Annotated in this window: 50 protein-coding genes and 1 riboswitch (1 of these 51 cut by a window edge); of the genes, 19 read left to right on the top strand and 31 right to left on the bottom strand. The window is 64.5% G+C overall.

Features of this window, described 5'->3' with window-relative positions:
* Positions 1-652: 652 nt before the first annotated feature.
* From AC1DE1_RS19020 to AC1DE1_RS19035, 4 genes are all read right to left on the bottom strand, one after another.
* Positions 653-1657: a ribonucleotide-diphosphate reductase subunit beta gene (locus AC1DE1_RS19020; RefSeq protein WP_046972461.1), complete on the bottom strand. Its 1005-nt coding sequence runs from the start codon at positions 1655-1657 to the stop codon at positions 653-655.
* Between the two features lie 24 nt (positions 1658-1681).
* Positions 1682-1909, bottom strand: a complete 228-nt coding sequence (locus AC1DE1_RS19025; RefSeq protein ID WP_441605357.1) for a hypothetical protein — start codon at positions 1907-1909, stop codon at positions 1682-1684.
* A 12-nt stretch (positions 1910-1921) separates the two neighbouring features.
* Positions 1922-4408, bottom strand: a complete 2487-nt coding sequence (locus AC1DE1_RS19030) for a ribonucleoside-diphosphate reductase subunit alpha (RefSeq protein ID WP_477175107.1) — start codon at positions 4406-4408, stop codon at positions 1922-1924.
* A 150-nt stretch (positions 4409-4558) separates the two neighbouring features.
* A riboswitch (cobalamin riboswitch) is annotated at positions 4559-4773 on the bottom strand.
* A 163-nt stretch (positions 4774-4936) separates the two neighbouring features.
* On the bottom strand, positions 4937-5809 hold the full coding sequence (locus AC1DE1_RS19035; RefSeq protein ID WP_477179261.1) for a type 1 glutamine amidotransferase domain-containing protein: 873 nt from the start codon (positions 5807-5809) through the stop codon (positions 4937-4939).
* A 127-nt stretch (positions 5810-5936) separates the two neighbouring features.
* Here AC1DE1_RS19035 and AC1DE1_RS19040 point away from each other — a divergent pair, with 127 nt between their 5' ends.
* Positions 5937-7190, top strand: a complete 1254-nt coding sequence (locus AC1DE1_RS19040) for a cation:proton antiporter (protein ID WP_477179262.1) — start codon at positions 5937-5939, stop codon at positions 7188-7190.
* A gap of 60 nt (positions 7191-7250) precedes the next feature.
* On the opposite strand, the gene AC1DE1_RS19045 is transcribed toward AC1DE1_RS19040, so the two are convergent.
* From AC1DE1_RS19045 to AC1DE1_RS19075, 7 genes are all read right to left on the bottom strand, one after another.
* The gene (locus AC1DE1_RS19045; protein ID WP_477175104.1) at positions 7251-8096 is read right to left on the bottom strand and encodes an energy transducer TonB; all 846 of its coding nucleotides are present in this window, start codon (positions 8094-8096) and stop codon (positions 7251-7253) included.
* Between the two features lie 151 nt (positions 8097-8247).
* Complete coding sequence (locus AC1DE1_RS19050; RefSeq protein ID WP_477175103.1) at positions 8248-10320, bottom strand: M13 family metallopeptidase; 2073 nt, start codon at positions 10318-10320, stop codon at positions 8248-8250.
* Positions 10321-10454: 134 nt separating this feature from the next.
* Positions 10455-10805 carry a hypothetical protein gene (locus AC1DE1_RS19055; RefSeq protein ID WP_477175102.1) on the bottom strand — a complete coding sequence of 117 codons (351 nt, stop codon included), beginning with the start codon at positions 10803-10805 and terminating at the stop codon, positions 10455-10457.
* Between the two features lie 308 nt (positions 10806-11113).
* The gene (locus AC1DE1_RS19060) at positions 11114-11473 is read right to left on the bottom strand and encodes a hypothetical protein (protein WP_477175101.1); all 360 of its coding nucleotides are present in this window, start codon (positions 11471-11473) and stop codon (positions 11114-11116) included.
* 247 nt (positions 11474-11720) lie between these two features.
* Complete coding sequence (locus AC1DE1_RS19065; protein ID WP_477175100.1) at positions 11721-12251, bottom strand: SRPBCC family protein; 531 nt, start codon at positions 12249-12251, stop codon at positions 11721-11723.
* A gap of 37 nt (positions 12252-12288) precedes the next feature.
* Positions 12289-12963 carry a glutathione S-transferase family protein gene (locus AC1DE1_RS19070; RefSeq protein ID WP_441605366.1) on the bottom strand — a complete coding sequence of 225 codons (675 nt, stop codon included), beginning with the start codon at positions 12961-12963 and terminating at the stop codon, positions 12289-12291.
* A gap of 14 nt (positions 12964-12977) precedes the next feature.
* A complete protein-coding gene (locus AC1DE1_RS19075) occupies positions 12978-13613 on the bottom strand; it encodes a YceI family protein (RefSeq protein WP_477175099.1) in 636 nt (211 codons plus the stop codon).
* 165 nt (positions 13614-13778) lie between these two features.
* Here AC1DE1_RS19075 and AC1DE1_RS19080 point away from each other — a divergent pair, with 165 nt between their 5' ends.
* Entirely contained in the window at positions 13779-14075 is a 297-nt protein-coding gene (locus AC1DE1_RS19080; protein WP_441605368.1) for a hypothetical protein, read from the top strand.
* Between the two features lie 21 nt (positions 14076-14096).
* Here the strand turns inward: AC1DE1_RS19080 and AC1DE1_RS19085 are convergent, their stop codons facing one another.
* The gene (locus tag AC1DE1_RS19085) at positions 14097-15083 is read right to left on the bottom strand and encodes an NAD-dependent epimerase/dehydratase family protein (RefSeq protein ID WP_477175098.1); all 987 of its coding nucleotides are present in this window, start codon (positions 15081-15083) and stop codon (positions 14097-14099) included.
* A gap of 81 nt (positions 15084-15164) precedes the next feature.
* The gene (locus AC1DE1_RS19090) at positions 15165-15797 is read right to left on the bottom strand and encodes a flavin reductase family protein (RefSeq protein WP_477175097.1); all 633 of its coding nucleotides are present in this window, start codon (positions 15795-15797) and stop codon (positions 15165-15167) included.
* A gap of 89 nt (positions 15798-15886) precedes the next feature.
* Here AC1DE1_RS19090 and AC1DE1_RS19095 point away from each other — a divergent pair, with 89 nt between their 5' ends.
* Complete coding sequence (locus tag AC1DE1_RS19095) at positions 15887-16591, top strand: ArsR/SmtB family transcription factor (RefSeq protein WP_441605371.1); 705 nt, start codon at positions 15887-15889, stop codon at positions 16589-16591.
* 146 nt (positions 16592-16737) lie between these two features.
* Here the strand turns inward: AC1DE1_RS19095 and AC1DE1_RS19100 are convergent, their stop codons facing one another.
* From AC1DE1_RS19100 to AC1DE1_RS19130, 7 genes are all read right to left on the bottom strand, one after another.
* Positions 16738-17649: a DUF2167 domain-containing protein gene (locus AC1DE1_RS19100; protein WP_477175096.1), complete on the bottom strand. Its 912-nt coding sequence runs from the start codon at positions 17647-17649 to the stop codon at positions 16738-16740.
* A gap of 123 nt (positions 17650-17772) precedes the next feature.
* Positions 17773-19155, bottom strand: coding sequence for a M28 family metallopeptidase (locus AC1DE1_RS19105; protein WP_477175095.1), 1383 nt, complete (start codon positions 19153-19155; stop codon positions 17773-17775).
* A gap of 116 nt (positions 19156-19271) precedes the next feature.
* Positions 19272-20039 carry a glutaminyl-peptide cyclotransferase gene (locus AC1DE1_RS19110; RefSeq protein WP_477175094.1) on the bottom strand — a complete coding sequence of 256 codons (768 nt, stop codon included), beginning with the start codon at positions 20037-20039 and terminating at the stop codon, positions 19272-19274.
* Between the two features lie 55 nt (positions 20040-20094).
* Entirely contained in the window at positions 20095-21486 is a 1392-nt protein-coding gene (dbpA, locus tag AC1DE1_RS19115) for an ATP-dependent RNA helicase DbpA (protein ID WP_477175093.1), read from the bottom strand.
* A gap of 105 nt (positions 21487-21591) precedes the next feature.
* On the bottom strand, positions 21592-23031 hold the full coding sequence (locus tag AC1DE1_RS19120) for a sugar porter family MFS transporter (RefSeq protein WP_477175092.1): 1440 nt from the start codon (positions 23029-23031) through the stop codon (positions 21592-21594).
* A gap of 878 nt (positions 23032-23909) precedes the next feature.
* Entirely contained in the window at positions 23910-24731 is an 822-nt protein-coding gene (locus AC1DE1_RS19125; RefSeq protein WP_441605377.1) for a ferritin-like domain-containing protein, read from the bottom strand.
* 142 nt (positions 24732-24873) lie between these two features.
* Positions 24874-25290, bottom strand: coding sequence for a universal stress protein (locus AC1DE1_RS19130; RefSeq protein ID WP_477175091.1), 417 nt, complete (start codon positions 25288-25290; stop codon positions 24874-24876).
* 381 nt (positions 25291-25671) lie between these two features.
* Between AC1DE1_RS19130 and AC1DE1_RS19135 the strand changes: the two genes are divergently transcribed.
* The 9 genes from AC1DE1_RS19135 (at position 25672) to AC1DE1_RS19175 (ending at position 31332) form a co-directional block, all read left to right on the top strand.
* A complete protein-coding gene (locus AC1DE1_RS19135; protein WP_441605379.1) occupies positions 25672-26130 on the top strand; it encodes a hypothetical protein in 459 nt (152 codons plus the stop codon).
* Positions 26131-26222: 92 nt separating this feature from the next.
* Positions 26223-26768 (top strand): peroxiredoxin, encoded by a 546-nt coding sequence (locus tag AC1DE1_RS19140; protein ID WP_477179263.1) that lies wholly within the window; start codon positions 26223-26225, stop codon positions 26766-26768.
* Complete coding sequence (locus AC1DE1_RS19145) at positions 26768-27319, top strand: hypothetical protein (RefSeq protein WP_441611491.1); 552 nt, start codon at positions 26768-26770, stop codon at positions 27317-27319. The genes AC1DE1_RS19140 and AC1DE1_RS19145 overlap by 1 nt, the downstream gene beginning before the upstream one ends.
* Before the next feature lie 71 nt (positions 27320-27390).
* Positions 27391-28143: a DUF2884 family protein gene (locus AC1DE1_RS19150; protein WP_441605382.1), complete on the top strand. Its 753-nt coding sequence runs from the start codon at positions 27391-27393 to the stop codon at positions 28141-28143.
* A gap of 110 nt (positions 28144-28253) precedes the next feature.
* Entirely contained in the window at positions 28254-28688 is a 435-nt protein-coding gene (locus AC1DE1_RS19155) for a DUF2383 domain-containing protein (RefSeq protein ID WP_441605383.1), read from the top strand.
* Positions 28689-28714: 26 nt separating this feature from the next.
* Positions 28715-29287, top strand: coding sequence for a DUF924 family protein (locus AC1DE1_RS19160; protein WP_477175089.1), 573 nt, complete (start codon positions 28715-28717; stop codon positions 29285-29287).
* A gap of 26 nt (positions 29288-29313) precedes the next feature.
* Positions 29314-29586 (top strand): DUF2845 domain-containing protein, encoded by a 273-nt coding sequence (locus AC1DE1_RS19165; RefSeq protein WP_441605385.1) that lies wholly within the window; start codon positions 29314-29316, stop codon positions 29584-29586.
* 205 nt (positions 29587-29791) lie between these two features.
* Positions 29792-30046: a DUF2845 domain-containing protein gene (locus AC1DE1_RS19170; RefSeq protein ID WP_477175088.1), complete on the top strand. Its 255-nt coding sequence runs from the start codon at positions 29792-29794 to the stop codon at positions 30044-30046.
* Positions 30047-30108: 62 nt separating this feature from the next.
* A complete protein-coding gene (locus tag AC1DE1_RS19175) occupies positions 30109-31332 on the top strand; it encodes a low temperature requirement protein A (RefSeq protein ID WP_441605387.1) in 1224 nt (407 codons plus the stop codon).
* Positions 31333-31337: 5 nt separating this feature from the next.
* Here AC1DE1_RS19175 and AC1DE1_RS19180 read toward each other — a convergent pair whose 3' ends face one another.
* Together AC1DE1_RS19180 and AC1DE1_RS19185 are read right to left on the bottom strand one after the other, a co-directional pair.
* Complete coding sequence (locus tag AC1DE1_RS19180; protein ID WP_477175087.1) at positions 31338-32363, bottom strand: 2-dehydropantoate 2-reductase; 1026 nt, start codon at positions 32361-32363, stop codon at positions 31338-31340.
* Positions 32360-34018 carry an FAD-binding dehydrogenase gene (locus AC1DE1_RS19185; protein WP_477175086.1) on the bottom strand — a complete coding sequence of 553 codons (1659 nt, stop codon included), beginning with the start codon at positions 34016-34018 and terminating at the stop codon, positions 32360-32362. The genes AC1DE1_RS19180 and AC1DE1_RS19185 overlap by 4 nt, the downstream gene beginning before the upstream one ends.
* A gap of 214 nt (positions 34019-34232) precedes the next feature.
* Between AC1DE1_RS19185 and AC1DE1_RS19190 the strand changes: the two genes are divergently transcribed.
* From AC1DE1_RS19190 to lpdA, 4 genes are all read left to right on the top strand, one after another.
* A complete protein-coding gene (locus tag AC1DE1_RS19190; protein WP_477175085.1) occupies positions 34233-35072 on the top strand; it encodes a DUF2884 family protein in 840 nt (279 codons plus the stop codon).
* Between the two features lie 137 nt (positions 35073-35209).
* Complete coding sequence (locus AC1DE1_RS19195) at positions 35210-36043, top strand: mechanosensitive ion channel family protein (protein WP_477175084.1); 834 nt, start codon at positions 35210-35212, stop codon at positions 36041-36043.
* Positions 36044-36237: 194 nt separating this feature from the next.
* The gene (aceF, locus tag AC1DE1_RS19200; protein ID WP_477175083.1) at positions 36238-37944 is read left to right on the top strand and encodes a dihydrolipoyllysine-residue acetyltransferase; all 1707 of its coding nucleotides are present in this window, start codon (positions 36238-36240) and stop codon (positions 37942-37944) included.
* A gap of 103 nt (positions 37945-38047) precedes the next feature.
* Positions 38048-39835 (top strand): dihydrolipoyl dehydrogenase, encoded by a 1788-nt coding sequence (lpdA, locus tag AC1DE1_RS19205; RefSeq protein WP_477175082.1) that lies wholly within the window; start codon positions 38048-38050, stop codon positions 39833-39835.
* A gap of 67 nt (positions 39836-39902) precedes the next feature.
* Here the strand turns inward: lpdA and AC1DE1_RS19210 are convergent, their stop codons facing one another.
* From AC1DE1_RS19210 to AC1DE1_RS19235, 6 genes are all read right to left on the bottom strand, one after another.
* Entirely contained in the window at positions 39903-40934 is a 1032-nt protein-coding gene (locus AC1DE1_RS19210; RefSeq protein WP_441605394.1) for a hypothetical protein, read from the bottom strand.
* Positions 40935-41636: 702 nt separating this feature from the next.
* On the bottom strand, positions 41637-42305 hold the full coding sequence (locus tag AC1DE1_RS19215; protein ID WP_477175081.1) for a hypothetical protein: 669 nt from the start codon (positions 42303-42305) through the stop codon (positions 41637-41639).
* Between the two features lie 52 nt (positions 42306-42357).
* Positions 42358-44238 carry a tetratricopeptide repeat-containing sulfotransferase family protein gene (locus AC1DE1_RS19220; RefSeq protein WP_477179264.1) on the bottom strand — a complete coding sequence of 627 codons (1881 nt, stop codon included), beginning with the start codon at positions 44236-44238 and terminating at the stop codon, positions 42358-42360.
* A complete protein-coding gene (locus AC1DE1_RS19225) occupies positions 44235-47048 on the bottom strand; it encodes a TonB-dependent receptor plug domain-containing protein (RefSeq protein ID WP_477179265.1) in 2814 nt (937 codons plus the stop codon). Before AC1DE1_RS19225 ends, AC1DE1_RS19220 begins: the two co-directional genes overlap by 4 nt.
* 170 nt (positions 47049-47218) lie before the next feature.
* Entirely contained in the window at positions 47219-48322 is a 1104-nt protein-coding gene (dinB, locus tag AC1DE1_RS19230; protein ID WP_477175079.1) for a DNA polymerase IV, read from the bottom strand.
* A 381-nt stretch (positions 48323-48703) separates the two neighbouring features.
* On the bottom strand, positions 48704-50029 hold the full coding sequence (locus AC1DE1_RS19235) for a flavohemoglobin expression-modulating QEGLA motif protein (RefSeq protein WP_477175078.1): 1326 nt from the start codon (positions 50027-50029) through the stop codon (positions 48704-48706).
* Between the two features lie 211 nt (positions 50030-50240).
* On the opposite strand from AC1DE1_RS19235, the gene AC1DE1_RS19240 reads away from it, so the two are divergent.
* Together AC1DE1_RS19240 and AC1DE1_RS19245 are read left to right on the top strand one after the other, a co-directional pair.
* Positions 50241-51572 carry an APC family permease gene (locus AC1DE1_RS19240; protein ID WP_477175077.1) on the top strand — a complete coding sequence of 444 codons (1332 nt, stop codon included), beginning with the start codon at positions 50241-50243 and terminating at the stop codon, positions 51570-51572.
* 91 nt (positions 51573-51663) lie between these two features.
* Entirely contained in the window at positions 51664-53862 is a 2199-nt protein-coding gene (locus AC1DE1_RS19245) for a beta-agarase (RefSeq protein ID WP_477175076.1), read from the top strand.
* Between the two features lie 120 nt (positions 53863-53982).
* Here AC1DE1_RS19245 and AC1DE1_RS19250 read toward each other — a convergent pair whose 3' ends face one another.
* The 3 genes from AC1DE1_RS19250 to AC1DE1_RS19260 form a co-directional block, all read right to left on the bottom strand.
* Entirely contained in the window at positions 53983-54390 is a 408-nt protein-coding gene (locus AC1DE1_RS19250; protein WP_441605402.1) for a hypothetical protein, read from the bottom strand.
* A gap of 67 nt (positions 54391-54457) precedes the next feature.
* Complete coding sequence (locus tag AC1DE1_RS19255; protein WP_441605403.1) at positions 54458-54934, bottom strand: Mpo1 family 2-hydroxy fatty acid dioxygenase; 477 nt, start codon at positions 54932-54934, stop codon at positions 54458-54460.
* 131 nt (positions 54935-55065) lie between these two features.
* Positions 55066-55962, bottom strand: coding sequence for a phosphoribosylaminoimidazolesuccinocarboxamide synthase (locus tag AC1DE1_RS19260; protein WP_441605404.1), 897 nt, complete (start codon positions 55960-55962; stop codon positions 55066-55068).
* Positions 55963-56154: 192 nt separating this feature from the next.
* Between AC1DE1_RS19260 and AC1DE1_RS19265 the strand changes: the two genes are divergently transcribed.
* A protein-coding gene (locus AC1DE1_RS19265) for a c-type cytochrome (RefSeq protein WP_477175075.1) crosses the window boundary here: on the top strand, positions 56155-56497 show its 5' portion. 8 nt of this gene lie beyond the right edge of the window; 343 of the gene's 351 nt are visible here — the first part of the coding sequence; it begins with the start codon at positions 56155-56157; the stop codon falls past the right edge of the window.

Below are 56497 nucleotides of genomic sequence, written 5' to 3' on the forward strand. Positions count from 1 at the left end.
TACAAGGGTTATGCAGGTTACAAGGGTTATGCAGGTTCGTGGGTTGCGGATCAATCTTGCCGATCGGCTCTTCTGTGGGAGCGCACCCTGTGCGCGACAAACCTACGGAGCGGTACACCCAGGCGTGGCTGTCGCGCACAGGGTGCGCTCCCACAGACAAGCGGCAGGCGCGGCAAAGGACGGAGCGATGCCCAAAGCCGATGCGCAGCGAGGCCCCGCTTTAAGTCCTCAGCGATTCGGGCGCGTTGCGCAGCGCTTTGAGGTACCCCCTGTGTACCCTCGGAGGTTGTCCCACAACCACGCGCCTCGAGCGCTCGGGCTTATCCCAACACCATGCTGCGGGCGTTATCAGGCCATTCTCTTTGGGTTACTTTCGACGCGAAGCTAGTCCCGAGGGATCTCTTGGGCCAGCAAGAGAAAAGTGACTCGAGCGGCGGCAGCCGTTCGAAACGCCCGCCGCGTAGGCGGCACCCTGGCCTCAAGGCGGCAACCGAAGACCGAGGCCCTGAATGACCAGCCATGAGGCTGTTGAAAAGCGCCTCCGGCCTGCGCCGGGATGACGAACAAAAAGCAGGTCTCGCCGAGACAACAAGCGAGATCCAAATTTCAACCTACGCGAGCCGAAGCACCAACCACAAACCCCACCGCCCCATCAAAACGCCATGTCAAACGCCACATCCCCCTGCACACCCACCTGATACGCCGACACACGACGCTCAAAGAAGTTGGTCACTTCCTGCACATCCTGCAGATCCATGAAGTCGAACGGATTCTTCGAGCCGTACTTCTTGGGCATATCCAGCTGCACGAGGCGCTGGTCGGCGCAGTACTCCAGGTACTGGCGCATTTCCTTCGGCGAAAGACCGGCCACGCCGCCGGAGAGCACATCTTCCGCGAACTGCGTTTCGCAGGCGATGGCCTCTTCGAGCATCGCTTCCACCTGCGCGCGCATCTCCTCGTCGAACAGCTCGGGCTCTTCGGAGCGCACCGTGCGTACCACGTCAAACGCAAACGCCATATGGCCAGACTCGTCGCGGAACACCCAGTTGGTGCCCGAGGCAAGGCCATGCAGCAGGCCGCGCGAACGCAGGAAGTAGACGTAGGCAAACGCTGCATAGAAGAACAGGCCTTCGATGCACGCCGCAAAGCAGATCAGGTTGAGCAGGAACTGGCGTCGATGCTCACGCGTCTCCAGGCGCTGCAGGCCCTGGATGGAGTCGATCCACTTGAAGCAGAACTCGCCTTTCTGGCGGATCGACGGAATGTTCTCGATCGCGTCGAACGCCTTGTTGCGTTCGGTCGGGTCGGGAATATAGGTATCGAGCAAGGTGAGGTAGAACTGCACGTGCAGCGCTTCCTCATACAGCTGACGCGACAGATACATGCGCGCTTCGGGCGCATTGATGTGCTGGTACAGGTTGAGCACCAGGTTGTTCGACACGATCGTGTCGCCGGTGGCGAAGAACGCGACCAGGCGATGGATCAGGTGACGATCCGCATCGGACATCTTGGATTTGAGATCGGTCACGTCCAGCGAGAAATCCACTTCCTCCACCGTCCACGTGTTCTTGATCGCGTTGCGATACATCTCGTAGAACTCGGGGTAGCGCATCGGGCGCAAGGTGAGTTCAAAGCCTGGATCAAGAATGTTCGACATGGTGTTCCTCGGTAAACGTGCTGCTCAATCCAGCTTGCGTGCGTAGCGGTCGCGCACGAAGCGGCTGATATAGGTGGACAGGCCAAGGCCCGCCTCGGCGAGCGCCTGCATGTTCTTCACATGCAGGCGCCCGGGTGTTGCGTCGGTGTATTCGTAGAGTCCGTCCTTTACGAAACGAACCCGGATGTAGCCCTTGCCAGCTTCGTAGCTGGCGACCCCGGATTTGCCGCTGAGGTTCCGGTAGGGCTTCATCGTTGCGCCTTCTTACTGACAAGCCTCGCAGTACTCCGGATTCTCCAGCGAGCAGAACACTGCCGCCGTCGCCTCTTCCTGCTCCTCGACCGGTGCGGGTTTCGCCACCGGCGCGGCCGACACCGTGGTCTTGGTGATCTTGGTCGCCGGACGCGAGCGCAGGTAGTAGGTGGTCTTGATGCCGGACTTCCATGCGTACATGTACATGGAGCTGAGCTGGCCGATGTTCGGATTTTCCATGAACAGGTTCAGCGACTGGCTCTGGTCGATATACGCGCCGCGCGCGGCACCCAGGTCGATCAGGGCCTTCTGCGGCAGCTCCCACACCGTGCGATAAATCAGGCGCAGACGTTCCGGAATGGCGGCAATGCCCTGGATCGAGCCTTCCGCCAGCTTGATGGCGTCGCGGATTTCGCTCGTCCACAGGCCCAGCGTCTTCAGCTCTTCCACCAGATAGCGGTTCACCACCAGGAAGTCGCCCGAAAGCGTCTCGCGCTTGAACAGGTTGCTCACCTGCGGCTCGATGCACTCGTAGCAGCCGGCAATCGAGGCGATGGTCGCGGTCGGCGCAATGGCGATCAGCAACGAATTGCGCAGGCCCTTGGCCTTGATCGACTCGCGCAGTGCATCCCAGCGTGCAACATCGTTCGGCTGCGCGTTGGTCCAGTAGTCGAACTGCAGCTCGCCATTGGCTGCGCGCGTTTCCGCAAAGCCCGGGTGAGCGCCGTGCTCCATCGCCAGTTCGTTCGACTGCGACAGCGCGTTGAAGTAGATCTCTTCCGCGATGCGCGTCGACAGCGCCAGCGCTTCGGCTGAATCGAACGCCAGGCGCAGCTTGAAGAACACGTCCTGCAAGCCCATCACGCCCAGACCCACCGGGCGCCACTTGTTGTTGGCGACCTTGGCGGTGTCGATCGGGTAGAAGTTCAGGTCGATCACGCGATCGAGCTGACGCACAGCCGTACGCACCGTGCCGGCGAGCTTGTCGAAATCGAACTGACCGTCCACCACGTGGCGCGACAGGTTCACCGAGCCCAGGTTGCACACCGCCGTTTCGTCGGCATTGGTGACTTCCAGGATTTCGGTGCACAGGTTCGACAGGTGGATGACGTTTTCCGCCTTCGCCGTCTGGTTGCTGGTGGCGTTGCTGCGATCCTTGAAGGTCATCCAGCCATTGCCGGTCTGCGCCAGCGTGCGCAGCATGCGGGCGTACAGCTCGCGCGCCTTCACCGTCTTCACGGCCAGGCCGGCGGCTTCGGCTTCGCGATAAGCCTTCTCGAAGGTCTCGCCCCAGCTGTCGACGAAGTGCGGCACCACCTTGGGATCGAACAGCGACCAGTCGCCGTCGTTCTCCACGCGGCGCATGAATTCGTCGGGAATCCAGTTGGCCAGGTTGAGGTTGTGCGTACGGCGCGCGTCGTCGCCCGTGTTGTCGCGCAACTCGAGGAATTCCTCGATGTCGCCGTGCCACGGTTCCAGGTACACGCAGGCCGCGCCCTTGCGCTTGCCGCCCTGGTTCACCGCGGCGACGGAGGCGTCCAGCGTCTTCAGCCACGGCACCAGGCCGTTGGAATGGCCGTTGGTGCCCTTGATCAGCGAGCCGCGCGAACGCACGCGCGAGTAGGCCAGGCCAATGCCGCCGGCAAACTTGCTGAGCTTGGCCACGTCGCCGTACTTCTCGTAGATGGATTCAAGCGAATCCAGCGGCGAGTCGAGCAGGAAGCACGAGCTGAGCTGCTCATGCGCCGTACCTGCATTGAACAGCGTCGGCGAGCTGGCGATGTATTCCAGCGAGGAGAGCAGGCGATACAACTCCAGCGTCTCGCCGATCTCGTTGCCGCCGAGCGCGCAGGCGATGCGCATGAAGAAATGCTGCGGCGTTTCGATCACCTTGCGCAGCTGCGGATGGCGCAGCAGGTAGCGGTCGTACACTGTGCGCAGGCCGAAGTATTCGAAGCGGCGCGTGGCGAGCGGATCGATCGCGTCGTTGAGTTTGCGCGCATTGATCTGCACGAAGTCGCGCAGGCGCTCGTTGAGGATGCCCAGCTCCGCGCCGCGCGCTATGGACTGCGAGAAGCTCTGGATTTCCTGGCCGCTCACTTCCTTGTCGATGAAGGCGCCCAGCAGGCGCGCAGCGAGCTGGCCGTATTCGGGTTCTTCGGCGGTGAGCGCAGCGGCCGTGCGGATCGACAGCTGATCCAGCTCCTGCGTGGTGGCGCCGTCATACAGGCCGCCGATGGTCTTGAGCGCCACGCGCATGGGATCGACCCCATGCAGGCCTTCGCTGCTGCGGGTGACGGCGCGGACGATCTTGTTCACGTCCACCACTTCCTGGCGGCCGCTGCGCTTGGTCACGCGCATCTGGCCGGGGTTGTGCGGCGGGGTCAGCGCGAACGGCGCGTCCGTGCGCGGCGCGTCGGCCACGGCGGTGTCGGTGGAAAAAGCAGTGTCGGCACGATCGTCTGCACGTTCGCGCCCGGTGGTATCGATAGGTTGCATCGCGACTTCGCTCCAAGCTTGGTCATCAACCGCCTGCTCCCGCGCGCAGGGCTGAAAAAAGGTGACGTTTCGCGGACGGTCGAGCAGCAGGGCAGCAGCCCCGCGCATCGACGCGCTTCCCCGCGGAAGCCGTCACTACGCACCAGGGCGTTGGGCCCTGATGTGCCGGCAGGTCTTCGGACTCGTGGACATGGGCGGTGAGGCCCGGCCTAGTTGCCCCCGCTTCCCAGCCGCCGAGGGCCAGTGCGATGGGGGCTTTCGTTTCCACTTACCGCTGCGGGGCAGTCCCGGATTTGCACCGGAGTTCCCTATTAAGCCATTCCGACCGTAGGTCTGAGAGTGGCACCGACGAGGCACAACATATCGGGCTACACCGGGTCGGTCAACCCAACAGATTGTGGATTGACCGTGGATAAGCCCGAAAACTCCAAGATGGGGGCGGAGTTAGGAAATGCTAGGAAATTTTCATAGGGGAGGTCGCTGCGGCGACTCTCGGCTAGTGCAAGTGCCGCCTCTCCGAAAAGCGTCTCAAAGGCGCGTTTCGGCCTGCGTCTCAAGGAGGGCTGCGAATTCGCGGGCGAACCGGTGCACGTCGCCCGGCCAGCGGGACGACACGTAGCTGCCATCGCGTACGACGAAGGCGGGCGTGTCGTCCGTGTCGCTGTCGCGTACCAAGCCGGAGGTCTTGCGCTGATGGTCGGTGGCGTCCTTGGGTACGTCGAGGAAATCGTCGGGGCTGGCCAACGCACGCGTCACTTCCTGCTGGACGGACATATAACCCGTTGGCTGGCCCGCGCCGTCGGGATAGGTGCGGTAGTAGTCCGGATCCCAGAAGCGCGTGATGCGGGTGAGCGACCACGCGGATTTTTCCAGCGCCCAGGTGAGGGCGGTGGTGCGCCGCCCATGCAGCACGGAGCGACCGTCCGCACCGCGGCTGCGCGCCGCCAGTACGACGCCGTGGCAAATCGCAGCCACCGGTTTGTCGGCGGTGAAGAAGGCAGCCGTCACGCGCTGCAGCTGCTCGCTTTCCAGATACTCGCGAACGCCGCGCGCGCAATGTCCACCCGGCAGCAGCAAGCCGTCGAATCGTTCGGCATCGATGGCATCCCAGGCGATCGGGGCGTTGAACGCCACATCCTTCTCAAGCGCCGCGTAATCGCGCCGCGCATCGGCATTGGCGCGCAACAGCAAGCCGAACAAGCGCAGCTTGCGCAAACCGGGCACGAAACCCCAGGGATCCAGCCCTTCGCCACTCAACATGATGGGGTCGGCGCTGGCCACCCGGCCATCGGGCGTGGCGAACGTCGCGCGATGTCCCGCTTCGATGAGTACGCGCCATGGCACTGCAACTTCGCTGGGATCGAAGTCCTGATGCGGAACGGGGATGAGTACGTGGGCCATGCGACGGGCGTCCTTCGATGTGGGCGCATCCTGGCGGATGACGTGATCGACGCATGTTGCGGGTCACCGCACATACAAGGCAAGCTCCGGGCTTGGCCGTTCGGCCCTCTATTTCACCGGGAAATCCATGGGCCATCCGCTGCTGCTCGTCCAACTGCTGGTGATCATCGTGGTGTCGCGGCTTATCGCTGCGCTCGCGAGGCGCATCGGCCAGCCGGCAGTTGTTGGCGAAATGCTGGCAGGTCTCGCGTTGGGCCCGATCGTGTTCGGCGCCATCGCACCGGAGTGGCAGCAGCAGCTGTTTCCCGTCGACAGCCTCGGCAACCTGCAGAGCCTCAGCACGCTGGGCCTGGTGTTGTTCATGACCGTGGTAGGGGCGGAGTTGCGCGTGCCGGCCAGTGCGCAGGGTGGCTTGCTGCGGCCGGCGGCGTGGATCGGCGGGCTGGCCATCGTGATTCCTGTCGCGCTCGCCTTGCTCGCCGCGCCATGGCTGTATGTGGACTATGCGCCGCCAGGCATCAGTCGACTGGGCTTTACCTTGTTCTTTGCCACGGCGTGTGCGATCACCGCATTGCCCGTGATGGCGCGCATCGTGAAGGAGCGCGGCATCACCGAGTCGCTGCCCGGCCGCCTCGGCATCGCGGCAGCAGCGGTGGCCGACGTGCTGGCCTGGATCATGTTGGCCTTCGTGGTGGCGCTGATCAGCGCACATGGCGACTGGGCGCCGTTCTGGCGCACCATGATCGGCCTGGCCGCCTTGCTCGTGCTGACCTGGTTCGTGCTGCGCCCGTTATGCGCAAAGCTGCTGGCGCGTCACGCACCGGACGGCAATGCCGACGGCGCGGTGCTGGCCTTCCTGCTGGCCGGCGCCTTCGGTTGCGCAGCCATCACCGAATGGCTGAACCTGCATGCGGTATTCGGTGCGTTCCTGTTCGGCGCCTGCCTGCCGCGCGACGATCGCCTGCTGGAAAACCTGATCGATCGCGTTGAACGCGTCACCATTGCCGCGTTGTTGCCGGTGTTCTTCGTGCTGGCCGGACTGAGCACCAGTTCGAAGCTGCTGACCGGCGGAGCAGGCATCGCCTTGTTGCTCGTGCTCGCTGTTTCGGTGGCCGGCAAATTGATCGGCGGCACAGCTGGCGCACGCCTCTCCGGTCAGAACTGGCGCGACAGCCTTACCATCGGCTCGCTGATGAATGCGCGCGGCATGATGGAGCTCATCGTCATCAAGGTTGGCCTCGATGCGGGCGTGATCAACAGTGCGATGTTCACCATCCTGTTGGTGATGGCGATTGTGACGACGATGATGACGACGCCGATGGTGTCGGCGTTTCATGTCGATGCAGGCGCGCGTTCGGTGGACGAGCCCAGTTCGAGCTGACCGCGCTTAGCGGCGATGCCCAAAGGAACTCCAGCGAGTGGCGTTCCGTGTGTCGATAACTCAGTTGGGCGCTGTCTGTGAAATCAAATGTGTGCCACTTCCCAGCAGATGGATCGAGCCGTCAGGAATGGCATCGGGCGCTTCTGCGACTAGCGCAGAATCCTCAGCCCAGGCGATGTGCTCACGGGGACCCGGCACGTACACGTCCCACTCGCCATACGGCGTCTCCGAGCCGCTGCTCATTATGAAGCCCACGGGTATCCGCGCGTCCCAATAGGGCGCTTGTACCAGGTTGCCCGATGTGGGCAGTTGGAACTTCCAGTATCTCGACGCTTTGATGGCAGCGTGGGCAAGGTCTTCGCGAAATTCGGCCATCCGCGCAGCGCTTGGTACGGAGACGCCGAGATTGACTTGTTCGGCGCTCACATCGGTGACTTTGCCGTCTTGACCGACACGGACGAGGAGATAAACCGTGCCGGAGACGTTGTTGTTGCGAGAAAGCGATGGATAGACGGGCGGCACACGACGTGCCCACGTGATCGTCGCACCTTCCGCCTCGTCCTTGTCGCTGAAATCGGCGCTGGCAACGCGTAACGTCATGTGGCGATCGTCGGCGCTGGTGGCGACGATGCGCAGCGACATCCTTTCCTGAAACGGTGTCGTATGGGCCTCGCCGAGCTCGAATTTCCAGGTCGGCGCGACGCGCTTTATGAGATCCAGGACAGCAGGCGGCAGCTTTTCTGCCTTGTACAGCGCGTAGCTGCCAACCTTTCCGTCAGGAAGAACTTCGACGGTTCCACTCACCAGCATGCTGGCTTCGATGGGATCCTTCGGACTGTTCGCGTGGACCGACGACGCCAGCAGCAACATGGCCGCCGCGAAGGCAGCCGAACCCCAACGAGCCATGACGCATTCCCCCTCCGGAATATGGCCGCAGTCTAGTCATGGCGATCAGGCGCAGCAATGTGCCGCGCCGGGCGGCTTGCCGGCATTCCCGTGGCTTTCTCAAGCCACTGCAGTCAGCCGGCAGAGCTCACATGCTTGTCGTCGGATACTCTCACCAGATCCGCACCCGCTCCTTCGGATCCAGATACAACGCATCCCCCGGCTGCACCCCGAACGCCTGATACCACCCATCGATGTTGTGCACCGGCCCATTCACGCGGAACTTGCGCGGCGAGTGTGGATCGCTGGTGACCTGGCGGCGGATGGCGTCGTCGGTGAGTTTGCCGCGCCAAGCCTGGGCCCAGCCGATGAAGACGCGCTGGTCGCCAGTGAAGCCGTCGATCACCGGAGCGGGCTTGCCGTGCAGCGACGCGTGGTAGGCGTCGAGTGCAAGGGTGAGGCCGCCCAGATCGGCGATGTTCTCGCCCATCGTGAGGTTGCCGTTAATATGTACGCCGGGCAGCGGTTCGAACGCGTCGTACTGCGCGCCGAGTTTCTTGGCGCGTTCGTCGAATGCCTTGGCGTCGGCCGGCGTCCACCAGTCGCGCAGCGCGCCGCTGGCGTCGATCTTGCGGCCCTGGTCGTCGAAACCATGGGTGAGTTCGTGGCCGATCACGCCGCCAATGGCGCCGTAGTTGATTGCCGGGTCGGCGTTGGGATCGAAGATCGGCGGTTGCAGGATCGCCGCGGGAAACACGATGTCGCGCAGCGAGCCGTTGTACGCGTCATTGGTCTGCGGCGTCATGCTCCAGTCACTGCGGTCGACCGGCTTGTCCAGGCGATCGACATTGAACGACCAGTCGGCCTGCGCGGCGCGTAATACATTGCCGGCAAGATCATCGCTGCGCATCGTGACTTTCGAATAGTCGCGCGGATGATCGGGGTAGCCCACCTTGATGGTGTAAGTGTCGAGCTTCTTCAGGGCTTCCTTGCGTGTTGCCGGGCCCATCCAGTCGAGGTGTTCGATGCGCACGCGATAGGCGGCCTTGAGGTTGGCCACGAGTGCTTCGATCTTGGCTTTTGACGAGGCGGGGAAATACTTGTCGGTGTACAGCTGGCCGACGGCCCAGCCCAGATTGCCGAAACAGGCGAGGCGGTCACCTGCGCCGCAGTCGCCGCCGGATACCGCGTGCACGCCGCGCTTCCACAGCACTTCCATCTGCTGCTGGCCGGCAAGCGTCTTGTCGTGCATCTCGAAGTACGCCTGCTGGAAGGGCGTCGAGAGGTAGTACGCCGCGTTGTCGGCAATGCGTGCGGCCTGCCACGCCTGGATGGTGGCGACGGGCGTCTTCGCATACAGCGCCGCGAGCTGGGGAAACGCGGTCTTTTCCATCACCACGATCTGCTTGCGCTGGTCGAGTTGGGCGGACTTGAGGAAATCATTCCACGCAAAGCCGGGCGCGAGCTTCTGCAGGTCGCTTATGCTCATCGGGTTGTACATCGCCACCGGATCGCGTTGCTCGACCTTGCTGATGCTGGCCTGCGCGATGGCGGTTTCGAAGGCCAGCACATCCTTTGCGGCAGCCTCCGGTTGAGGCCATCCGGCGAGGGTGAGCAGCTGCGTCACGTACGCCTGGTAGGCCGCTTTCTGCTTGGCAAATTCTGGCTTGAGGTAGTAGTCGCGGTCCGGCAGGCCGAGACCTGCCTGTGATACGTAGACGGCGTAGCGATTGGTGTCTTTCAGGTCGACATCGAAATAGATGTTGAACAGTGATCCTTCGAAATCCAGGCCGCTGCGACCCATCAGCGCCGCTTGAGCGTCGCGCGTGGTGGCCTGCTTCACGGCATCGAGTTGAGGCGCGATCGGTTTGGCACCGAGCGCATCGACGCGTGCCTGATCCATGAACGATTGATAGAACGCGCCGACCTTGCCTTCGATTGAGGCGCCGTTGGTCTTGTCCCGCGCCGAGGCCTCCATCAGCTCGTGCAGACGCTGCTCAGTGAGGTCGGTCATGGCCAGTCGCAGGCTGACGGCCGGCTTGTCGGCAGGAATCGGCGTGTGATCCAGCCAGGTGCCATTGGCGTAACGGAAGAAGTCGTTGCCGGGCTTGACCGAGGTATCGGCGCCCGCCTGGTCGAAACCCCATGCGCCGTATTGCGGCTTGCCCGTGGCCGTATCGGCCGCGTGAGCCACGCCCAGGCTCAGTGCACATGCGCACGCTGCCGCCAGAATCCTGCTGACCATACGCTACTCCCTCCCCAATGATGGTCCCGGGATACTGGCACGACGGCGGGGTGCGGCCAGTGCTGGAAGTTGTGGTCCAGCCACGGCCAGGAGCCCGGGCAGGCCGGGCCGCTGGCCTCACTGGCGGCTGGGGATCAGTACCCGTTGCGCTGGTAGTGGATGCGGCCGCTGTCGTTATTGAGCGACCGGTTGAGGTGCTGCTGTTCCGCCGCGGTCAGGTGGCCGCCATGCTCGGCCATGTCGCGCATTTCGCGGGCGGCGATGTTGGAATCCTGGCGCTCGTCGCGGAAGGCCTGTTGCGCATTGATCTGGCCATCGGCGATGCCGGCGTCGATGCGATTCTGCTGGTTGGCCAGGCGCTGGTTCACCTGGTTGATGCGTCCATGGCCCGGGATATAGATCGGATTGTCTTGTGCCGAGGCGGCGGCGCTGGCAAAGGCGGCGACCAGGCCGAAGGCGATCAGGCCGTAGCGGATGTGCTTCATGGTGGATTCCTCGCAGGTTCGAAAGTTGGGCGCGTATCGCTTGGGCGACATCGCGGCCTTGTTCGGGATGGCTGATATTTGCCGGTAGCGGGAACCGTGGAGCGGTTGACGGGAGCGGCGGATCTTTCAAGCCATACGTCGTTGAGCTGGCAGGTATAGATTCGCGCCAGCACGCCTGCGGGGTTTGCCAAAAGAACGTCGGGTTTGCCAAAAAGCACGATCGGGCTTCGCGTGGCGCTGCCGGCCCGGTTTCCAAATGCAAACGGCCCGGCAGGGGCCGGGCCGTTGCACTGGTCTGACGGAGGCGATCAGCCGCCGGTGCGCTGTTTGTGGATGCGGGTGCTGTCCTTGTTCAGCGACTTGTTGAGGTTCTTCTGTTCCTGCTTGGTGAGATGACCGCCGTGCTCGGCTTCGTCGCGGCTTTCGCGCTGCGCGATATTGGCATCCTGCTTTTCATCGCGGGCGGCCTGCCTGGCATTCATCTGGCCGTCGGCGACGCCGTTCTGGATGCGGTTCTGCTGGTTGTCCAGGCGCTGGTTCACCTCGTTGACGCGCGGATGACCCGGCACATCGGTGGTGCTGGTCTGTGCCATGGCGCCGGCACTGGCGAAGGCGGCGACGAGACCGAGGGCGAGCAGGCTGCGGCGTGACGACAAAACGTTCTTCATGGGCGATGTCCTCGTAGGTCCGACGGTTGGGACAGGCGTCACCGTCCAGAGCGCGAGCTCTCTGCATGGTGGATCGTGTGACCCCTGCAGTCATCCCCAGGAGGGATGACTTAGGCCGGAGAACGAGGGTTCTCCAAGGCGGTTGACGCTCAACACTCGCGCACCGCAAATCGTTCAGCAGCAAGCCGGCTTGCTTAGGCGCGGCGTAAGTTTCGCAGTCGAGTTGCGCGTCTGTTGCAGCGCGCAATCAGGAAGGACGCTCGGCCAGCGCGCGCAAGTTGAGCAGGCCCTCCTCGAAATCCTTGCCGACCATCTTGTCGAAGTTGAAGACCACGCCCATCAACTTGCTCATGAAAGGCGAACGCCCCTGCATGGCCCAGATCACGCGAGTGGCATCGCCCTGCGGTTCAAGCACGAACTCGGCCGTGTTGCTGGCCTGGAAGGGCGTGAAGAATTCCAGCTTGATGCGCACGAGCGAGGACGGCGTCGATTCGCTGATCTCCATCCTGCCGCTGCCAATGTTCTTGTTGCCGTTCCAGCCGTAAGCGGCGCCCGGACCCGACGAGGGGCCTTCAAACGTGCGCTGCATGGTAGGGTCCTTCTTCTCGTACGGCGACCACGACTGCCAGCGGTGCAGCTCATTGATGAAGGGAAAGATGCGTTCCGGCGGGGCCTTGATCGATGCGGAACGTTCGATGCGGAATTGATCGGGCCGCATCGCCGCGATGATCAGCACGACGGCGACAAGCAGCAACACAACGATGAGTGCGATGAGCATGGGGAGCTTCCTTGATGTCGATAGCGAGGGGCGGAAGTCAGGCTTCCGCCGTTTCCATGGGAACCATGTGCATATAGGGCTGCGCTTCATGCAGCACGCGTGCGAATGACGGACGCTGCATCAGCCGCAACAGGTATGCCGCCGTCAGCGGGTGCGCGTCCTCCAGCGGTATCACCAGATTGGCGTAGAACAGCGCGGGCGACGCGGCGCAGTCGGCCATGCTGAAGTGCTGGCCAGCAGCCCACGGACGGCTGCCGTTGTCACGCGCAAATTCCAGTTCGATCAGGTCCAGTGCCGTGCGCAGCTTGTCGCGCGCCTGCGTCACGCCCAGGTGGTCGCGCTCGGCCTTGGGGCGCAGGCGGTCGGTGATCACCTTCTGCATCGGCTCGCTCACGTACTGGTCGAAGAAGCGATCGCGGAAGCGCACTTCGCGGGCCTGATCGGCGTCATGGGGAATCAGCGCGGTGGTGCCGGGGTAGTGCAGCGCGAGGTACTCGATGATGATGCTCGATTCGGGCACCAGGCAGCCGCGTGCATGGTCGTTGAGCACCGGGAACTTGCCGATCGGCCACAGCTTGTAGAACGCGTCGCGCGCGGACTCGTCCATCAGGTCCACCACGTGCGGATCAAAGGGCGTGTCGTTTTCGTACAGCGCGACCAACACCTTGTGGCAGTACGAGGCCAGCGGATGCATATAGAGCGTGAGTGACATGGTGGCGTCCCGGGTCAGTGGGCAGGCGCGGCGAGGGCAACCTTGCCGGCGCTGCCGTCGTCGATCAGCGCTTCCACCTGGATGCGCAGCACTACCTCCATGCTGAAGCCGTAGGACTTGCCGCTGTCCAGGCCGAACTCGTCGCGCTTGAAGGTGGCATAGGCGTCGGCCCCGCAGAGTTCGCGCTTGTACATCGGATGCGGCATGCACTTGAAGCTCTTGATGCTGAGCTCCAGTGGACGCGTCACGCCGTGCAGGGTCAGTGAGCCGTCGACCTTGGTCGGCGCGCCGTTGACGAAACCGGCGAGCTTGCCGCGGTAAGTAGCGGTGGGGTACTTGCTCACGTCGAACAACTCGTTGCCGCGCGCGGCCTCGTTCAACTTGTCCAGGCCGAAATCGACGCTGGCGACGTCCACGGTGATGTCCACGCTGCCGTTGCCGGCGGCCTTGTCCAGCGTGACCTTGCCCGAGCTACGGTCGAACTTGCCGCGCCAGGTGGAGAGTCCGCCCATGTGATCGGCCTCGAAGCTGGGGTAGGTGTGCGCCGGATCGATCACATAGGTCGCTGCGGCGGCATGGGCCGCGCCAGCGGCGGTCAGGCATAGCAGGGCGCAGGCAAGGGCGGTGGTGGTGCGATGGGGCAGGGACATCGTCGACTCCTTCGAGGGGGCTGGCGGGCGCCGCTATGGCGCGCTCACCCTTATGACGAACGGGCAGGGCGGATTTCGACACGGCGCCTCGCGGACGGCAGGGGCCCTCGCCGGCCGGCTGCGGTAGGCTGTACGCCGCACCGTCTTCCGCCAAGGGGCCACGCCATGCGCGCGCCAACAGGTTCAGTTGTCGGGTTGTGTTCCGCGTCGGCCACGCTGTGCGCGATGGGGATGGCGTTTCTGGGTTACTGGGGCGTGCACGAGCCGGTGCCATGGCGCGTCGTCGACATCTTCGTGATCGTGTTGGCCTTTGTGGGCTTCGCCTTGCTGGCTTCGGTGCCGTGGATCATCACCACGCCGGTGGTCGACGACAGCGCCGAACGCATCCGTCCCGCGCGCCGCGCCTTCGCATGTGGGGTGGTCGCCATCTGGCTGGCGGCGGTGCTGGCCATCGTGGGTTGAGCCAGCATCGGCGGATAAGCCTCAGGCGTCGACGGGATACGGACCGTCGCTGAAGCTGTCCGCGTGATAGCCCTTGGAACCGATCAGCCTCGCCAGCGGGCTGCGGATGTCCTCACCCGCTTCGAGACGAGCCACCACGGCAGCGAAATCATGGCGCGGCGCCCAGCCAAGTTCCTCGCGCGCCCGCTGGTTCACGTACACCCGGTCGATGCCCTGGGCCATGTTCCAGCCGTGTCGTGCGTACACGGCGTCGTAACCGGGCACGCGTCGACGCACGATCAGCGGCGCATGCGCGCGCAAGGTGGCCAGATCCTCCGGCAGGAACGGCGTGGTGGCGCTGATGATGTAGCGGCGAAAGCCGAGCGCTGGCGCGCGGCGCGCGGCCAGCAGATGCGCGCTCACCACGTCTTCGATGTCGACGCGGCGGTAGAGGAATTCGTTGGCCTTGAGGTTGCCGTCGGTATAGCGGGCGCGCACCGAGCGGTCGTCGTCTTCTTCGGGAAAGAAGCGCGACGTGCGCAGCACCATGGTCGACAGCCCCTGGTTGCGCGAAAACAGCTGGCACAGGTCTTCGGCGGCGGCCTTGGTGACGCCATAGATGTTCTTGGGCATGGCGAGCGTGTCTTCGGTCACCCATGCCGCCGGCTCGCTGACCGGTGGCGCCAGTGCATCGCCGAACACGCTGGTGGTGCTGGTGTAGACGAACGATTCCACGCCGGTGGCCACTGCTTCTTCCAGCAGGTTGAGCGTGCCGGTGAGGTTCACGTCGATGAAATCCTGCCGAGTGTGCGTGGCGACATGCGGCTTGTGCAGCGTGGCGGGATGGAACACCGTGGCGCAGCCCGCGATGCAGCGACGCACAAAGGCACGGTCGCAGATCGAACCCAGCCGCTGGGTGTAGGGCCCCTCGACCACATCCAGCCCGATCACTTCGTGGCCGAGCTCAAGCAGGGTGCGCGCCAGCGCTTCACCCAGGTGCCCCGAACTGCCTGTGACAAGCATGCGCATACTGGGCCGCTACCGCGATCGAGCTGAGATGGGAGTTGATCCTAGCATCGGTTTTCACGGCATGAACATCACGTCCAACGCTCAAACTTCAGCTTTAAACGTACGGCCCAGCGGTTTGCCCGGTCCCACGTAATGGCGGAACAGATAGAACAGCGGACGGTAGCGCCGTGGATCCACGTGCTGGGTCCCGGCCACCGTCACATCCTCATGCGCGTGCACATGCAGCGCTTCCAGCTCGATGATCGCGTAGCCGCCGGCGCCATCGCGCCAGGCATCCAGGGGGCGCTCGACCGCAAGTATCGCGCGCGCTTCCATTTGCAGCGGGCAGTCCACGATGCGTGGCGGTTTCACCGAAAGTGAAGCCTCGGCGTGCCACCCGCCCAGCGCCATCTTGTCTGCCTCGTGACGATAACCGTTGGCCTGTTTCCACCCGGGTACAGGATCGCGACCGGTGGTGGGGGCGATGCGCTCCACGCCGCGGTGCATGTCTTCGCTGGCAAAGTTCAGCACGCATTCGCGCTCGCGCCGCAGATTGGACAAGCCCTGTCCGCCACCCGCAAGACCGATGACGATGCGGTCGGCCAGCGCCCAGGCGGACGACATCGGCGTGATATTGGTCGAGCCGTCCTCGTTGCAGGTGGTGATCAGCACGACCGGCGTGCCGAAATAGAGAATGGATGGGTGGATGACTCGGGTATGTGGGTAGCGATGCATGTCCATGAGTTCAGTGTCGTCGCCTATGCCGCTGAACGTTTCGCCACGCAGCGAAGTGTTCAGCGAAACGGGCGCGCTAGACTGCGCGCATGAACGATGCGATCGCTCCAAGCCGCTACCAACTGGCCGAGATCGGCGCCCTGCTCGCCGAACCGGCACGTGCCGCCATGTTGCTGGCCTTGATCGACGGGACGGCACGTCCCGCAGGCGAGCTGGCGCGCGCGGCCGGTGTGGGTGCGGCGACGGGAAGCGCGCATCTCAAGCGCCTGCTCGAGGGCGGCCTGCTGGCGGTGCAGGAGCAGGGGCGTCATCGCTATTACCGGCTCGCAGACGATGACGTAGCCGCGCTGATCGAAACGCTGGCCGCGCCGCGCGCGCGACCCGTGTTGCCTGATCCCACCGGCGGCGATCGCCCCTTGCGCATGGCACGCACCTGCTATCGGCATCTTGCGGGACGATTGGGCGTGGGCTTGTGCGATGCCCTGCTGCAGCAGGGTTACCTGCTAGCCGCGAGCGAAGGCATGCGCTTGCAGGACGACGGTGCGCAAGCGCTGGTGCAAGCCGGCCTCGACGCCGCACGCGTGCAAGCCTTGTTGCCACTGTCCGGACGCAGCTGTCTGGACTGGACCGAACGCCGCCTGCACCTGGGCGGCCCACTCGGTGTTTCGCTCACCGACGCCTTGCTGGACGCAGGCTGGTTGCGTCGCCGTGCCGGCAGCCGCGCGTTGCAACCCAGCGATGACGGATTACGCCGCTTGATCGGGCTCGGCGTGCCATGGGAGAGTCGCCGATGAAGGCGCTTCGTTTCGCTGTAGGAGCGCACTTGTGCGCGACCGCAGCGCTGAGGCGCACCGCTCCGTTGGCTGGTCGCGCACAAGTGCGCTCCTACATGGGTCGGTGATCGCTGCGCCCCCTCAGGCAACGCAGCGCCACACCAGCATCAGGCCTGCTTTTTCTTGAAGATCTTGGCGAACAAACCGCCGATCGCCGCAATGCCGATCACCACGAACTTCTTCAACGCCAGCAACATGAGGCCGAGCTTCGCGAACAAGCCAGCCTTGGCGGCAATACCGCCCGCCACCAGCGCCGCAATGCCATACGCCGCAACCTTATCCGTGCTCGAGTTGTAATCGGCATAACGCTCGCCGGGATTGAACTCGGCCATCGCCACTACGTCGGGCATGTCGGCACGCACCTGGGCGAGCTGGTCGATCGGTGCGATGGCGTTGAGCGAGAGATAGCCCTTGCGGCCGAGCACGCGGATCGCATAGTTCAGCGACTGCCCGTCGGCGCTGCCGTCGGCCTTCTTGAACTTCAGGTCGCGCGCCCAGTAGAGCTTGTGGCTGGCTTCGTCGTAATGCGGCGGTTCGGCCCAGCCGACCAGCTCCACGGCCGGATAGCCTTCCTTGAGGCGCTCAGAGTTGCTGTCCTGGGCGGCCTTCTTCAGGTCCTTGAGCATGTCGTCATAGTCGATCTTCTCGGCGTCCTTGTCGGACACATAGCCTTCGTCGATAAAGGTGACTACCACCGCCCAGGTTTTCTCATCGAGTACGGCATGCGCATCGGTGCTGGGGATGATCATGCCCAGCACGCTGTTGTCCGGCGGGTTGCCCCAGGCCTGCGTCAGCACGCGCTGCGCATCGGCGGCGGAAAGAAAACTGTAGCCATTGGCCAGCTTCAGCGTGGCCTGCGCGCCCGGTATGGACACCTCGCCGGTGGTCGGATGCAGCGAACTGACAAACGCCTCGGCGGACGTCTGATGCCCGCCATCTTCGGGCATGGCCGCGACCGGTGCGGCGAGTACAAAAGCGGCCAGCAATGCCATGGCCGGCAGTAGCGTCTTGCGAAGCATGGATTTTCCCCTGGTATCGTCCGTTGATACGCATCCCATGGGATGCGGTTGCCGCTCCCCCCGGAGCGGCAACCGGCCGATCTTATCGTTTCGCAAGGCTTTGCGCCTTCGGAACAATCCGCTTTAGGGCGACTTCGGCGCAGGCGAGCGCTCGAAGCTGCCGGCATCGCCAGGGAATACCACCGGGCTTTCATAGCCATCGGCCGAGACCGACGAGACGCCGAAGAACCAGTCGTCGATCACCACGTCCTTGATCACCGCCTGGTCGCTGTCGCCGACCACGCGGCTGTACTGCCACTGCGGGGCGGTGGTGTCGCGCCAATGCACGATGTAGCCCGCAGCGCCCGGCACCTTCTTCCAGTGCACGGTGGTGTCGCTGGCCAGCGCGCCCTCGATGCTCACGCCGGACGGCGGGGCAGGGGCGCGGCTCAGCGCCGCCATGGTCACCGTGTTGAGCGCGGTGACACGGGCGAGATAGCGGAAGTCGACGCCGTCGATGGTGTCGCCGTACTTGATGCCCTTCTCGCTGCGCAGATCCTGGTGCTGGCGCGTGTAATCCTCATGACCTTCGGTCACGCGCACACCGGGATAACCGGCCTCCAGGAATGGCACCTGGTCGCCGCCGCGGCTGTAGCGGTCGGTGCGATACACCATGTGCACGCGCAGGTCCGGCAGATAGGTGGTTGCCATCTGCTCCATGTAGCGCGCCACATTGCGCGAGGGCGAATCCACTTCGCCGCCGTGGTAGGCGCGGTACTTCGCCTGCTCCGGGGTTTCGTTGGTCTTGGTGCCTTCGGAGAAGATGCGCACCGTGGTGTTGTCGAGCACGCCGTTCAAACCGTGGCTGTTGCCGACGATGTCGTTGTTGAGGTCGGCCTGCACGTTCCAGCCCTGCGCAACGGCGTAGTCGGCCAGCACCTTCCCACCGTAGAGGCCCTGCTCCTCGCCGGAGAGCGCCGCGAATACCAGGGTGGCGTCGTTGTCTTCCTTGGACAGCAGCCGCGCCGCTTCCATCAAGGCGGCGACGCCTGAGGCATCGTCGTTCGCGCCGGGGGCATCGGACTTGGCGTTCATCACGTCGGTGACGCGCGAATCGAGATGGCCCGTCATCACGATCACGCGCTTGGGATCGCTTTTGCCGCGCTTGATCGCGACCACATCCATCACTTCGGTGGATTGCGGAATGCGCTTACCGGTGAACATCTGCGACGGCGTCACCACCTCGATGCAACCGCCGCAGGCCTTGGAGATGTCCTCGAATTGCGACTTCACCCAACGCCGCGCAGCGCCGATGCCGCGCTTGTCCGACTTGGTGTCCGACAACGTGTGGCGCGTGCCGAAGCTCACCAGCTTGGCAATCGTGGCATGCAGTTCCGCTTCACTCGGTGCGGTGGACAAGGCTTGCAGCGATGCATGCTGGCGCGGCTGCGCCGGTGCGTCGTCGGCGTAGGCGGTAGAGATGGCAAGGCACAGCGCGAAGGGCAGTAGGGACGGGGCAAGGCGCATCAGGGTCTCCCGGTGATCAGCCCCCGACTTTACATCGCAGATGTGGCCGCGCAGAACCATGCCATTTGGCCCTCCCCGGAGCTCGCCGCATCGTATTGCCGGGCCTTCGCAGGGACTTACGGTTTGACCAGCGTGATCTCGAACAGCTTGGGCCAGCGCTTGCCGGTGACGAACAAGCGATCGTGCTGCTCGTCGTAAGCAATGCCATTGAGCACATCGTTGCCCGGGTCAGGCAGGCGGCTCACATCGAGCAAGCCGCTGAGGTCGATCCAGCCGGTGACATGGCCGGTGGCCGGGTCGATGCGTGCGATGCGGTTGGTCATCCACACGTTGGCGTAGATCTCCCCCCTCACCCATTCCAGCTCATTGAGATTGGTCACCGGCTCGCCGTTGTCGGTGACCATGATGCTGCCGGTGGCGGTGAGCGTATTCGGATCGAGCACGCGCAGCACCGGCGAGCCATCGCTCATGTACAGATGCTTGCTGTCGCGCGTGAGCGCCCAGCCTTCGCCGGGATAGCGGAAGGTGCGCTGCTGCCTGAAGCTGGCCAGGTCGTAGACAAAACCAAGCTCGCTCTTCCAGGTGAGCTGGATCAGCTCGTGATTCCAGTCGACGATGCCCTCGCCGAAATACGCATCCGGCACATCATGGCGCTGCAGTACCTTGCCGGTTTCCAGTTCCACTTTGCGCACGGTCGACTCGCCCGCTTCACCGGTGCTCTCGTACAGATAGCCGTCCTTGTAGAACAAGCCTTCCGTATACGCCGAGGTGTCATGCGGATAGACATGCACCACGCGATAGCCGTAGACCGGCGTGGCGGCGTGGATGGACGCAGAGCTGACAAGGGCGATCAGGGCGAGCGCGTAGCTGAGCCGGCGTATCATGAAAACGACATCCTTTGCGAAGGGCAGCCTCGCGCGTAGCGGGCAGCGGGTAACCTCAGTGCAGCGAGCGTACCCGGAAGTTCCGCCCCTTGATCTTGCCCGCGCGCAGTCGCTCCAGCGCCTTGTTCGCAAGATCCCGACGGATGGCCACATAGGCACGGGTGGCGAATACGTCGATCTTGCCGATGTCCTTGGCGTCCAATCCAGCGTCGCCGGTCAGTGCGCCGAGGATATCGCCGGGTCGCAGTTTGTCCTGGCGGCCGGCATCGATCACCACCGTCTTCATCGGTGCGAGGTTGAGCTGCTTGCCGCGCGAGGGCGCCACCCGCAGCGGATGCCACGGCAGCGGCTGGCCCAGCTGTTGTTCGATATTGGTTGCCTTGGGGCGTTCGCGCGGCGTCACCAGCGTGATGGCGAGGCCATTCTCGCCGGCGCGACCGGTGCGGCCCACGCGATGCGTGTGCGTGTCCGGATCGTGTGCAATGTCGAAGCTCACCACCAGGGGCAGCGCGACGATATCGAGGCCGCGCGCCGCCACGTCGGTGGCCACCAGCACGGCGCAGCTGCGGTTGGCGAACTGCACCAGCACTTCGTCACGATCGCGCTGCTCCATGTCGCCGTGCAGTGCGAGCGCCGAGAAGCCGCGCTTGTCCAGTTCCTCGGCGACCGCGTCCACGTCCTTGCGCATATTGCAGAACACCAGCGCGTGCTGCGCCTGTTCATCCCGCAGCGTGCCCTTGGCCAGCAATTGCGCGAGCGCATCGAGTTTCTGCGCCGGCTCCACTTCGTGGAAACGCTGCTCGATGGTGGTCTCCTCGTGCGGCGTCTCCACCGTCACTTCCACCGGATCGCGCTGCAGGCGCTTGCTCACCTGGCGGATTTCCTCGGCATAGGTAGCCGAGAACAGCAGCGTCTGGTGATGCTTGGAGATGCGCCCCACGATGTCGTCGATAGCTTCGGAAAAGCCCATGTCGAGCATGCGATCGGCCTCGTCCAGCACCAGCACCTTGATGCCGCCGCCGTGCAGGCTCGAGCGCTTGAGATGTTCCTGGATACGCCCCGGCGTGCCCACCACGATATGCGGGTCATGCGTGAGCGAGGCGAGCTGCGGGCCCAGCGGCATGCCGCCGCACAGCGTCAGCAACTTCACGTTGGGAATATTGGCCGCCAGTTTGCGGATGGCCTTGCTCACCTGGTCAGCCAGCTCGCGCGTCGGGCAAAGCACCAGCGCCTGCAGCCGGATCGTCTCCACGTCGATCTGCTGCAGCAGGCCCAGGCCGAACGCAGCGGTCTTGCCGCTGCCGGTACGCGCCTGCGCGATCACGTCGCGACCTTCCAGGATCGGCGGCAGGCTCTGTGCCTGCACTGGCGTCATCTCGGTGAAACCGAGGGTTTCCACGCTGGCGAGCAGCGCGGGCTTTAAGGGGAGCGTGCGGAAGTCGGTCATGCGGGTATTGTCGCATGCCGGTTGGCTGGGCCTTAAAAGGGGTCAGGGGCGAGTAGTGAGGGCGCCAAGACCGCCTGCCCACGCTCGCCCCTCGTCCCTAAATACTCAGCTCTGCATATCTTCCAGCTCGATGCCCTTGGTCTCGCGCACGGCCTTCAACACGAAGATCAGCGAAATCAGGGCAAACGCGGCATACAAGCCGTAGGCGAAAGCGAGGCCCGCTTCAGCCAGCGCAGGGAAGGTGCTGGTGATGGCGAAATTGGCCAGCCACTGGGCGGCGGCGGCCACGGCCAGCGCAATGGCGCGGATCCGGTTGGGGAACATTTCGCCCAACAGCACCCACACCATCGGGCCCCAGCTGAGGCCGAAGAACACCACGTAAGCGTTGGCGGCAACCAGGGCCACCATGTTCCACGGCGCCGGCAGGCTCAGTGTGGCGCCGCTGCCGGTGGCCTGCGAGAAGCACCACGCCATCGCGCCGAGGGTGACGGCCATGCCGGCCGAGCCGATCACCAGCAGCGGTTTGCGACCGATTCGATCCACCAGCGCAATGGCGACCAGGGTCACCAGCACGTTCACCACCGAGGTGGCCACCGTGATGGAGAACGAATCGGCTTCGCTGAAGCCCACCGAATGCCACAGGGTGGACGAGTAATAGAAGATGACATTGATGCCCACGAACTGCTGGAACACCGACAGCAGGATGCCAATCCACACCACCGGCAGCAGGCCCAGGCGCGGTCCGCGCAAGTCCTTCAGGGTGGGGCGGTATTCCGAGTGCAGGCTCTGCTGGATGTCCTTCACCTTGGCATCGAGGGCAGCCTCGTTGTGCATGCCCAGCACCTGGCGCAGCACGTCCTTGGCTTCCGCCAGGCGACCCTTGGCCACCAGGTGGCGCGGCGATTCGGGCACGCCGAGCACCAGCGAGCCGTAGATCAATGCAGGCACCACGGCGACCAGGAACATCCAGCGCCACGCGTCCAGGTTGAACCAGAGCTTGTGCGAGGCACCGCCCGCCGTACCGGCCAGCCATGCATCGCTCAGCAGCGCGGCAAAGATGCCAAGCACGATGGCCAGCTGCTGCAACGAGCCGAGCCGGCCGCGCACGGCGGCAGGCGAGATTTCCGCGATATAGGTCGGCGCGATCACCGAGGCCACACCGACGCCGATGCCGCCCACCAGGCGCCAGAACACCAACAGGCCAACGCCGTTCACCAAACCCGCGCCCAAGGCGCTCAGAGCCAGCAACACGGCCGCCACCTGCATCGCGCGTACTCGGCCGACGCGGTCTGCGAGCGGGCCGGCGTACCACGCACCAGCAGCAGAACCTAGCAGCGCGCATGACACGGCGAAACCGATGTGGGCTGCATCCAGCCCGAAATTGCCGCGCACGGCGTCGACCGCGCCGTTGATCACGGCGGTATCGAAGCCGAACAGGAAGCCGCCAAGTGCAGCGGCCGCGGCGATCAAGACAACGCGCGCGGTGGCGTGTTGCCCAAGGTCACCGACGGAGTTCGTCGACGTCGGTGTGGAATTCAGATTCATTGCCTCTCCCCAATCCAGAGTCCGGCGATTCTGCGCTGGCAGTGCCGGTTTATTGAAGTGAATACGTATGCATCAGAGTGGGCGGGATGTCGAGCTTTGGGGGTTGGGATGGGGATGTTGCGGGTGCATTGGGAGGTGGGGTGTGGGGTGGTGGGTTTTGTGTTGCTCCGCAGCATGATTTTTTGAGGCGGCACGCTTGCTCGTCATCCCGGCGCGGGCCGGGACCCAGATGTGATGCGCTTTGTTGTCGCGATACCTCGACCTGGCTCGCCTGCCGCGGGCTTCCGTGCCGCTGCCGCGGCCCGGGTCACTTTTCTTTGCTTGCCCACGCACGCGCTTCGAGCGCGTGCGAACGGCGAAGCCGGCCCGCAGGGCGGAGGGCAGGATGCCCGGAGTAAAGAAAAGTAACCAAAAGAAAGGGCCCCCCGGATGACGCGCCTTCCGGGCCGTTGGCCCTCCAGGTGCGCGGTCGGGTTACGGGGTTTTTCGACAGGACATCCCTGTCCTGTCGAAAAACTGGCCGCATCCATGCGGCCACCCTGCGGGCTTTCCTCCACCCGCCCGCCGCGTCATACGGGGACCCCGGGGGCAGGAGCCACATCAAGAGCCACATCAAGAGCCGAACGCCCACCGTGCCGGTCGGCAGTTTGTCTGTTGTAGGAGCGCACTTGTGCGCGACCGGCCGGAGCGGTGAGTCCACGCGCCGCGGTCGCGCACAAGTGCGCTCCTACAAGGGGAGCGCGCACGTCGTGGATGGCGGATCAACGCTGCCGACGGGCTATTTGTGGGAGCGCACCCTGTGCGCGACAAACCTACGGAGCGGAATACTCGGCCTTGGTCATCGCCATCGATCTAAGCGAGCGCCACCCAGCCACGCCTTAATTGAGAAACAACCTCTCCGCCAACTTCGCCAGCGGCTTCTCCATCGCATTCTGCAAACGCGGCGGCAACTCCAGCGGCTTGAGCAGCATCTTCACCGTCATTTCCGCGGGGATATTCCGCCTCAGCAAATCCTGCGCGCGTCCCGTGACGCGCTTGAACTCGGCGTGGTTGTCCTTGTGCTGCGGATAGCACTGATCGAACACGTGGCGCAGCGCGATGTCGCTGTCTTCGCCGCGGATTTCGTTGAGGCGGCGCAGGATGACCCGGAATATCTTGTAGCGACCGAAGCCCTCGCGTTCGCGATACAGGCGGTAGTGCTGGTAGAAATTCTTGTAGTGGCGGACTTCGTCGCTCTTGATGTGACCGGTGAGCTGCTTGAGCACGGGCTCATCGGTGATGTCGTTGAGTGCGCGGTAGAGGCTGGCGGTACCGGTTTCCACCACGCAGCGCGCGGCAAGTTCCAGGCCACGGATGGGTTCCAGTTGTTCGGCGGTGCACACCGCGCCGTACTCGGCCCAGAACGCGGCGAAGCCCTTGTCCCAGTCGAATTCCGGCCACACCGCTTTCACATAGGCGGCAAGGGCGCGGCCGTGCTGCAGTTCCTCGTGTTCCCAATGCTGGCTGAGCCAGGTCTGCAGGGTCTCGTCACCCGCGAAGTGGTCGACCAGATTGTGCGTATACAGGTCCGAACCACTCTCGACGAAGGAGGCGCTGCATAGCAAGAAAAACAGGTCTTCGTTCTGGCGTACACGTTGGATGTCGATCCGGCTGAAGTCCAGGCTTTCGAGGGTCCAGGGCAACGATTGGGCATAGCTCACGCGGGCTTTCCTGTGCGGGGGGCCGAAGGGCTGGCTTGACGCGGGGCACGGCGCCAGCCTGGCATGACGATCGTGTGACAGCATACGACGAGACGGCAACGCGGGATTAACGAGCGCCGACCCGCGGGGCTGGCGGGTGGGCTCAGCGCACCACGGTCACCGGCACGTGGGCGCGCTCGAGCACGTCGCTGGAGACCGATCCGAGCAGCCAGCGCGCGAGCGCGCCGCGCTCGGTATGGCCGATCACGATGTGATCGATGGCGTGGTTGCGTACCTGCTCCAGCAGGACATCGCCGGGGCTGCCGCGCACCACCTCGGCGTCGATCAGGGACGCCGTGCCCGGCACCAGATCCTTCACTTCGTCGAGCAACTGGGAGCAACGCTTGCCGCCCTGGTCGGCGATCATCAGCGTACAGGTGTCGGCGCTCCCTTCGGTCACCTGCAACACCGACACCACGCGGACGCGGCCACCGGTGGCCTGCGCCAGTTGCACGGCAAAGCGCAGCGCGCGTTGCGATGTGGCGGAGCCGTCATAGCCGACCAGCGAATAGTTGGACATGCGCTACCTCGGGCACAGGCAGGCTTGCTGTGTCGGGCACGGGTGCGAGGCGGCCCAAGGCAGATCGGCCTGCGGTTTTCTCGGATCTTGAGGGTCAGCGTAATCCTCGCCGCGCGCCTGCGCTACGGGTGATGCGCCCAATCCATGCGCGCTCATCAGGCGGCCGAAACACAGGGCTTCCCCAGGCGCAACGTACGGGCACGACACGCTTTTTTAAGCCTTGAGCCAGCATTGCTTGCGAAGCCGTTAACGAAGCATCCAGCTATTTGCACACTGCGTTCACGGGAACTGCCGACCATGGAGGTGCTACGGCGGACAGGTGCACGCTGACCACAGTGGCTGACGTCGTCCGAAGTCCTCATTCACTGCAAGGAGATGAAAATGATCAAGCGTTCAATGGGTATGGCGGCTCTCGTACTGGCTTGCGCAGGCGCCATGTCGATGGCACCGGTATCCGCAGCCCGTGCGGCCGAAGCCGAAGTGAAGTGCGATCTCTCCTTCAGCATTTCCGGATGGTCGCTCATCTACAAGCATGCCTCGGGCAGCGGTACGGTGGTTTGCAATAACGGCCAGAAGTCCAAGGTGAAGATCTCGGTCAATGGCGGCGGCATCACCGCCGGCAAGTACCGCATCGACAACGGCAAGGGTGACATCACCCATGTGCGCAGTATCGACGATGTGTTCGGCACCTATGCGCAGGCCGGTGCCGAAGCGGGCGTGGTCAAGAGTGGCGAGGCCCAGGTGTTGACCAAGGGCACCACGTCGCTGGCCCTGCATGGCAGTGGCGAGGGCGTGAACCTCGGCGTTTCGGTGGGCGCGTTCGAGATCGAGCGCGAATAAGTCACCGTTGCAGGTTCGATGCAGAGGGCGCCGCATGGCGCCCTTTGTTTTGCTGCGCGTAAACTGGCCCGGAATTCTTTCGGAGTGTCCCGATGCCTCGCCTCTCGTTCCTGTTGATGTTGAGTCTGCTGCTGGGCCTGCTGGCTCCGGCCTATGCCGACGCGCCCGCCGCCACGCTGCCGCAGATCGGCCAGAAAGCGCCTGATTTCCACCTGCAGGACCAGAACGGCAAGTGGCATACGCCGGCCGATCATCAGGGGCGTTGGGTGGTGCTGTACTTCTATCCGAAGGACTTCACGCCCGGTTGCACCACCGAGGTCTGCGCGTTCCGCGACGATGTTGCCAAGCTGCGCCAGCAGGGTGCCGACGTGCTGGGCGTGAGCCTGGACGATGTGAAATCGCACGCGGACTTCGCCGCCAAGTACCACGTGCCGTTCCCCTTGCTGTCCGATGCCGACAGCAAGACCGCGCAGGCCTATGGCGTGCTCGCTTCCAAAATGGGCTTCAAGTACGCGCGCCGCACCACCTTCCTGATCGACCCGCAGGGCAGAGTTGCCAAGGTCTATGAGGATGTGGATCCGGAGAAGAATTCGGCCCAGGTGCTGGCCGATCTCGCATCGATGAAGGCGTCTTCCTGATGCCGTTGATGCTGCGTAGCGAAACCCGCCGCGACGGCTTCGCGCTGTGGCGCATCGTGACCTGGCTGATCCTGCTGCTGGCGGCCTATGGCTGCATGCAGTACGCGTTGCATGCCACCCAGTTGTGGCGTGTGCTGCAGCCGCTGCCCGCGTCCAATACGGGCGACATCTTGCAGCTGCACAAGATGCTGGCCTGGGATGTGCTGTATTTCGTCGCAGCGCTGGCGCTGGTGGTGATCTGCGCGGGGGCGATTCTTCGCCAGGGCTGGGCGCGGCCTTCGCTGCAGCTGGCCAGTGTGCTGCTGGCGGTGGGCTGGGGCCTGGTGGGTGGGCTGATGCTGTTCCTGCAGTGGCGCGACTTCAGCCAGGCGGTGGCGTTGACCAATGCCCAGGACTCGCTCGATACCGCCTCGCAGATGGCGATGGCGCATATGCGCCGGTCATTTCTGATGGCAGTGGGGATCAAGTTCGTAGGTGTGCCGGTATTGCTGTGGCTGGCCTGGTGGCTGGGGCGCCCGTCGGTGCGTGCCCAGTTCCGCTCGCGACGCTGAGCACGTTCGGTTCAGGTCCGGTTGCCGCGGCGCGGGTTATCGCTGCGGCATCGTTTGCTCCGGGCCCTCCCATGTTCCTGCGCCGCCTGTCCCTCCTCGCCACCCTCTCGCTGGCCAGCGTGGCCTTGCACGCGCAGGACCTGGCGACCACCTGCCACGCCACCAGCAGTTACGACCTGACGATTGCGCCCGATCGTCTCTTGTTCGATCGCTCGCAACCCTTGCCACGCCAGGTGGAACTGCGCGATGGCAGTCTGCGCACCGATGGCAGCAAGGTCGCCCTGCGTGCGGACGAGCAGGACCGCCTGGCCTTGTTCGAGCGTGAGTTACGAGCCCTGGCGCCTCGCGCCAAGGCGGTGGCAGCCAATGGCGTGGACATGCTCGCGGCCGCCATGCACGACGAGGGCACCCGCCTCTCGCTGGACCCCGCGACACGGGCAGAACTCGACCGCCGCGTGGCGTCCCGCGCGGCAGAGCTCAAACAGCGCCTGGCGGCCAGCAACAGTACCCACGACTGGCAGGGCAACCTGGCCGACCAATACGCCAACCAGCTGGCCTCTGACCTGATGCCCTTGCTGGCCAATGATCTCGGCCAGCAGGCCATGAATGCCGCCATGACCGGCGATCTGCAGGCGGCGGCCAACCTGCGCGATACGGCCGGCGACCTCACCACCCAGCTGCGCCCCCGTCTGGAGCAGCGCATGCAGGCCCTGGGGCCGCAGGTCCAGGCCTTGTGCCCGGCAGTCCAGCGGCTGGCCGAGCTGCAGCAGGGCATCCGCGGTACCGGCGGCCAACCCCTGAACTTGCTGGACGTGGGTCAGTAAAACCCCGGCTGAGCGAGGGTTCTCACGAAGCCTCAGATTAACCCTACGCTAAGTGGCGAAGGACGAGGATGGCGCCTGCATTCGCTTTTAGCTCAGCAGGAGGCGACTTCGTGTCGCGTGCACCGCAATACAACGCCCTTATCCGGCGTGGCATCGATGACCGGGACCTGTACCGCAGGGCCCTGGTCCAGGTTCGTGAACCGGGACTGCAGGCTTTGCTGGCCGAGAACCTGCACACCCTGGACGCCCTGATCGGCGACCTGCAGGCACAGATGCATGCCGCGGGCCGCACACCGGCCAGGCACGGCACGCTGCCTGGCGCCGTGCGCGGGGCGCTGGCTGACATGGTCACCGGCATGGCCTCCAACCGCGATTCGGCCTGGGTCCACTATCTGGCCCGCCACGAGTGCGCTCTGCTGAGGAGTTTCGAGCAGCAGATGGCGCTGGCCTCGGACGAATCGGCGCGCGTGCTGAGAGTCCAGTTGTCGCGCCTGCACGGCATCCATAAGGATATGCACTGCCTGGCCGGTACCACCCACGGTTGACCGGTCGCCCATCGTAAGGAGCGCGCGTGCCGACCCCCACGGACGTGTTGGATTTCTGGTTCGCCGAAGATTCGCAGGCGCACTGGTATGAGCGCGACGACGCTTTCGACGCGGCCATTCGCCAGCGCTTTGGCGACACGCTGGACGCGGCCCGGCGCGGCGATCTCGATCACTGGGCGCAAACGCCCGAGGGCTGGCTGGCCCTGCTGATCGTGCGCGATCAGTTCAGTCGCAATCTCTATCGCGACGACGCCCGCGCGTGGTCGGCCGATCCCATGACGCAAGTGCTTGCGCTCGATGGCATCGCGCGCGGCGACGACCAGCGGCTGACGCCGATGCAGCGCGTCTTTGCCTATATGCCGCTCGAACATGCCGAGAGCCCGGTATTGCAGATGCACTGTGTGCACTTGTTCGAACGGCTGGTGGCCGGTCAACCAGTGTCCGAGCGCCCGCGTTTCCAGAACTTCCTTGATTACGCGCGCCGCCACCACGATGTGATAGCACGGTTCGGGCGGTTTCCCCACCGCAACGCCGTCCTTGGCCGCCTCGATACGCCTGAAGAGCTGGCGTATCTTGCGACACCGGGATCAGGTTTCTGAGCGTCACCGACGACACGGAGTTGATCATGCGCCGCTATCTGTTCATTGCCCTGTTGCTGTTGAGCGCAAGCGCCACGGCAGCCAATACCTATCGCGTGGGCAGCGAGGTGCTGACCGTCGGCGACAGTGCGGTGCGCGCCATGCAGCTGATGGGCAAGCCGGATTTCAAGGAGCCGGTGCAAAGCGACTTCGGCGGCTACCAGGGCGAGCGCTGGCAGTACATGCGCGATGACGGACGCGTCGTCATCATCACCATCCTCAATGGCAAGGTGTCGGACATCGCCGACCGCTCGCGCTGAGCGATGCGCCATCGACGTGAACGACGACAGCAGGCGATGCCTGCCGACAGCAAGCCGCGGCCGTAAACCCATGCCGTGATCGGATATCGCATCGCTAAGGTGACTCTCCGTGCCACGTGCACACGGAGAGGGACGAGCGATGCGTCGAACCATGTGTCTGAGTGTCCTGTTATTCGCGTGCGCGGCTCACGCAGGCAGCGGAACCTTGCGCGTCGGCAGCCAAGTGCTGGTGGTGGGCGACTCCGCCACGCGGGTCCTGGAACTGCTGGGCAAGCCGTCGTACCGCTCGCATGCCGCCTCGTCTTCGAGCAGTCACCGGGGCAGCCGACGCAGCCGCAGACACGGCGGTCGATCGACATCGTCGGGCGGTGAGCAATGGCAGTACCGGCAGGGCAGTCGCGTCGTCACCATCGTGGTAGCCGACGGCAAGGTCAGCGCGATCCGCGACGATGGCCACTGAGTGAGATGGCGGCGCGGCCGCCGCTCATGCGATAACTGGCGCGAGGGAAGGGAGATTGCGTCATGTCCGAAACGTCTGCATCGGCACAACGCCGCTCGCCAAGCCTGCTGCGCCCGCACCAGCCGGGCACGCACGGCAAGGTCACCAATATCGAGCTGTTCTTCGATCTGGTGTTTGTCTATGCCGTCACGCAGTTGTCGCACACGCTGCTGCGCGACTTGAGCGTGCTGGGCGCCGTGCACGTGTTGCTGCTGTTTCTGTCGGTCTGGTGGGTATGGATCTTCACTGGCTGGGTCACCAACTGGCTTGACCCCGATCGCTTCGCCGTGCGCCTGCTGGTGCTGGCGCTGATGTTCGCGGGTCTATTGCTGTCGGTGGCGCTGCCCGAGGCGTTCGACGGCCACGGCCTGATGTTCGCCTGCGCCTACGCCTCGATGCAGGTGGGGCGCTCGCTCTTCATGGTCTGGGCGTTGCGAGTGTCGACACCGGCGGCACGCCTGAACTTCTATCGCATCACGCTGTGGTTCGCGGTGGCGGGTGTGCTGTGGGTGATGGGCGGCCTGGCCTCGGACCAGGCGCGGCTGGCCTGGTGGGCCGTCGCGTTGGGTATCGAGTACGTGGGACCGGCGGCGTATTTCTACGTACCGGGGCTAGGGCGATCCTACACGCGCGAATGGGACGTGGAAGGCGGCCATATCGCCGAGCGTTGCAGTCTGTTCGTGATGATCGCGCTGGGCGAATCCGTGGTGGTGATGGGCAGCACGTTCGCGGAAGGCACGCGCACGGCCGACCTGTGGTTTGCCTTCATCATGGCGTTCGTCGGCTGCGTGGCGATGTGGTGGATTTACTTCGACCTCGGCGTGGAGCGCGGCAGCCGCTCGATCATCCAATCGACCGATCCGGGACGCACGGCGCGGCTGGGCTATACCTATCTGCACCTGTTGATCGTGGCCGGCATCGTGGCTTGCGCGGTTGGCGACGAGCTGAGCCTGGCGCATCCCCTCGCCACGGCGCAAACGGCGCAGATCGCCGTGTTGCTGGGCGGCCCGGCGCTTTATCTGCTGGGCAATGCGCTGTTCAAGAAAACCGTCAACAACACCAATTTTCCACTGTCCCATCTGGTGGGGCTGGGCTTGCTGGCGGCCCTGGCGTGGCCAGCGCATGCGCTGCCAGTAGTGGCGCTGGCGACGGCGACCACGCTGCTGCTGGTCGGCGTCGCGCTGTGGGAAACCATCTCGCTGCGCAATCTGCGGCGTGAGCTTTACGCCGCTGAAGCGCAGGAGTAACGCGCTTACGTCACCGCGCGGCTGCGCAAATCGTCGAGCAATTCCTGCGCCGTCCATGCACGCCGCGCCTGTTCGACCTGATGCACCAGCTCGACCAGTCGCGCATTCACCGGTGCGGCGACACCGTGCGCCGCGGCCAGCCGCACCACTTCGCCGTTGATGGCGTCGACCTCGGTGGAGCGGCCACGTTCAAGGTCTTCCCACATCGACGAACGCGCCACCGGGTCGATCGCCAGCAGGCGCGAGGCGAGCCGGCGGAACCAGCTGTCCGGCATCTCCAGCACGCGCGGCAACCAGGCTGGCGGCAAGGGCGTGAGTTTGGCTGGATGCATGTCTGCGGCATCGAACACCGTCAGCGCTTCGCGTTGGGCCAGCGCCAGGCAACGACGCCAGTCGCGCTGGGAGAGTTGTTCCTTCAAGGGCAGGTTGGACAGCGCGTTCAGTGCGTTGTTGAGGTTGAGCAGGAGCTTGGCGGACAACACCGCGGGCATATCGCTGCGCGCCAACAGCGGCAGGCCCGATGCTTCGAACACGGGCAGAAACGCAGCCAGCGCTTCGTGCGCCTCCACCATCAGCTCGCCGCCGGAACCCTGGTGGAAATCGCCGGGTATGCGTTGCAGCACGTTGAACGGGACCATCCCGGCCAACACCGGATGGCCGGGCAGGGCATCGCGCAGGATGGCGGCGTTGTGCAGGCCATTCTGGAAGCTCACCACCGGCACGCCGGGAGCAATCACTTCCGCCAGCTCACGCGCCACCGTTTCAGTGGCCGACGACTTCACGGTCACCAGTACCAGGTGCGCTTTCGCCGCAGCGAAGGGATTGACCTGCAGCTCCACATCGCGCGCGGCGACGTGTTCATGGCCGCCGAGCAGGTCGCTCCAGTCCAGGCCGTGGATGCGCCAGGCGTCGATCACGCGGCGGCGGCCGATGCAGGTGATACGGGCATTGTCGTGCAGCCGGGCGCCGAGGTAGCCGCCCACGCTGCCTGCGCCGTAGATGGCGATGCGGGGCAGGGCATGCACGCTCATGCGATAGCCTTGGCGGCGGCGCGACCGGCGATGCGTCCGGAAAACAGGCAGCCGCCGAGGAAGCTGCCTTCCAGTGCGCGATAGCCATGCAGACCGCCACCGCCGAAGCCTGCCGCTTCGCCCACGGCGTAAAGCCCTGGCATCGGCTGGCCATCCTGGCCGAGCACGCGCGCATCCAGATCGGTTTCCAGACCACCCAGCGTCTTGCGCGTGAGGATGTTCAAACGCACCGCGATCAGCGGGCCGTTCGCCGGATCCAGCAGGCGATGCGGCTTGGCCACGCGTACCAGCTTGTCGCCGCGATAGCGACGCGCGTTGTGGATGGCCATCACCTGGCCGTCCTTCGTGTACGGATTGTCGAACTGGCGATCGCGCGCCTCGATCTCCTGGCGGATATGCGCCAGGTCGAGCAGCGTGTTGCCGGCGAGCGCATTCATGCCGGCGACGAGTTCTTCCAGCGTGTCGCGCACGATGAAGTCGCGGCCGTGCTGCTTGAACGCTTCCACCGGTGCAGGTGCGCCCTTGCCGACCGCGCGCTTGGCGACTTGTCGCCAGCTCTTGCCGGTGAGATCGGGATTCTGCTCCGAGCCCGACAAGGCAAATTCGCGACGGATGATCTGCTGGTCGAGGATGAACCAGCTGTAGTCGTGGCCGGTGCGACGCAGATGCTCCAGCGTGCCCAGCGTGTCGAAGCCTGGCCACAGCGGTCCGGGCAGGCGGTTGCCGGCGGCGTCGAACCAGAACGACGAAGGTCCCGGCAGGATGCGGATCGCGTGCTTGGGCCAGATCGGATTCCAGTTCTCGATGCCTTCCACGTAGTGCCACATGCGATCGCGATTGATCAGCCGCGCGCCGGCGCTTTCGCTGATGCCGAGCATGCGGCCGTCCACGTGCGCGGGCACGCCGCACAGCATGTGCGCGGGTGGCGGGCCGAGACGTTCCGGCCAGTTGCGCCGCACCAGCGCGTGGTTGCCGCCGATGCCGCCCGACGCCACGATCACCGCCTGCGCGCGCTGTTCGAAATCATGCAGCACGTCGCGCGAACTGGGCTTGCCGCGCGCCATGCCGTCGGCCGCCAACACCTTGCCGCGCACGCCCACGACGGCGCCGCCTTCCACGATCAATTCATCCACGCGATGGCGGAAGCCAAATTGCAGCAAGCCTTTGGCCTGTGCTTCGCGGGCGCGCCGCACGAACGGTTCGATCACGCCGGGGCCGGTACCCCAGGTGACGTGGAAACGCGGCACCGAATTGCCGTGGCCAACCGAACCGTGTCCGCCGCGCTCGGCCCAGCCCACCACCGGAAACCAGCGCATGCCCATGGCGTGCAGCCAGGCGCGCTTTTCGCCGGCGGCAAAGTCCACATAGGCTTGCGCCCAGCGGCGCGGCCAGAGGTCCTCGGGGCGATCGAAGGCCGCCGTGCCCATCCAGTCGGCCAGCGCAAGTGCATGCGAATCGCGCACGCCCATGCGCCGCTGTTCCGGCGAGTCGACGAAAAACAGCCCCCCGAACGACCAGAACGCCTGTCCCCCCAGGCTTTGTTCCGGTTCCTGCTCGAGCACCAGCACGCGCTTGCCGGCATCGGCCAGCTCCGTGGCGGCCACCAGCCCGGCGAGGCCGGCTCCCACCACGACCACATCGCACCCTTCCCGCATCCCCCGCCTCCCCGTGGCGATTTGCGTCTTGGGAACTTAGCGTGCCTGTCGGCGCATTCCTATGCGCGCTGCGTCATAGCCCGGAAGTCCCGATAGCCCAGAAGTCTCGGGTGACTGGTGGCACGGCATGACCTCAAGCCCATGCCCGCACTCATGCCGTGCTGCATCGTGGCAATCGAGGCCCACGGCATGTGGCACACGGAAGGGGAACGACATGCGTACCACCATGATGGCTTGCGCGCTGGCGGCGGGACTGGCACTGGGCGGTTCGGTGCATGCACATGAGCTGGACGTGCATGACGGTCATTGCGGCTATTCGACGGCCTACGATGTGCAGGTCATGCCGAGCGGCATCGGTTTTCACCGCGACGACGGCAAGCCCGTCGACGTGTTCATGCATGACGGCCATTTACGCGTGGATGGCCGCGACGTGTCGGTGAGCGATGAAGATGCCGCACGTCTGCGCGACTACGAGCAGCAAGTACGGCTGCTATTGCCGGAAGTCGCGGATATCGCACGCGAGGGCGTCAACATCGGATTTGCCGCCATGCGCACCGTGCTGATGACCTTCGCGCAGAACGACGACGAGCGCCGGCACATGCTGGGCCGCCTGGATGAAAACCGCGGTCTGGCCCTGGCCCGCGTCGACGCCGGGCTGGGCAAAGGCGTGTGGAAGTCCGACGACATGGACGAGATCGTCGAAAAAAGCGTCGAGAATTCCATTTCCGATCTGGTTTCCAAGGTGGCTGGTGAGGCCGTCTCGGCGGCGCTATCCGGTGACCAGAGCAAGGTGGCAGCGCTGCAGGCGCGGGCCGAGTCGCTGGATAAGAGCATCGACCGCGAAGTGAACAAGCGCGCCGACATGCTGGACAAGCACGCCGACGCGCTGTGTCCGAAACTCAGTTCGCTGGACGCGCTGCAGCACCAGTTCCAATTCCGCCTGCAGGACGGCTCACGGCTGCAACTGCTGGCCTACGACAAAAAAGAACACAACAAGAAGCTGATGACAGCCACGGACAGTGCCCGCGCCGGCGGAGGCGAATCCGCGCACTGATCCTTCGTCAGGGCTCCCCTGCCAGACATTGGACCGCGTCGGTGCTGTCGATGCGGTCATTTTTCGTGGGCGAAACAGAACCTTGATTGTTGCGCTGGTAGTCTCTCGGGGTTTTTTCGTTGAGAGCGCCGCCACTCATGCACGATCTTCTGGCCCGTCTGCCCCTTTCCGAAGCCACCATTTCGGTGCTTATCAATATCGGCCTGGCTATCTTGCTGCTGCTGATCGGCGTATGGCTGGCCGCGCGCGTGGCCAACATCGCCCAGCGCGCCATGCATCGCGCGAATGTGGACGTGACGCTCAGCGGTTTTTTGCGCAACCTGATCTATGGCGTGCTGATTGCGATGTTGATCGTGATGGCGCTGCAGCAGGCCGGCGTGCCCTCGGCGCCGCTGGTGGCTGCGCTGGGCGCGGGCGGTCTGGCCATTGGCCTGGCCTTGCAGGGTTCGCTGAGCAATCTGGCCTGGGGCGTGCTGTTGATCGTGTTTCGCCCGTTCCGGGTGGGCGATTACATCCAGGCCGGCGGCGTGGAAGGCACGGTGGAAGCGGTGAGCCTGATGCACACCATGCTGACCATGCCCGACAACCGCGAGGCGGTCGTGCCCAATGCCAAGATCGGCTCCGACGCCATCATCAATTTCAACCGACGCGGCACCCGTCGCTTCGAGTTGAAAGTGCGCGTGGGATACAAGGACGATCTCGGCAAGGCGATGGAGCTGATCCGCGGGCTGTTCGACGCCGATGCGCGCATCCTGAAAGATCCTGCGCCGGGCGTGTGGACCGAGAGCCTCAGCGACAGCGGCGTGATGCTGGTGCTGCGCGCCTATACCAAGAGCGCCGATGGCTGGGGTGCGCAGACCGATCTGCTGCGCGCGCTGAAGGATCGATTCGAAGCGGAAGGCATCAGCCTCGGGGCGCCCCAGCAGCAGCTGGTATTGCTGCAAGGACGCCCGTCGGAGCAGACCACCTGACGAAGTGGAATGCTGCGACTGGGATCGTCGTTGCGGCAGGCCCGAAATAGCTAGACCAAAGTCTTGCATACGTATGCGAATGGTGCCTTCAAACGATCCAAAAGCGTCCAGAACGCGGTCTCGTTCGCTATCATTGAAAACCTTACGCGGCCGTCATCCCCGCCGGCTCGCCATCGCCATCCGTAGGAGCAACCATGGCCGACCTTAAAGAAGCACGCGTTCCCGATATCGGCAGCGAGAACGTGCCGGTGATCGAAGTGCTGGTGAAACCCGGTGACAAGGTCGCCAAGGAACAAGGCCTGGTCACGCTGGAATCGGACAAGGCGACCATGGAAGTGCCGGCCCCGTTCGCGGGCACGGTGAAGGAAATCAAGCTGAAGGTGGGCGACGAGGTGTCCGAGGGCGCCCTGATCGCCATCATCGAAGCCGACGGTGAGGCTGCCGCGCCTGCTCCCCAGCAGGCTGCCGCGCCGGCCAAGGCCGAAGCGCCCGCCAAGGTCGCTGCTGCGCCGGCCCCTGCGCCGGCTGCCCCCGCACCGGCACCTGCTGCGGCTCCCGCCGGCGGTGGTGGCGTGCAGGAAGTGAAGGTGCCCGATATCGGCAGCGACGACGTGCCGGTGATCGAGATCCTGGTGAAGGTGGGCGACACCATCACCAAGGACCAGGGCCTGATCACGCTGGAATCGGACAAGGCCACCATGGAAGTGCCGGCCCCGTTCGCGGGTGTGGTGAAGGAGATCAAGGTCAAGATCGGCGACGAGCTGTCCGAAGGCAGCGTGATCGCCCTCGTGGAAGCTGCCGGTGGCGCCGCTGCGCCCGCACCGGCTCCCGCTCCCGCACCGGCTGCCGCCAAGGTCGCCGCGCCGACGGTCGAAGAAAAGCCTGAGCCCGTCGGTGGCCGCAGCGTGCTGCCGGGCAATGCGCCCGAAGGCGACGTGGCCCCCACCGCGCGTCCGCCGTTCGATGCCGGCATCGTGATGCCGGGTGACGCCCCGTACGCCAGCCCCGCCATCCGCGCTTTTGCGCGCGAGCTGGGCGTGGACGTGCGCCAGGTGAAGGGCACCGGCCGCAGCGGCCGCATCCAGCGCGAAGACATCACCGGTTACGTGAAGCACGCACTGGCGTCGGGCGCACGTCCCACCGGTGCACCGGTCGCCGCAGGCGGCGGTCTCAACCTGTTGCCGTGGCCGAAGGTCGACTTCAGCAAGTTCGGCGAGATCGAAGAGAAGCCGCTGTCGCGCATCCAGAAGATCTCCGGCGCCAACCTGGCGCGCAACTGGGCGATGATTCCGCACGTCACCCAGCACGAAGACGCCGACATCACCGAGCTGGAAGCCTTCCGCAAGAAGCTTGGCGAAGAAAACAAGGATCTGAAGATCACCCCGCTGGTGTTCCAGATCAAGGCCGTGGTTGCCGCGCTGAAGAAATTCCCGCAGTTCAACTCCTCGCTGGATGTGTCGGGCGAGAAGCTGACCCTGAAGAAGTACTTCCACATCGGCATCGCGGTGGACACGCCCGATGGCCTGGTAGTGCCGGTGATCCGCGACTGCGACAAGAAGGGCCTGCTGGATCTGGCCACCGAACTGGGCGAGATCTCCAAGAAGGCGCGCGACAAGAAGCTGGGTCCGAACGACATGTCGGGCGGCTGCTTCTCGATCTCCTCGCTGGGCGGTATCGGCGGCACCTCGTTCACGCCGATCGTCAACGCACCGGAAGTGGCCATTCTTGGCGTGTCCAAGGCGTCCATGAAGCCGGTGTGGAACGGCAAGGAATTCGCCCCCCGCCTGATCCTGCCGCTGTCGCTGAGCTACGACCACCGCGTGATCGACGGCGCGCTCGCCGCGCGCTTCGCCACCTACCTCGCACAGCAGCTGGGCGACATCCGCCGCCTGCTGCTCTGACGCGCTCTTAGCTCCCTCTCCCCTCCGGGGAGAGGGCTGGGGTGAGGGGCCAATCTTGCGTCGGTCCCTCACTGCGTAGCGAAAAGAAATTCAAGGATTCCCCATGGCAAGCACCATCGAAATCAAAGTCCCCGACATCGGCGGTCACGACAACGTGCCGGTGATCGAGGTGCTGGTGAAGGTCGGCGACACCGTCGCCAAAGAACAGAGCCTGATCACGCTCGAGTCGGACAAGGCCACGATGGAAATTCCGTCGAGCGCCGCTGGCGTGATCAAGGAACTGAGGGTCAAGGTAGGCGACGAAGTGTCCGAAGGCGCGCTGATCGCGGTGCTGGAAGTGGCCGATGGCGCCGCCAAGGCAGAAGCGCCCAAGGCCGCAGCTGCCGCACCGTCGCCCGCTCCGGCCGCTGCCGCGCCCGCGCCGGCACCTGCTGCAGCACCGGCACCGAAGGCCGCTGGCGCCTCGGGCCGCACGCCCGACATCGAATGCAAGCTGGTCGTGCTCGGCTCAGGCCCGGGCGGCTACACCGCCGCGTTCCGCGCCGCCGATCTCGACGTCGATACCGTGCTGGTCGAACGCTATGCCTCGCTCGGCGGCGTCTGCCTCAACGTGGGCTGCATCCCGTCCAAGGCGCTGCTGCATGCGGCAGCCGTGATCGACGAAGCCGAGGCCATGGCCGCGCACGGCGTCACCTTTGGCGCGCCCAAGCTCGACCTGGACAAGCTGCGCGACTTCAAGACCAAGGTGGTCGGCAAACTCACCGGCGGCCTGGCCAGCATGGCCAAGCAGCGCAAGGTGCGTACCGTGCAGGGCGTCGGCACCTTTGTGTCGCCCAACGAAATGGAAGTCCAGACGGCCGAAGGCACCAAGCTGCTGCGCTTCGAGCACGCCATCATCGCGGCCGGCTCGCAGGCGGTGCGCCTGCCGGCCTTCCCGTGGGACGACGAGCGCATCATCGATTCCACCGGTGCGCTTGAGCTCAAGGACGTGCCGAAGAAGCTGCTCGTTGTCGGCGGCGGCATCATCGGCCTGGAAATGGCCACGGTGTATTCCGCTCTCGGCAGTGAAGTGACCGTGGTCGAGTTCATGGACCAGCTGATCCCCGGCGCCGATGCCGACCTGATCAAGCCGCTGGCGCAGCGCCTGGCCAAGAAGCTCAAGGGCGTGCACCTGAAGACCAAGGTGGTCGAGGCCAAGGCCGGCAAGAAGGGCATCGAGGTCAGCTACGAAGGCGAAAGCATTCCCGAAACCACCGTGTTCGACCGCGTGCTGGTCGCCGTGGGCCGCTCTCCCAACGGCAACAAGATCGGCGCCGAGAAGGCTGGCGTGGCCGTGACCGATCGTGGCTTCATCAACGTCGATACGCAGATGCGCACCAATGTGCCGCACATCTATGCCATCGGCGACCTGGTCGGTCAGCCGATGCTGGCGCACAAGGCCACGCACGAAGCACGCGTGGCGGCGGAAGTCGTCGCCGGCATGAAGAGCTACTTCGATGCACGCGTGATCCCGTCGGTGGCATTCACCGATCCGGAAGTGGCATGGGTCGGCGTCTCCGAGCGCGAGGCGAAGGAAAAGGGCCTGAAGATCGGCGTGGGCAAGTTCCCGTGGGCGGCCAGCGGCCGCGCGATCGGCATCGATCGCACGGAGGGCTTCACCAAGCTGATCTTCGATGAGGAAACCCATCGCATCGTGGGCGCCGGCATCGTCGGCCCGCACGCGGGCGACCTGATCAGCGAGCTGTGCCTGGCCATCGAGATGGGCGCGGAAGCGGCCGATATCGGCCTCACCATCCATCCGCATCCCACGCTGGGTGAATCGGTGGGCATGGCGGCCGAAGTCTACGAAGGCACCATCACCGATCTCTATATTCCGAAAAAGAAGAAGTAAGCGATCGCATCGTGATGCACACGAAGAGCCCGGGGAAATCCCGGGCTCTTCTTTTTTGGCGAAGCGATCAGTTCGATTCGGTGAACTGGATCGACGGCGTGGACCCGCCGGAAGCGGTGCAGCTGCCGAGGTTGAGGTTGTTGCTCTCGCCGGTGGAGCCGGAGTTGGCCACGCAGGACGGCACGGCGGTGGAGCCATCGGTGACCGCAAGCTTCACGGTGATGGAGGAGCCGCTGTTGAACTGGGCTTCCGAACCGCCGGCATTGCCGACCACGTTGAACTCGCCGACCTTCCACACGCTGGCCAACAAGAGCACGCTGTCCTTGCCGCTGGAGCTATAGGCCGTGGTGCCATTGGTGAATACCACGGTGTCATTGCCACCAGCGGTGACGGTGCCGGTGAGCTTCACATTGCCCAGCTGCGTGGCCGCTACATCGGGTGCCGACGCCGCGGCGCTGTTCTTATAGCAATCGCCTTCACCGTCGCTGCCGAAACCGCTCGGGCAACGCGAACTGCCCCAGCCGATCAGCCAGTACTGCATGAACACGGCCGCCGAACCCTGCACCTCGTAGTCAGGCGCGTAGACGAACTGCTGCCACACCGTGCAACCCGAATGGCTCTTGCACACCGACGTGGTGTCGTCGAAGCTCGAATTGATCTGCAGCGAGTATTCGTTTGCGCCCAGGATGCCGCCGCCGCCATAGGCCGCTACGCCAACACCCTTCTCCGAGGTAACACCCGTCACCGACGGGAAGCTGCCCACGGCCTGCGTGATCAGGCTGCTGGTCTGGATGGTGTAGTCATTGCCGTTGCCCGCGGTTTGCGCAGCGCCACTATTGAACAGCTTGAAGCGCGGCACCGGCGCGACGCGCGGCTGCAGCGCGTGGCAGGCAGCCTGGTGCCAGATGACGCTGGGATAAGTGGCTTGGAAACAGCCTTCCGACGGCGTGGCGATGTGCGCCATGCTCTCGCGCCAGCTGGCCTGTGCCTGTTCTTCCAGCGAACCGATGCGGTTCGCCGTCTGGGCGGAAACGACGGCAGGCAGGCAGGCGGCGGCAATCAGGCCGGCAAGAACAGCGATCTTGGTTTGTGCACGCATTGATTTCTCCCTGATACGCGAATAGCTATTGGTTTCGACCCCGGGGAATTCCGGTGGCCGATCACAGGCAACAACTAACCCTCACGCCAGCAACGGAACGTTGCAGCGCGTCACTTGCGGTTGCGTTGATCCTTCCGGACGGAAGGAGTTGGAGCGATCACGTTTCGATCACGAACACTCAGAAAACCCGGTGATGGCGAGTGCTCTGCCGGGTTTGGTAACGCATAAAAATCATTGTTGCAAATCGAAATAAAGTGCGTCCGCCGCTGTAAGCAATTCGACAGCAAGCCCTGCATCGATCAAAGCGACGCGAGCTATTGAGTACAAACAAGTTCTTGTTTCGCGCATTAGGTGAACTTGCGCGTATCGATTTCCATGCTGTCGCAAAATTGCACGGACGCGAATGGCGCCATTGCGACGCCTTGATAAAACCTGCCTCGACGTGCTTCGTGCATGTCGCAGAGTGCTTAAAACAAGCGGTTTTCGTGATGCCGGCAATGTCTGTGACGTGCTGCGCACTTTGCGCACAGCGGCGCGTCGAGTTGTGACTGGTTCGTGAAGTCTTTCGGCGCGATGCATGGGATGCGAGCCACGCCGCATGCAGTGCGCAGTTTCATCGCGTTGTATTGCAGGGTGACTGCGATCACGTGAAGCGATGTGGCGCCACCGCCTTGCGACGGCGCCATCAGCTGCTGAAGTCGATCAATGCTCAGTCTTCGCCAGTGCAGCCTTGATCGGCTTCGACGCGTCTTGCAGGTACGCGATGGTCTCTTTCGAGCTGTTGATCATCTGCTGCGACACACTGAGGAATTCCACCGGGTCGACATCCCTGCCCAGGTTGATGCGCGTCTGCAGGTTGATCATCCGAGGCGCGTCGAGCGCCACCGTCGCGTTGTGCGTGGTCCAGCTGGCGGCATCGCGTACGGCGGCGTAAGCGGCGGTGTACCGATGCAGTTGCGCAACGTCGATCCACGTGGCCGACTGGTTGGCGACGGCGACGTCCCAGGCCTGCGTGTTGAAGGCGGGCCAGTTGATGCTGAGCCGGAAACCGCCGTTCAGCTCGCGGATGTGCTTGTTGATCTCGGCATCCGGCAAGCCTTTTTGCACGTCATCGTGGATGGCCTTGTCGATGGCGATCAGCGGCGCGAGCTTTTTCTCGTCGGTCTGGATGGCCGACTGGATGTCGCGCAGCATGGTGTCGAGCTCCGAATCGATCTGCGTGCTCGCATACTCGGCGGCGTGACGATGGTGCGCGCCCTCGATCCACTGTTCCAGGCCCAGCGCGGTCAGGATACTGAGCACGATCATCAGGTAGTGCTGCAGGAATTCGCGCAGCGAATGCATCTTCACCTTGGGGACTTCGAAATGCATGTTGAATTCTTCCATCGCGGTCATCAAACGCGCGGTGCCGCGGGCACCGCATTCAAGGGTTGGTTTCGTAGCCCAGCCGATCCAGCATGGGCTGCAGGATAGGCAGGACCGGTTCGAACATCTCGCGATAAGCGTGCCAGCGATTGACCGCCTTGCGATGGATGCCCTCGGTGACCTGCGCATAGCTGGGCGTGCTGATGTAACCCTTCGCCCGTGCGTGCTCGGCAAAGCGCGCCATCGGCGTGCTGTCCTCCAGCTGCAGGAATTGGCCGAGCCTGGCGACGTGTTCGTCGAAGCGGGATACCACCGATTCGTAGCGCCACTCAAGCACGCGCGGCGCGAAGACTTCGACATGGCGGAACCAATGATCGAATGCATCCACATAGCCACGCGCCAGCCGCTCCAGCGACGAACACAGCACCATGAACGCCGGTGAGCGAAAGGCCTGCATATAGCAACTCAGCAGGACGTCGCAGGGATGGCGCAGGCACAGGATGATGCGCGCTTCCGGGAACAACCGCATGATCATCGGCAGACACAACATGTTCAGCGGATTCTTGTCGACCAGCTGCCGGTCGCCCAGGTCCGGCGCGACTCGGCGCACGACGTCGGCGTAGATGCTGCGCAGCTGCTCCGCATTGCCCTGGGTGAGTCCGGCAAGATCGGCGGGATAGGACTGCCCCGCCAGCTGCATGCGCTTGATCAGCTCATAGATGAAAGCGCGCTCATCCATCGAACGGAAGCGTGGATGGGCGTCGAGCATCTGCTCAAGCAAGGTGGTACCCGAGCGCGGGAAGCCGACCACGAAGACAGGGCTCGCATCGCTGCCCGGAGCACGCAGGGCTGACCAGCGATCATGCGCGAGCCGGCTGACGGTGTGCTCCACCATCTCCAGCGGCTGACTATCTTCCTCCAGCATCTCCGGCACGAAGTCGCTGGCAAAGCGCAACTGCGCGGCATGTGCTTCCTGCAGTGCTTGCCAGGCCTCATCGTGCCGACCCTGCTTGTCGCGTATGCCGGCGAGGCTGAAAGCGGCATTGGCCTGCAGATGGGCGTCGCTGCGCTCGCCCTGCAGTTGTGCGAACAACTGCGCGGCCTGCTCGCGCTCGCCGTCACGGGCCGCCAAATTGGCGTGCACCTGGATGCCGGCGTGGCGCAGCTCCCGCTCGGCTGGCGGCAGCGAGCTCAACATGTCCAGCGGCAATTCGCTCAACTCGGCGCGGGCCTCCTCAAGACGATTGCTGCGCTCGTGCATCGAGGCGCGCAGCGCCGTGATCCGCCGCATCAGGGAAACGCGCTCTGGCCCCTCGGGCAGGATGGCTTGTGCCAGGCTGTGGAAGGCGCTGTCCTGATAGCCCAGGCTCGACAGGATGGTGGCCAGGATCAAGGCCTGGTCGGCCGTCTGCGCAGGCCACGCGTGCGCGCCTTCAAGCATCACCTCGGCGCCGCGGGTGTCGCCACAAAAGTGGCAGGCGTAGGCGGCCTGCAGGCGTGCCTCGATGAAGGTGGGCGCGAGTGTGACGGCTTCGAGCAGGATTTCTCGGGCCAATAGCCAGCGCTGTTGCTGTGCGTAGAGCAGGCCGAGGTTGTAGCAGACCTCCGCTTCGTGCGGCGCGAGCTCCAGGGCCCTGCGCAGCGCCTCTTCGGCGAGGTTCAGCTTCGACGTCTGTCGGGCGACGATGCCCAGGTTGTTCCAGTACGCGGAGACGTCCGGACGCCGCTGGGTGAGTTCGCGGCAAAGGACAAGCGCATCGTTGAGGTGACCTGTCGCCTGCTGCGCGGCGCTGAGCAAAAGCAGGCTGGTTTCATCGGCCTGGGACAGCTTGCCGATCGCGCGACCCAGTTCCAGCACGCGGGACATGTCGCCAGCGTTATAGGCGGCAAGCATGCTGGCCGCCAAGGCAGTGGGCGATGGATGTGCAGACGTGCTCATCGCCCGATCTTAACAGCGGTGTGGCCGCAGCGAGAGCTGCCCAGGTCAATCTTCGTGTGGATCGCCGCCCACTCGTAGCCTGCCTGGATGTTGTGGTACGTGATGCCACCCATCGGCATGGACACGGCCTGGCCGGTATCGGCGTAAGACGTGAGGTTGTTGAGGTGGTTGATGTAACGGCTCTGCCACTGGGCGCTCCAGTTGCCCAGTGCCCAGTTGATCGTCAACGCACCGCGCCAGCGGCTGATGTTGCCGAACTGCTGGGTGTAGGTGCCGGCATAGTTGATCGTCTCGGCACCCGGTGCGCCCGGGGTGGCGTCGTTCTTGAACGTATCGATGTACGTACCGCTGAGCGACGTCTTGAAGTTACCCGGGTTCACGCCGGCCACATCGAAGTGCGGGATGGCGTAGTTCAACGTGAAGTCGACGCCGCTGGTGCTGAGGTTGCCCAGGTTGACGTACGGCGTGTTGACGTAGTTGATGCCACCCGGGATCGAGGTGCCGGTGCCGTAGCGGTTGATGAAGGGGCAGTACGGGCTGCCGTTGTCGGCGTAGCACTCATTCAGCACGGTCTGCGCCTGAATGATGGTCAGCATGTCCTTCAGCGTGATGCGCCACAGATCCACCGTGCCCGACGCGCCTTCCAGCCAGCTCGGCGAGTAGACGAAGCCCAGGTCATAGGACTTGCCCTTTTCCGGCTTGAGCGTGCTGCCCACCGTCGCCGCACCCGAGTAGTGACCCGCAATCTGCGTATTGAGGGTGCTGGTGTAGTTGGTGTTGGGCGGCATGAACTGACAGGCCGCTGCGTGCTGCTGCAGCTGGGCTGCCGACAGGTTGTAGCACGGGTCGTTGACGGTCGGGTTGGTGATGGTCTGGCCGTCATACAGCTCGTCCAGGTTCGGCGAGCGGAACACCTGCGAAACGGTGCCGCGGACCAGCAGGTCCTGGATCGGACGATATTCCACCGCGAACTTGCCGTTGGTGGTGGTGCCGGTGGTGCTGTAGTTGGACGTGCGCAGGCCAAGGTCGACGTTCAACGAGTACGCCCAGGGCTGTTCGGAAAGCAGCGGGATCAGCGTTTCAGCGTAGATTTCCTTGACGTTGATGCTGCCGCTGGCCGGCGAACCGCAGGCTTCCTGCAACACCACGCAGGTGCCCTTGGAGATGTCGAGCAACGCATCGCTGGTGACGGTGTAATCCATCGTGTTCTTGCGATACAGCACGCCGGTGGACAGCTGCATGGTGCCGGCGGGCAGATCCCACAGGCCGCCCGACGCGTTGGCCTGCACCTGCTTCATGGTCTGCGTCATGGCGTAGACCGGGTTGCTCACGCCATTCTTGAGCTGCGCGGTCACTGCCGGATCGGCCTGGTCGAAGATATTCGCGCCCGCATCGATCGATGCCTGCAGGGCGGGAATGTTCACTTCGTTGAAGTTGGTCTGCACGCGATGCGTGCGGCCGTAGTCGACGCTCGCGTCCCAGATCCAGCTGTTGTTGCCACCGAAGTCGCCGCGCAGGCCCGCATTGACCTGCTGGTTATCGGTGCTGAAGGTGTGCACGCGATTGCCCACGCCGGTGAGGCGCGTGCTGATCAGGTTGTTGCCTGCCACCGCCGGATCACCGAACGGCACGCCGAACGGGTTGTTCGGATTGTTCGCGGCCACCGACCAGCCGTCCGTACCGCTGGTGGGTGCGGGCGCGTCCTGGCCGGACGAATGCGTGTGGTTGTAGAACGCATCGCCGAAGAAGGTGACGTGGTCGTTGATCTTGTAATTGCCGAGCACGAACAGGTTGGTGCGCTCGGACTGGGTCTGGATGTAGTTGAAGGCGTTGTAGTTGTAGACGTCGCTGGCGTTGTTGAAGCAGCGATAGTCACTGGGGCTGCTGCCGTTGCCGCTGGCCAGGGTGAGCAGGCCGGAGGTGCAACCCGCGGGCAGGTTGGGATTGCCCGCAGGCAGCTGGAACTTGCCGGTGGGAACCGTATGCGAGCCGGAGATCTGCGGGCCGGAGCTGTACAGCGACAGCTGATGCGCCGAGAAGCTGCGACGCGTGGCGATCACCGGATCCTGCTTGTTGTAGTCGATGCCCGCGACGATGTTGCCCTGGTCGCCGGTGGCGCCCACGGTGAACTGGCCACCATGACGCTGGCCATCGCCATGCGAGGAGATGCCGTCGTTGACGCTCAGCTCGGCGCCCTTGTAATCCTTGCGCAGGATGAAGTTCACCACGCCGCCGACCGCGTCCGAGCCATAGACCGTGGAGGCGCCGTTGGCCAGCACGTCCACGCGCTCGATCATGTTCTGCGGGATCATGTTGAGGTCGGGGTTGGCCAGGCGCTGGCCGTCGATCAGCACCAGGGTACGGTCGGTACCCAGGCCGCGCAGCGATACGCGTGCTGCGCCGTCGCCGCCTTCCAGCGTCGGGCTGGCGACGCCGCCGCCGTTGCTGTTGTTCTGCGTATTGGTCGCGTTGCCCGAGACACTGGGCAGCTGCTGGATCACATTGCCCAGCGTGGGCGAGCCGTTATTGGTGATCGCCGTGCGATCGATGGTCACCACCGGGTTGGCGGTTTCCGCGTCGACGCGGCGGATCAGCGAGCCGGTGACCGAAACAGCAGTAAGCGTCTTGGCCGTGGACTTGCTTGCGGCCTGGTCGGCGGTCCCCTGAGTCTGTGCGTTCGTTTGGGCCTGGTCGCCCGTTGCGTCCTTGTTTGCGACGTCCTCGGCCTGGGCCATCACGGCCGTGGAAGCGATACCTACGGAAAGCGCTAAACGTACCGCTATCGATAGTCGATTGTAATTGGACTGCATGGTTGTCTCCCCGAATTCGTAGGCAAAAGAGTCCCCGCTATAGGCGCCTAGACGTCTACAGGTGTTGCACCGCTTGATGGGTTCCCCGAGTCCACTGTTTCAGGAAATAGAGATCGAGACAAGACCTCTTTAACAATTCTTTCGGCCTAGGTTTACTTCCTTGCGTGGTTTCAGTTGAAACCAATAGCTCCAAACAGGTCGCTTTGCGCGACAAAGCTGTCGGCCTCCACGAAGCCCGCCAGTCCTACGCCGACCAGGCGATAGCGGGTTTGCGCCGGTCTTTCAACGCGATCACGCAGGGCACAAGCGATGTCGGCCAGCTCCCTCGCGGAGTCCGGACGTGAAGCTGGCGTGAGACTACGTGTCAGCGTGTGGAAGTCCGACGTCTTCAGTTTCAGGACCACGGTGCGCGCCACGCGCGCATGGTCGCCCGAAGCCTCGCGTTCGTGCGCAGCCCAGGCTTTTTCAGCCAATCGGCGTATATGCGGTTCGATCTCGTCCAGCGTCAGGTCGTGCTCGAAGGTGTCTTCAGCCGATACCTGCAGGGTGGGGCGATCAGGCTGCACGGGGTGGTCGTCGATGCCGAGCGAGAGCTCGTGCAGGCGTCGTCCCCAGCGCCCGAGGCGTTGTTCGAGCTCGAGCGCGTTGAAGCTGCGCACATCGCCGACAGTGACGATGCCCAGCTCGGCAAGCCTGGCTTCCATCACCTTGCCCACGCCGGGTAGGCGGCCTACCGGCAGCGGTGCAAGAAAGGCGGCAACCTGATGTGGGCGCACGACGAAGAGACCGTCAGGCTTGCGCCAGTCTGACGCAATCTTGGCAAGAAACTTGTTGGGCGCGACGCCAGCGGAGGCGGTGAGTTGGGTTTCTTCGCGAATCGCGTCGCGGATCGCCTCCGCCGTGGCCGTCGCCGAGGGCAGCCTGGTCAGGGTGGTGGTGACGTCGAGATAGGCCTCGTCCAGCGACAGCGGTTCGATCAGCGGCGTGTGGCGCGCAAAGATCTCGCGCACCTGCCGCGACACCGCCTTGTAGCGGCTGAAGTCGGGCGGCACGAACACCGCCTGGGGACACAGTCGCTCCGCGCGGACGGCAGGCATGGCCGAGCGCACGCCGAACTTGCGCGCCTCATAGCTTGCCGCACACACCACCGAGCGCGCACCGCGCCATGCGACCACCACGGGCCGGCCGCGCAACGAGGGATCGTCGCGTTGCTCCACCGACGCGTAGAACGCGTCCATGTCCACATGGATGATCTTGCGGGGTCGGGCGGACACGGTGCAGCGGTTGGTGGGAGAGGGGCATAGTCAAACACGAAACGGTCTCTCCGGCGCGTGGCGTGTCGGGCACAGGGTGCCCTCCCACAAAGGCGCGGTCACATCGGACCGCACCCCTCCCACAAATAGCGTGGTCACATTGGAGGACACCCCTCCACAAATAGCGCGGTCACATTGGAGGACACCCCTCCACAGATAGCGCGGTCACATTGGAGGGCCCCCTCCACAAATAGCGCGGTCACATTGGAGGGCCCCCTCCACAAATAGCGCGGTCACATTGGAGGGCCCCCCTCCACAAATAGCGCGGTCACATTGGAGGACACCCCTCCACAATGAGCGCGGTCACTGTGGGAGGGCACCCTGTGCCCGACTCGCGTTCCCTCATTGCCACAAGGTATGCAGGCTCTCGTCAATCCGCTCGTCCTCAAACTCCACGAAACGGTTGAGATCAAACGTATCGAGACGAAAACGCTGCGCCGCCGTAAAGAACGCCATCAGCGACAGAATGCGCTGCGGATTGCGCGCCCACGGCGGCACGTAAACCGCGCGGGCGATCAGGCCATCGTGCAGATAGGGACTGAGCGTGATGACGTCGGAGGTCGTCACGCGGCCGGCAAACAGCATGGGCAGCATTTCCGCATGCCCCGCCTGCAGCACTTTGCGGATGAACACATAGATGAGCATCACGCCTTCGAGATAGGCGCCATCCTTGGTGAAGCAGATGCGGCCCTTCGGATCGCCGCCGCGGAAGATGCGCGCCGCGCTCTGGTAGCTCTCGGTCGGCGTCTGCCCGGCTTCGAGAAAGCCGCGGAACACTTCGATGAAGTCGGCGCCATCAAGCGCGTTCTTCACGGCGACCACGCGCAAGGCGATGCGACGCAGCCGGTTCAGGTCGATCGCACCGGTGATGATTTCCGAGAACGTGGCCAGCCCTTCCTGCGTGCGCGTGGTGCGGGGCGCGCCCAGTCCCAGTGACTTGAAATAGGGCTGGTGCTTGCCGTTGAGCGAGGTCGCGGTATGCACGAACGCTTCGTGCTCAGTGAGCTGCTCCAGATCCAGCGCGGAAAACAAGGCAGTCGAACGCAGATTGATGCTCTTGCTGCCGGCCGTCGCTTTTGAAGGCAGATCCGGGTCGAGCACCACCTCGACCTTGTCCTTGTCGAAAAACGGGCCCAGCCGCTCGCGCAGGCGCCGGGCGAATTCCTCGGCGGGTATGTCGGCGGCGACACGCGGGATCTCTTCGCGATGGATCAGGTCGTCGCTGATGGCGAGCAGATCTTTGGCAGCGTCGACGGCATTGGAGGTCTGGCTGCGATACGTCGTGTCGGGGCGGCCATAGAGCGCGGTGGAGCATTGCGTGAAGCGTTCGGTGCCGATGTTCATCAGCATCTGCGCGGCCGTGCGGTAGCTCCACGCCGTCTTGAACAACCAATTGCCGATGGGATGCCCGCGATCGATCTTGTCCATGATGGCCTTCAGCGCGGCCGCTTCGCTGCTGAGGTCCGGATGGCGCACGGGAGGCTGCGGCAGCACCGGATCACCTTTCTCCCAGGAGGCGAGGAACGGCGCTTCCATGGATGCGGGCCAGTCGATGGCCTTCAGCACGCGGATTTTCTTGCCGACCTTCAAGAGTGCGTGGTCGCACTCAAGCAAGGGGCCGAGAGTCTTGTCGTCTTCGGGACGAACGGCGCTTGCGACGGTGCTCATGAGTCCTCCTCAGGGGCTGGTCGGGCGTGGCCAGCGCGCAGCGACGGAAACCTGGACTGTGCCCCCTCGGCCGTGACGCGTTGGCGAAGGGCCGCGCCTGCGGCCGAAAATTTCGCGGCGGTCCAGCATGTTGCAGCGAGATGTCGAAGAGTCGGCGCCAGTCGGCTATCGTCCGGGGCTCGATCTGTTGCGTAGGAAGCCGTGCCGCCCCATGACCGCTGAGACTTCTTCCGCGTATCTGCGCCGCCTGGGTACCTGGGATGCCGCGGCCATCGTCATCGGCGGCGTGATTGGCGCCGGCATTTTCCGCAGTGCCTCCACCGTGGCCGAACGCACCTCCTCCGGCGCGCAGCTGCTCACCCTGTGGGCGATCGGCGGCCTGCTCACGCTGGCCGGCGTGCTCTGCTACGCGGAGCTGGGCGCACGCCGGCCGCAGGCAGGTGGCGTCTACATCTATCTGCGCGAGGCCTATGGCCAGCTGCCGGCCTTCCTGTTCGGCTGGACCATGGCGCTGATCAATTACCCCGGCAGCGTCGCCGCCGTGGCCACCACGTTCGCCGACTACACGTGCGCCGCGGTCGGGCTCTCGCCGCAGATGTGGGTGAAGCCGGTGGCGGCGGGCGCCATCGCATTCATCGTGGGCGTCAATTTCTTCGGCATACGCGCGGGTTCGCGCATGTTGAACGTGTTCACGCTCTTGAAGCTATCGGCCATCGCCTTGGTGGTGGTCACTGGCGTGATCCTGGCGCATGGCCAGTTTGGCAATGTGCTGGCGACTGACACCACCAAATCGCTGCCGCCGGGCGCCCTGCTCGGAGCCTTGCTGCCGGTGTTGTTCACCTATGGCGGTTTCCACTATCTCAACGATCTGGCCGGCGAAGTACGCGAGCCGCAACGCACGCTGCCGCGCGCGCTGGGCCTGGGCCTGGGCGGCGTGGTCGTTTGCTACGTGCTGGTCAACTTTGCGTATCTCGCCGGGCTGGGGCACGCGGGCCTCGCGGCAAGCCAGGCGCCGGCAGCGGATTTGATGCGCCACCTGTTTGGCGAAAGCGGCGCCACGCTGATTGCGGTAGGCATCGCCTGTTCCACCTTCGGCTACTGCAGCATCGCCATCGCGGGCGGTGCACGCGTGCTGCAGACCATGGGCGCGGACGGCATGCTGTTCGGCCCGGTGGGTCGCATCCATGCACGCTCGCATGCGCCGCGCGTGGCGCTGGCGGTGCTGGGTGGCTGGGCCATCGTGCTGGTGATCTCCGGCAGCTTCGGCCAGCTGGTCGACTACACCACCGTGGGCGAGTGGTTGTCGCATGCGTTCGGCATCTCCACGCTGTTCTGGTATCGCCGCCGGTTCCGCGACGAGCCGTCGCCGTACCGGGTGCCGTTGTATCCCGTGTTGCCGCTGCTGTTTGTCTTGACCGTGCTGGGCGTGATCGTGGCGACCGCCATCCATTCCCCCGGCGACGCAGGCATGAGCCTGGTGCTGATCCTGGTGGGCGTGCCTGTCTACTACGCGTGGCGTGCATGGCAGCGGAGAGCGATGTGAACATGCCAGTGCAAAAACATGCGCCCGCCCAGCAAGGCGTCCTTCAGACGGCACAGGCATACTGCCGCCATTTCCCTGCACCGAGCCGCCGATGAACCGGATCGTTTTCCTTGCCATCGCGTGCCTGCCGGTGCTTGCGGGTTGCCATAAGGCAAGCGACACCGACCGGGCCGATCTCAGTCATGCCGCCGCCAAGCCTGCTCCTACGGCGAGCGCTCCCGCTGCACCGGTACCCACGCCCGCGCCGCCGTCGCCGCAGACCACGCTCGATCACGTCGTGCTCGACGGCAAGCCGGTCACGGTGCAGGGCATGTCCTTGCAGCGTTATGTATTCCAGCCGGCGGCGCAGCCGCAGGTCACGGTGATGCTGGACAAGGGCGACTGGTCGAAGGAAGGCTCGCTGCGCGTAGACATGCAGAATGCGATGCAGTGGGCGGTGACGCTCACCGTCGACATCGATGGCGCGAAGCCCGGCGAGCACCTGCATACGACCGTCGGCATTCCCGCCGGTGCGCCGCAGACGCTGGTGATACCGCTGCACGCCACCTCGCCGCGCGCAATGGGCATGCAGGCCGCTCCGCCCATGCCTTATATGGCCGGCGGCAAGCGCGTCTTCGTGGCGACCACGGTGGAAGGCACGCTGGATCTGGCGCATGTGAAGGCCGTGCGCCTGGGCACGCCCGCACCGACGGCGGCGCAGACCTTGATGTTCGGCAAGCTCGAGACGTCGCGCGGCGATCATGATCTTCGCGATGCCTATACCGGCATCGTCGACGCCTGGGGCCAGTACACGCGCGGCCAGTGGCCGGGCAAGGTCGATACCGATGAGGTATTGCGCGGCGGTCGTCCCAAGAGCAAGCCGGGCGCGACGGTCGAGGCGCCGGCGCCGCGCAAGGGTTTCGACCGCTATGGCGGTCGCACCGATGTGCCCGCGTTCAAAGCCACCGGCTGGTTCCGTACCGAGCAGCATGATGGTCGCTGGCAGCTGGTGACGCCGGAGGGGCATGCGTTCTTCTCGCTGGGCGTGAACGTGGTTGACGACGACGGCGGCCGCACGATCATCGAAGGCCGCGAATTCATGTTCAGGGATCTGCCGCGCGACAGCGGCCGCTGGGCGCCGTTCTACGGCACCACCGGCAAGAGCGGCGGCGACCAGGGGGCGTCGGCGGGCATCGCCTATCACCAGGGCAAGTGGTTCGATTACTACTCGGCCAACCTGTTCCTGGCCGATGGCCGGCATTGGCGGCAGGCGTGGCGCACGCGCACCATCGAGCGCCTCGACAACTGGGGCTTCAACACCCTGGGCAACTGGAGCGACGACGCACTGAGCCAGATGCATCGCATGGCGTATACGCGTTCGGTGAATATCGCCGGCGTGTTCGGCAATGTCTCCAGCGGCTACGACTACTGGGGCCGCATGCCTGATCCATTCGACCCGCGCTTTGCGCAGGCGGCCGATGCCGCCGCGGCGCAGGCGGCCAAGGAAGTGCGTGACGACCCGTGGATGCTCGGCTATTTCGCCGACAACGAACTGGCCTGGGCGGGCCAGGGTCCGCAGGGACGTTGGGGTCTGGCGCAGGGCACGCTGCGCGGCGAAGCGCGCAGCCCGGCCAAGCAGGCTTTCATCGCGGAGTTGAAGAAGAAGTACGGCACGCCGGCGAAACTGGCGGCGGCCTGGGGTATCTCGCTGGATTCATGGGATGCGCTCAACGCCACCAACTTCGCGGCGCCCCATCCGGACGAGGCGCATGCCGCCATCGCGGACGATTACAGCGCGTGGCTGCGCACGTACGCGGATCAGTATTTCCGCACCGTCTCGCAGGCCATCCACAAGCACGATCCGCATCACCTGTTCCTGGGCGGACGCTTTGCCGTGCACACGCCCGAAGCGGTGGCGTCATGCGCGCAGTTCTGCGACGTGGTGAGTTTCAACGGCTACGCCGATCTACCCGAGCATGCGTTTGACGCAGCGGCGTTCGCCAAGCTCGACAAGCCTGCCTTGATCACCGAGTTCCATTTCGGCTCCGACGACCGCGGTCCGTTCGGCAAGGGCGTGGTACCGGTGTGGAACGAGCAGCAGCGCGGCGAGGCGTACGCGCACTACGTCGCCGACGCGGTGGCCAATCCGTCCATCGTGGGCGTGCACTGGTTCCAGTATGTCGACCAGCCGGTCACCGGCCGCGTGCTCGATGGCGAGAACGCGCACATCGGCCTGGTGGCGATCACCGACCGGCCGTTCACGCATTTTGTCGAAGCGGTGCGCGCGGCGAATCGCAAGACCGGTTACTGACAACCGGCGATACCCTTGTAGGAGCGCACTCGTGCGCGACCGCGGCGCCGGGTTGTTCCTCGCGGACTGATGTCGCGCACAAGTGCGCTCCTACACAAGAAGGGCAGGCGCGAGACGAGATCAGGCGAGGCTGGTCGCCGCCCCAAACGCCACTGCCATCACAACAGCCACCGCCATGCACGCACTCGCTGGCCGAATGCGATGCGCATCGATGCGTGGAATCAGCCGCCACAGCACAAACACGCCGACGATCATGTCCACCACCAGCGCCCCACGCAGTAGCGGTGAGGCGAGCAGCAGTGCGTACGGCGGTTTGGTGTGACCTTCATGGATGGCCACGCCGGCCACGATCAGCAGGCCGATCAGATTCCAGACCAGGCATGCCAGATACGTGCGGTTGAACACCACCGGACAACGCTCCACCCAGCGCAGCACCGACCACGCGAGTATCGCGAAGAACAACGCGCCGATGCTGCTGTAGAGCACCCACCAGAGCAGGGTGCTGATTAGGGTAAGCAGGGTGGTCATGCAGTGTTCCTGGTTCTTTTGTTCCTCATTCCGGCCTGCGCCGGAATGACGGGTAGGGGCGGGCGCCTTAGATACCCACGCGCCGCAACAACTTATCCATCAACCAAGCCGGCCCCACCAGCAGATACGCCAGGTCGGTGAAAAAACTCGGCCGGCGACCTTCAATGGCATGGCCAATGAACTGCCCAATCCACGCCACCACGAACACGCCGATACCGGTAAGCAGCAAGTTGTGCGCACCCAGCGTGCGATAGGCGAACTCGGTGAGCAGGCATAGCAGCACCAGCACCACGAACAGGGCGGCTGCGAGGCGGCGGGACTTCTTCCAGTACCAGGTAAACGCCAGCACCAGGGCAAGCACTGACCAGAAGCCGGGGCGGCCGATCATCGGCGGCACCGGGATGGTCCACATCATGGCGATCGCGCACCACAGGATCAGCGGCACGCAGATCCAGTGCAGCAAGCGGTTGGTCGGGTTTTGATGATCGCTGCTGTAACTGTCGAGCCAGCCTTGCATGCCTTGCGTCGAATCGGTTGCTGCCATCGTTGAGCCCCCCGCTCATGGAAAAAGATGGGATATCGGCCACGCCGCATAGGAGTGGCCGAGTCCAGCTGTCGACGGAACGCTAGCACGCCCTCGCGCGCAATCCACCCGGTGCGATCAATCGCCGCCGATCAATCGACGGTGATATTGGCCAGGCGCTGCAGCGCTTCGGCGTACTTGGCCGAGGTGGCCGCGATGACATCGGCGGGCACGTTCGGGCCGGGCGCGGTCTTGTTCCAGTCCAGCGTTTCCAGGTAGTCGCGCACGAACTGCTTGTCGTAGCTGGGCGGGCTGATGCCCACCTGATAGGACTCGGCCGGCCAGAAACGCGAAGAGTCGGGCGTGAGCATCTCGTCCATCACGTAGAGCTTGCCGGTCTCGTCGCTGCCGAATTCGAACTTGGTGTCGGCGATAATGATGCCGCGCTCGGCCGCATACGCCGCCGCCCACTTGTAGATGGAAAGCGTCGCCTCGCGCACCTGCTCGGCCAGCTCGGGGCCGACGGCGGCGACTACCGCATCGAAGCTCACGTTCTCATCGTGGTCGCCCACGGCGGCCTTGGTCGACGGGGTGAAGATCGGCTCCGGCAGCTGCTGCGCCTGCTTGAGCCCGGCCGGCAGCTTGATGCCGCACAGCGAGCCGGTGGCCTGATAGTCCTTCCAGCCCGAGCCGATGATGTAGCCGCGCGCAATCGCTTCCACCGGCACCGGCTTCAGGCGGCGCGTGACCACGGCGCGCTTTTCGTACAGCTTCAGATCGGTGCCGGCGGGCAGCACGTCGGCCAGCGGCACGTCGAGCAGGTGGTTGGGCACCAGGTGCGCGGTCTTGGCGAACCAGAAGTTGGAAATCTGCGTGAGCATTTCGCCCTTGCCCGGAATCGGATCGGGCAGCACCACGTCGAACGCCGACAGGCGGTCGCTCGCCACGATCAGCAACCGGTTCCCAGGCAGCGCATAAACGTCGCGCACCTTGCCGCGATGGATCAGCTCAAGGCCCGGAAGATTCGATTGCAGCAGGGTGGTGGGCACGTCGTTCGCTCCTGAGAAGGCCGACCTGGCATGGCAGGCCGGAAATCGGCGGTACGACCCCGGACGGGTCGCGATCAAGCCCGCCATTCTACCGGGTGACGCCAGGGCGCGAGGTGTTGCGACCTCAGGTCCCTCCCGGCAGGGCTAGGAGCGGCTGCTAGACTGGGCGCTTTTTGAGCCCGGGTCTTTGTCATGGTCCAGCCGCCCAGCCACCGTCGGCGTTTGTTCCGGCACCTCCCATTCGCCCTGTTGGCGTGGGTTGCCGTGGCCTCGGTGCAGGCCGCCGCGCCGGCCAAGCCGGCGCGCCTGGGGCTGTGCGCCGCCTGCCATGGCGAAACCGGCATGGCGCAGATTCCGGGTGCACCCAATCTCGCCGGGCAGAAGCTCGATTACCTGCGCGAAGCGCTCAAGCAATACCGCGACGGTCGCCGCAACGTGCCGTTGATGCGGGCGGCGATCGGCCCCATGAGCGATGCCGACCTCGATGAACTGGCGCGCTGGTACAGCGCGCAAACGCCGTCGCCCACCCAAGGCA

It is taken from the genome of Dyella sp. 05T440, assembly GCF_056395965.1.

What these genes read in the sequence shown, in the direction of transcription:
- AC1DE1_RS19080 (WP_441605368.1), top strand. Translation starts at nt 13,779, where the DNA reads ATGCGCGCGCCAACAGGTTCAGTTGTCGGGTTGTGTTCCGCGTCGGCC.
- AC1DE1_RS19070 (WP_441605366.1), bottom strand. Translation starts at nt 12,963, where the DNA reads ATGTCACTCACGCTCTATATGCATCCGCTGGCCTCGTACTGCCACAAG.
- AC1DE1_RS19140 (WP_477179263.1), top strand. Translation starts at nt 26,223, where the DNA reads ATGCCTCGCCTCTCGTTCCTGTTGATGTTGAGTCTGCTGCTGGGCCTG.
- AC1DE1_RS19030 (WP_477175107.1), bottom strand. Translation starts at nt 4,408, where the DNA reads ATGCAACCTATCGATACCACCGGGCGCGAACGTGCAGACGATCGTGCC.
- AC1DE1_RS19130 (WP_477175091.1), bottom strand. Translation starts at nt 25,290, where the DNA reads ATGTCCAACTATTCGCTGGTCGGCTATGACGGCTCCGCCACATCGCAA.
- lpdA (WP_477175082.1), top strand. Translation starts at nt 38,048, where the DNA reads ATGGCAAGCACCATCGAAATCAAAGTCCCCGACATCGGCGGTCACGAC.
- AC1DE1_RS19180 (WP_477175087.1), bottom strand. Translation starts at nt 32,363, where the DNA reads ATGAGCGTGCATGCCCTGCCCCGCATCGCCATCTACGGCGCAGGCAGC.
- AC1DE1_RS19150 (WP_441605382.1), top strand. Translation starts at nt 27,391, where the DNA reads ATGTTCCTGCGCCGCCTGTCCCTCCTCGCCACCCTCTCGCTGGCCAGC.
- AC1DE1_RS19225 (WP_477179265.1), bottom strand. Translation starts at nt 47,048, where the DNA reads ATGCAGTCCAATTACAATCGACTATCGATAGCGGTACGTTTAGCGCTT.
- AC1DE1_RS19135 (WP_441605379.1), top strand. Translation starts at nt 25,672, where the DNA reads ATGATCAAGCGTTCAATGGGTATGGCGGCTCTCGTACTGGCTTGCGCA.
- AC1DE1_RS19185 (WP_477175086.1), bottom strand. Translation starts at nt 34,018, where the DNA reads ATGCGGGAAGGGTGCGATGTGGTCGTGGTGGGAGCCGGCCTCGCCGGG.
- AC1DE1_RS19035 (WP_477179261.1), bottom strand. Translation starts at nt 5,809, where the DNA reads ATGGCCCACGTACTCATCCCCGTTCCGCATCAGGACTTCGATCCCAGC.
- AC1DE1_RS19235 (WP_477175078.1), bottom strand. Translation starts at nt 50,029, where the DNA reads ATGAGCACCGTCGCAAGCGCCGTTCGTCCCGAAGACGACAAGACTCTC.
- AC1DE1_RS19175 (WP_441605387.1), top strand. Translation starts at nt 30,109, where the DNA reads ATGTCCGAAACGTCTGCATCGGCACAACGCCGCTCGCCAAGCCTGCTG.
- AC1DE1_RS19090 (WP_477175097.1), bottom strand. Translation starts at nt 15,797, where the DNA reads ATGCATCGCTACCCACATACCCGAGTCATCCACCCATCCATTCTCTAT.
- AC1DE1_RS19145 (WP_441611491.1), top strand. Translation starts at nt 26,768, where the DNA reads ATGCCGTTGATGCTGCGTAGCGAAACCCGCCGCGACGGCTTCGCGCTG.
- AC1DE1_RS19220 (WP_477179264.1), bottom strand. Translation starts at nt 44,238, where the DNA reads ATGAGCACGTCTGCACATCCATCGCCCACTGCCTTGGCGGCCAGCATG.
- AC1DE1_RS19060 (WP_477175101.1), bottom strand. Translation starts at nt 11,473, where the DNA reads ATGAAGAACGTTTTGTCGTCACGCCGCAGCCTGCTCGCCCTCGGTCTC.
- AC1DE1_RS19020 (WP_046972461.1), bottom strand. Translation starts at nt 1,657, where the DNA reads ATGTCGAACATTCTTGATCCAGGCTTTGAACTCACCTTGCGCCCGATG.
- AC1DE1_RS19190 (WP_477175085.1), top strand. Translation starts at nt 34,233, where the DNA reads ATGCGTACCACCATGATGGCTTGCGCGCTGGCGGCGGGACTGGCACTG.
- AC1DE1_RS19040 (WP_477179262.1), top strand. Translation starts at nt 5,937, where the DNA reads ATGGGCCATCCGCTGCTGCTCGTCCAACTGCTGGTGATCATCGTGGTG.
- AC1DE1_RS19120 (WP_477175092.1), bottom strand. Translation starts at nt 23,031, where the DNA reads ATGAATCTGAATTCCACACCGACGTCGACGAACTCCGTCGGTGACCTT.
- AC1DE1_RS19110 (WP_477175094.1), bottom strand. Translation starts at nt 20,039, where the DNA reads ATGATACGCCGGCTCAGCTACGCGCTCGCCCTGATCGCCCTTGTCAGC.
- AC1DE1_RS19100 (WP_477175096.1), bottom strand. Translation starts at nt 17,649, where the DNA reads ATGCTTCGCAAGACGCTACTGCCGGCCATGGCATTGCTGGCCGCTTTT.
- AC1DE1_RS19105 (WP_477175095.1), bottom strand. Translation starts at nt 19,155, where the DNA reads ATGCGCCTTGCCCCGTCCCTACTGCCCTTCGCGCTGTGCCTTGCCATC.
- AC1DE1_RS19075 (WP_477175099.1), bottom strand. Translation starts at nt 13,613, where the DNA reads ATGTCCCTGCCCCATCGCACCACCACCGCCCTTGCCTGCGCCCTGCTA.
- AC1DE1_RS19240 (WP_477175077.1), top strand. Translation starts at nt 50,241, where the DNA reads ATGACCGCTGAGACTTCTTCCGCGTATCTGCGCCGCCTGGGTACCTGG.
- AC1DE1_RS19085 (WP_477175098.1), bottom strand. Translation starts at nt 15,083, where the DNA reads ATGCGCATGCTTGTCACAGGCAGTTCGGGGCACCTGGGTGAAGCGCTG.
- AC1DE1_RS19065 (WP_477175100.1), bottom strand. Translation starts at nt 12,251, where the DNA reads ATGCTCATCGCACTCATCGTTGTGTTGCTGCTTGTCGCCGTCGTGCTG.
- AC1DE1_RS19165 (WP_441605385.1), top strand. Translation starts at nt 29,314, where the DNA reads ATGCGCCGCTATCTGTTCATTGCCCTGTTGCTGTTGAGCGCAAGCGCC.
- AC1DE1_RS19210 (WP_441605394.1), bottom strand. Translation starts at nt 40,934, where the DNA reads ATGCGTGCACAAACCAAGATCGCTGTTCTTGCCGGCCTGATTGCCGCC.
- AC1DE1_RS19025 (WP_441605357.1), bottom strand. Translation starts at nt 1,909, where the DNA reads ATGAAGCCCTACCGGAACCTCAGCGGCAAATCCGGGGTCGCCAGCTAC.
- dbpA (WP_477175093.1), bottom strand. Translation starts at nt 21,486, where the DNA reads ATGACCGACTTCCGCACGCTCCCCTTAAAGCCCGCGCTGCTCGCCAGC.
- AC1DE1_RS19255 (WP_441605403.1), bottom strand. Translation starts at nt 54,934, where the DNA reads ATGGCAGCAACCGATTCGACGCAAGGCATGCAAGGCTGGCTCGACAGT.
- AC1DE1_RS19215 (WP_477175081.1), bottom strand. Translation starts at nt 42,305, where the DNA reads ATGCATTTCGAAGTCCCCAAGGTGAAGATGCATTCGCTGCGCGAATTC.
- AC1DE1_RS19245 (WP_477175076.1), top strand. Translation starts at nt 51,664, where the DNA reads ATGAACCGGATCGTTTTCCTTGCCATCGCGTGCCTGCCGGTGCTTGCG.
- AC1DE1_RS19045 (WP_477175104.1), bottom strand. Translation starts at nt 8,096, where the DNA reads ATGGCTCGTTGGGGTTCGGCTGCCTTCGCGGCGGCCATGTTGCTGCTG.
- AC1DE1_RS19050 (WP_477175103.1), bottom strand. Translation starts at nt 10,320, where the DNA reads ATGGTCAGCAGGATTCTGGCGGCAGCGTGCGCATGTGCACTGAGCCTG.
- aceF (WP_477175083.1), top strand. Translation starts at nt 36,238, where the DNA reads ATGGCCGACCTTAAAGAAGCACGCGTTCCCGATATCGGCAGCGAGAAC.
- AC1DE1_RS19250 (WP_441605402.1), bottom strand. Translation starts at nt 54,390, where the DNA reads ATGACCACCCTGCTTACCCTAATCAGCACCCTGCTCTGGTGGGTGCTC.
- AC1DE1_RS19095 (WP_441605371.1), top strand. Translation starts at nt 15,887, where the DNA reads ATGAACGATGCGATCGCTCCAAGCCGCTACCAACTGGCCGAGATCGGC.
- AC1DE1_RS19055 (WP_477175102.1), bottom strand. Translation starts at nt 10,805, where the DNA reads ATGAAGCACATCCGCTACGGCCTGATCGCCTTCGGCCTGGTCGCCGCC.
- AC1DE1_RS19195 (WP_477175084.1), top strand. Translation starts at nt 35,210, where the DNA reads ATGCACGATCTTCTGGCCCGTCTGCCCCTTTCCGAAGCCACCATTTCG.